Below are 57,671 nucleotides of genomic sequence, written 5' to 3'. Positions count from 1 at the left end.
TTTGCGATGCACTCTCGATGACATTGCAAAGCGTCGCACATATCGGTGAAGTGCATACAGCCGACCGGCTTGAACAAGCTTTGGAGCTTGTCAAAGGTGGATTAAAGCCGGATGCGGTTTTGCTTGACTTGAACTTGCCAGATGTTGACGGGTTAGACGGCTTAATTCGTCTAAAGGCGGTGGCGAATGCGCCTGTAATCGTCGTATCGTCAATGACCGACAACAGGGTGATCAGCCAAGTGATTCACGCCGGCGCGTCGGGTTACGTTCCGAAACACAGCCAGCGGGATGTCTTCCGCACCGCGTTCGAAACCGTGCACGCAGGTAATGTGTTTCTGCCCGAAGGATGTGTGCTGATCAATCCGGACGACGAGAATGAACAAAGCGACGCCGTTGGTCGTCTGGCTACGTTAACCAATCAGCAATCGCGTATCCTTCAACTGATCTGTGAGGGTAAGTTGAACAAGCAGATTGCCTATGACCTTTCCATAGCTGAAACGACCGTCAAGGCGCATGTTACTGCAATCATGCGGAAATTGGGTGTTCAAAGCCGAACCCAGGCGGTTCTGATTGCCAAGAAAGCGTCTTTTGCCAGCGTCTTGCAAGAGCAGGGCTAACTTAATATCTTCAAATCTCGTCGTGCTTTAGGGAGGAGGCCCGATGGATCAAGCAGTCGGGTGGGCCGAGACCCATACCCGTGAGCCAGGCATCGTGAAGACGGCATTTGCGCACTATGATGCGGATGATGCGATTACTCAGCTTGCGTCTGCGCTCGGGGGAAGCGAGCACGCGCTTGTTGTTCTGTTTGTGACTTCAAAAGCAGATGCAGCGTCCGTAATTGCCGAAGCTGCTTCGGCCTTTGCGCCTGCGCCTGTGATTGGTTGCACAACTGCAGGCGAGTTGGCCGGGCAGGGCTATACGGAAGAACAGATTGTTGCGATTGGCTTGCCTGCGTCTCATTTCGCGGTTCGAACGATCCTGGTGCCGGATCTCAACGATTTTTCCGCTCAGGACATCATTCATGAGATGATCCGAAACAGAAATGAGATGACGGAAGCAGACCCCGACTGGCATCACGAATTCACATTTTTGCTGATCGACGGATTATCGACCAAGGAAGATGCCCTGACCTCTGAGTTGGCTGTGGGTTTGGGGCCGGTGCCGTTGTTTGGCGGGTCGGCCGGGGATGGGACGCAATTTGGTAACACATTCGTTCTGCAGGACGGCCTTGCGCGTGAAAATGCGGCTGTTCTGACCCAGGTGCGGACAAGCTGTCCGATCAAGGTATTCAAGACGGATCACCTTGTGCCCACGTCACAGCGCATGGTGGTCACCGATGCGGACCCTGCCAATCGGATCGTTCGTGAAATCAACGCGGAACCGGCTGCCCGTGAATATGCAAGAATATTGGGAAAAGACCCTGAGCAGTTGAATACTTTTACGTTCGCCGCACATCCCGTTGTTGTTCAGATTGGCGGCCAGCATCATGTGCGCGCCATTCAGCGCGTTGATGAAAACGGTGATCTCGTGTTCTTTTCAGCGATCGATGAGGGGCTTGTTCTGACGATGGCCGAGCCTATGAATATGGCAACCCATCTCGAGCAGGAGCTTGCGGCATTGACGCAACAAGAACAGCCCGATGCGATACTTGGGTGTGACTGCCTTCTGCGCAGGCTTGAGGCGCAGGAAAAACAGATGACGGGCAATTTGTCCAAAATTTTGTCTGACAATCGTGTGGTCGGATTTTCCACCTATGGCGAACAATTCAATTCGATTCACGTAAACCAGACCCTGACCGGAGTGGCCATTTACCCCCCGGAAGATGCGCAGCATGATTGAAACCCTGATTAATCCTCAGGATCCGTTGGATCTTCAGAACGAAAAGCTTCTTAAGATAGCAGCCGCCTTGATGCGGCGGGTCGAGGAATCGACCGATGCTAGCGGCGCCGCCTACGCGCAGTTTCAGCGCGCTGCAACGCTTGAACAGGAAGTCCGGGCGCGTACGTTGGATTTGGAGCGCGCTCTGGAGTTGTTGAACGATTCCAATGCGCGGCTTGCGCAGGCTAACCAGGAAACTGAAGCCGCACGGGCTGATCTGGCCAATGCAATCGAAACCGTTCAGGAAGGGTTCGCGCTGTTCAACCTGGACGAGGAACTTGTTCTGTGTAACAGCCGTTTCGGTATGCATATGCCCGACATTCAGGGTCATTTGGTGCCTGGCCTTCATTTCACTCAGTATGTCGAACTGGCGAGCCAGTCCAAATTTCTGTCATTGCCCGAAGCGGTTTCGCCACAGGATTGGGTTCAGCGGCGCATGACGCGCCACGCCGATGACCACGTCGTCTTTAACGTACGCCTGAACGGCAACCGTTGGACGCAGATTTCCGAGCATCGGACGCCTGACGGTGGAACCGTTATTTTGCAGACCGACGTCACGGATATCATGCGGATCGAGCGGCAGGAGAGGGACCGGATACTGGACGACAAGGCCAGTCTGATCCGAGCAACGCTGGAGCATATTGATCAGGGCGTCTGTATATTTGACAGCAAGTTACGCCTGATCGGGTGGAACAACCGTGCCAGTGAATTGCTGGCCATACCCAACGCCCAGTTCCAGATGGGTGCGCAGTTCAAAACTCTGTTTGACCGGTTGAGTGCGACGATCAGATTCGCAGACGGAGTCAGCGCCACCGATCTTATGGCTTGGGTGAACCGCGAGACGGAACGACCACCCCTGAAATTCCAGATGCATTCGGGGCGTTTCAAAATCCTGTCCGTATTTGCGCAGGAAATGCCGGATCGTGGGTTCGTTATATCGTTCACGGATGTCACGGCGGAACACAGGTCAGCCCAAGCTTTATATGAAGCGAAGGAATTGCTTGAGCAGAGAGTTGCATCGCGAACCGAGGAACTTGCTGACGCCCTGAACGAAGCAGAGCGGGCGAATTCCTCAAAATCGCGGTTTGTCGCGGCGGCAAGCCATGACTTGTTGCAACCTTTGTCGGCAGCGAAGCTGTACGTCGCCACCCTTGGCAGCGGGTTGAGCGAAGATGACGCCCAGAACGTCGCCGCCAAAGCCGAAAGCGCGTTAAGCAGTGTGGAACATATCCTTGAGGCATTGCTTGATATCTCAAAGCTGGATTCCGGACGCGCCACGGTTCATTTGTCTACGCTTTCGGTCAACGACATTTTCTCACAGCTTGAAGACTCATTCAGACCTGTCGCTCAGGCCAAGGGGTTGGAGTTGCGCTTTGTGCATACCGATGCCCTTGTACGAAGTGACGCCAGCTATCTTCGACGCATTCTCCAGAACCTTCTGTCAAATGCTATCCGATACACCGAGAAGGGGAGGGTTTTGGTTGGTGCGCGCCGTCGCAAGACATCAATTGCGATCGAGGTTTGGGACACGGGCATTGGTATTCCTACTGAACAGCGCGACATTGTCTTTCAGGAGTTTCAGCGACTGGACTCTGACGCGAGTGCCGCCGAAGGGATGGGGTTGGGCCTGGCCATAGTTGAAAGAGCCTGCGGATTGCTTAAACACCCGATCAAGTTGTCCTCGCAGGTCGGACAAGGCACCATGTTTTCGGTAGAGGTTCCGCTTGCTACGTCAGAAAGCACTGCGCCGGATGCCTCGATCAATAAGCAGGCAACGGACACCAATACCCTGGCTAGCACCGTTACATTGCTGATCGAGAACGATGAGAATTTGCGCGGTGCCCTGACGATGACAATGGAGTCTTGGGGCGTCCAGGTCCTGGAATGTGCAAGCGAACAACAGGCTACCAACCTTCTGCGAGAGATCGGCATTTTACCGGACATAATCGTGGCGGACTATCAGTTGGATCACGACTTGAAGGGAACTGACGCCGTTCGTGCATTGATTAATGAGTTCGGAGATTTGCCTGCGTGTATTATCTCTGCAAACCGGTCAGCGGAATTGACGCAGGTGTGCAATGCAGAAGAGTATTCTTTGCTCCATAAGCCGATTGACGCGCTAAGCCTAAAGTCAGTTCTTGAAAGTGCGCGCGATACTTGAACCGCGTCTCCTTACATTGTGAGGATAGGGGCGTTGGCTGATGTTTTTTGGCATAATATGGGTTATGTTAAATAATTCCCGGCTACTCAGCTCACCGATACGTTTCCATCGGTTGACCCAAAAGGATTCATCTACCATCCTGATCTAACGTTGATTTCCGCGATGTGTCATTCTTAAAGTTGTTCTGATTAGGGTCCGCCACATGCCAAAAACCTCGCAGAAACAGTATTTGGTGGACACGCATCGCTCACGCGACCCGCAACAGACACTGGGTATTGTTAAGCCATACCTAAAGGAAATGGGGATCACTCGGATCGCTAATTTGACGGGGCTGGACAGGATCGGGCTTCCGACCGTGATGGTGTCGCGCCCGAACTCGCGCTCAGTCGCCGTTTCGCTGGGCAAGGGGCTGTCGCTGGAGGCTGCTCAAGCCTCTGGCGTAATGGAGGCTATCGAGGCCTGGCATGCCGAGCGTCTGCAATTGCCACAGCGTCTGGCGCGTTATTCCGATTTGTGCGCGGATGATCTTGTTGTGGATGTCGAACGCCTTCCGCGCGTCACCGGCGGGAAATTTGACCCAAACCGCAATATGTTATGGGTTCAGGGACAGGAGTTGAACGGCAAGCTCAACTGTTGGGTCCCCTTGGAAATGGTCGATACGGACTACACCGCACCACCCAGCGCCGGGCAAGGTGCGTTTCCGCGAACCACGAATGGGTTGGCGTCGGGCAACAACGTAACCGAAGCAACATGTCACGCGATTTGCGAATTGATCGAACGGGATGCGACAACTCTTTGGCACCACAAAACTGCGGAAAACCGACTGGATCACGAAACGATTGACGACAAACGCTGTAAAAGTGCCCTTGGAATGTTCACCGCTGCGGGCTTAAAGGTTGGAATATGGAATACGACGTCAGATATTGGGATCGCCAGTTTCCGTTGTGTGATCTGTGAATCTGGTGCGCAGAATGGCCACATTGGAATTGGCGACGGGTGCCACCCAGACAGTTCCATCGCCCTTTTGCGCGCATTGACCGAGGCCGCGCAGACAAGGCTGACGTATATCTCGGGTGCAAGGGATGATCTGGACCCGGTTGAGTTCACGGATCAGGCCCAGTCGGATCGCAGCCAATATGTGCGGGACCTTATTGAACGCGCCGATCCAAGTCAGGCGTTCGCGGATTGTCCGTCCTATACCACCAGCTCATTTGACGAAGACCTCACGTTAATTCTTGGTCAACTGGGTTCTGTTGGCCTTTCACAAGCCGTCTGTGTTGACCTTTCGCGCCCTGAACTGGACATCGCTGTCGTTCGTGCTGTCGTGCCGGGGCTTGAGGCACCGCACGACGACCCAGACTATGTTCCTGGCGCAAGAGCCGTGGCTGCTATGAAAGACCGGGCATGAGTCTCGCCGTCTTCGTAGGCCCTACCCTGCCCCGTGATGCGCTGGATGAGTTTCCCGAGGTCAGAATACTGCCCCCTGTCCGGCAAGGCGACGTTTATCGGGTCGCCAAAGACCGCCCAAGTGCCATCGGTATCATTGATGGGTATTTTGAGGGCGTCCCCTCGGTCTGGCACAAGGAGATTCTTTGGGCGCTTGAACAAGGAATTCCGGTGTTTGGCAGCGCCAGCATGGGCGCTCTTAGGGCTGCCGAACTTGCTGACTTCGGGATGATCGGCGTTGGCCAGATTTTTGAGGACTATGTCGCAGGTGTTTTGCAGGATGATGACGAGGTCGCGGTTGTCCATAGCCCGGCAGAGCTTGGATACCAGTCCCTGAGTGTACCTATGGTTTCGGTCCGTGCCTCGGTTTCCCGGGCTGAAACCGTTGGGGTCATCGAACCTGAAACCGCCGCAAGAATCATAGATGCGGCCAAGTCCATCCATTACCGGGACCGCAATTGGCCTGATATCGAAAACGCGGTTACGGAACACGCCGGGACCGAAGATTTTTTCAAATGGCTGCCAAAGGGCCAGGTTGACGCCAAAGCGGAAGACGCCAAAGCCATGCTGAGAATGATGTTCGACTATCTAAGCGATCCCCCTGCCCCGCAGACCTCAACCGTGCGTGCCGAACGGACATTGGTTTGGAAAACCCTGCGCAACCGTATTGATGCGGAAGCCACCGAAGGCGATGCGGTGATTGATGAACTACGACTGACGCCAGAACTGTATTTCGATCTGCGCGCCCGCGCAGTTCTGAGACTTCTGGCGCAGGAAGAGGCCGATCGGATTGAACACAGCCCCGACCGTGAGGTTTTGCTGACGCACATGTCGGACCATCGCAACAACGCCGGGCTGTCCCGCAAGGCTGACTTGATGCAGTGGCTGCGCACCAACGACCTGAACCCGGAACTGTACGAAGCGATGCTAACCGGAGCTGCACAGATTGATGCGGTGACCGAAGCCCGTAGCACCCGGCTGAATGCCCCCCTGCTGACCGAGCTAAAACGCAGCGGGCGCTATGCGGATTTGCGTGACCGTGCCGATAAAAAGACCCAACTGGTCGCCCCCTCTGATCGCAAGATCAGTGCAGATCGGTTGCATATGCTGATCTGGTTTTTTGAAACAAACCTTGACCGCGATGTGCCAGATGATCTTGAATCCTACGCAGTTTCGCTTGGCTTGTCCGGGCGGGATGCTCTTTATGATTTGATAGAAGCAGAGTTTTTGTATTGCCATAGTGATACCGGATCAACGGCCTAAGACCGTTAAGGGGTCGTCGACCGGACACAGGAGGGCGCTTGATGGATTTGCCAGACTACAGCGACGCCGAAGAACCCGGCACCCGGTTTTTGCTGTTTCCCCAATCTCCGTTTCTGGAACCGGATGCCCAACTGGAATTGGTCGAGATTTCGGCACCGCAAGGAAGCATCGGACCGGGCCCATCGGGCCCAAGGATGTATACGGTCAATCCGGTTGGTAAAACGACGCCATATGGCGCAATCGTCCCCGGACCAAACGGACCGGGCATGTACCTGCCGCCCTGGGATGGATATTTCCATCCCCCCGCGATGCCCGATGAGTTTGGGAATTTCATCCATATTGACCCATCAGACCCGGCCTTTGAGGCGGCGCATCTCTTTGGGTCTGCTCATTTCACCATGGACGTCTGGCAAGGGTATTTCGATCGCCCCATACCGTGGCATTTCGCGCGCGATTTTGATCGGCTGGAATTGTCGCTTCTGCCTAGTTTGGATAACGCACATATCGGCTGGGGGTTCCTTGAAACCGGTGGCACGCGGGAACATGGGGATGAATATCGCCCATACAGCCTGAACTTCGACGTTGTCGCTCATGAAATCGGTCACGCAATCATCTACAGCGTGATCGGAATGCCAACCGATGGCGATGCCGGGGGCGAGTATTACGGATTCCACGAATCTGCTGCGGACATGGTTGCGCTTCTCGCGTCCTTACATTTTGGATCGGTCGTGGACACGTTGCTGAAGAACACGCGGGGCAACCTTTACACGTTCAATCGGCTAAACCGATTTGCGGAACTTTCGGAAAACGCTCAGATACGAACGGCCGCCAATAACCGGTCTCTGTCCGAATTTGCGTCTGGCTGGTCCAGTGAGCATGACCTGTCTGAGCCATTGACCGGAGCTATGTTCGATATCTTCGTGGATATTTACCATGAACGATTGCTGCTGCACGGCCTGATAACGCCCGAAGAAGAAGACCTGTCTGATCAGTTGGAAGATTCCTCTGACTACAGCGCCGTGATGCAGGATATTTTTGATACCCGTTACGCTGAGAACCCCGATGGGTTTCGTATCGCGCTGCTTGAGGCGCGGGATTTTTTGGGCACCTATCTTGCAGATGCGTGGGAACGGCTGGACGCTGATATGCTCAGCTACTTCGGGGTTGAAAAAGCTTTGCTGGCCGTGGATCAGGAAATCACCGGCGGTGCCTTTCAGCGCATCATTCAAGGTAACTTCAGAATGCGTGATATTGGCGTGGCAACCGCAGGGCCGCAGTTGCCTGATCCTGACGAAGACAACCACGCCAATTCTGTCCGCACGCAAGTTCCCGGATAGCGGTCAAAAATCCTTTATTTTGAAGTGGTTTTATGGCATGCAAACGTGGGATGATTATTGGAAATAATTTTCTCGAACTATGCGTTCGGGTTCAATTCAGGGGGAAAGATGAGGGCCTAAGCTCTGTCCACCCCACAATTGGGAGAGAATATTATGGCTGAATCCTTGCTTAGTTTTTCCGAAGTGTTGTTGTTTGGGCGTTTATTGAACGACTTGAAGGTCGCGAAATCCAAAATTGCGGCCCCAGATAAAACAGTCCGCCTTGTTGCAGCGAAAAAGGTGAAGGTGAACAAGAATATCTCCATCGTAGACGGCACGATCGACGGTGAAGAGGTGGCGGCTGGCAACTTAGTTCTGGTTACTGGAAATCGTCCCAAAAAGAATGGTATTTACGAAGTAACAGTAGTTGACGAGAACTATAAGCTGGAAAACCAAGAGAGGATTGAAGAAGACGCGCTGGTGAAGGTCACGCATGGGGACCAATACGAAGACAGCTTCTGGCAGCAGACGCTGCCCACCCCTGCGGGTTTCGAAAAGCAAGAGTTCATTTTCCGCAAAGAACTGTCCGAAAAAATCGGCGCGAACAAGCAGCTCAAGGATCAGTATGGTAAAGACTCCCGATTGGCGCGTATCTACGGCTTCTCGTTTGAAGGCACGTATTATGAGCTGCCTGAACCCACCATTTTCCTGGTCCATGGAAAAGGCGAAAGCCCGACCGATGGAAACCGGCCCGGTGGCCTAGCATCCCGCGCTCCGAGTGATCCATCCCTGTCTGGTGTCGCTTCGGCTGACTATCAAATCTCGGACGACATCAGGGTCTGGGATTACGACAAGGCTGATTACACGATCCGTATGGACGTGATGACCGGCCAGTTCGAGCAAGTCCTGCTGGACATTTATTTCGGTTTTGACAGCCCGGCTGTCAGCGGTGCCAAGGTATCTGGCGCCAAAGTCAGCGGTGCAAAGGTGAGTGGAGCGAAAGTCAGCGGTGCAAAGGTATCAGGTGCCAAAGTCAGTGGCGCAAAGGTGCGCGGCGGCGACTAAGATCAAGCCAATATCTACAGAACAAGGGCACGTCAGGCGCGTGCCCTTTTTTCTGGATTATCAAAACCCAGCTTTTTTCAAGCCTTCTACAAAATGCTGGGTATCCTCTTCCAACCGATCCGGCTGTACCGTGGCCCATCGCGTAAGCGAGAAATTGGGATGTGCCGCGCGGTGCTTGTCAGTGATCTGACGCGCCAGGTCGGTTTGCCCCAGCTGGGCATAGCTTGCAGCCAGCATACGTTGACCTTCGGTTGGGTTGTTCATCTTGTTGACGGTCTCAATCACATCGTCATACCGTCTGAGATTGTAGTAGGCCCCACCCAAGTGCCACAGATACTGATCTGGGAAATAGGGGTTCAACCTCATGGCCTGCTGGATATGTGTGATCGCCGTTTCATTGTCTCCGTAATGTGCCAACGCATCCGCAAAATCCGAGTGCATGTCGGCGTCATTTGGGTTCAGTGCCAAGGCACGTTGATAGGACTGAATCGCGGCGTCATGTTCCTTTCGGTACAGGTGCACATACCCCAACTCGCCAAAACCGCGAGCATCCGTTGGATCCAGTTCGATAGCGCGCTGCGCAAGCGACAGCGCCTTGTCCAACGCGGAAGATGGATCTTCGGCCCAGGAATACCGCCAGTCTATGTTCAGCGTTCGTGACAAAGCTGCCGCCGCCCGGGCATAGCGCCCGTCCCGCTCTAGCGCGGATTGATAGAAATCCTGCGCCTTACGATTGTCGTTCCGCGTATACTTGAAGATGTGATGTTGACCCTGAAGAACCGAACCATACGCCTCAAGGTCGGCGGGCACTGCCTGAATCATACGCTGTTTTTCATGGGATTCGATCATCACGGCGGTGGCGGCAACAATGCATTCTGTAACTTCGTCGAGAATGTCGAAGATGTCGTCGATATTCCGATCGAACCGCTCGCCCCAGATAGTGCGTTCAGTATTGGCATCCACAAGTTCGGCGGTAATCCGAATGCGACTGGCGGACCGCCGGACACTACCACGCGCGATATATCGTACGTTCAGTCTCTGGGCTGCTTCCTTCGGTGGCATCGCCTGTGCCTTGAAGAAAAACGATGAGTTCCGGGCGATGATGAACAAGTTCCGGAACTTGGAAAGGTTCATGATAATGTCGTCGGTCAACCCCTCGGCAATCCAATTGTCGGACTCGTCCCCGTTATTGCTGGTGAATGGCAGGACAGCCACCGACGGTGTATCCGGCCGCTCCAGAATATCCATCGTCAGCTCGGGGCGCATCGTTCCTGCCATGGTCGCGCCAGCAACCTCGCTTCGGACGCAATAGGTTGAGATCGGAGAAACGATGTTCTTCAGTTGCTTTGGGCCCAGAAACTCATACCCATATCGCAGGCGGTTGCACACCTGATCGTAAACGGCCGAGCTGACGTAAACACGCTCTGGTTCCGCTATTTCCTGAAGTCGGGCCGCAATGTTCACGTTATCGCCATGAATCCCGCGTTCGTCGATAAGGATTTCTCCTAGATGAACGCCCGCGCGAAATTTGATTCGCTGATTCTCGGATCGCGTGTGGTTATGCTCGCTCGCGATCTGGTGCAGTTCCACACCAAATTCCACCGCGCTTGTGGCCGTTTCAAACAGTGCAAGAATGCCGTCACCGCGCACTTCAATCACGCGGCCATTATATTTTGCGCACGTGACTTCGAGCTTGGAGAGCAATGATTTCAAAGCGTTATACGTGTCCAGTTCATTCTCGCTCATCAAGCGAGAATATCCGACAACGTCGGCGAACAGGACAGCCCCGAGCTTTTGTGTGATGGGAACGTTCAGATTGTTGGTGTCCACTGGCGTTTCTCATTTGGTAGGTTCTGCTGAAACCACTTGTTCAACATATACCTAATTTCAAATATTTCGACTGCTTGGGTCATTCGGATGCCTTGGTCAGGAGCCCGCACCCTGAGGAGGCCATGACCAAGCGCCAGGTGCGCTTGTACCAAAGGTCACTACGATGTCGTTGCTCAACTCTTGCGCAAGTGTTTCTCGATGTTTCATCCAATCTTGGTTCAGGACTCCTACCACGATCATGTCGTGGAATTTTCCGTCTGCGAACCATGCCTGCCGCATGGTTCCTTCGATCTGGCATCCGACCCTTGCCACCAAGTCCCGACTGCTTTGATTGTCCACGCGGTAGTAGGACGTAAGGCGGTTCAAACCTAACTGCCGAAATGCAAAATCAATCAGCAAGGCTGTTGCGCGCAGCCCGATCCCAAGGCGTCGGGCGTTCTTCTCAACAAACATGGCAATGACCGCGTCACGATTGACGGTTGATATTGCTTCGATCCCCGCCATCCCAAGCGCCTTACCATCACTGGATTCCACCACGAACCAGCATTTGCAGCGGTTGTCAGGGGAAAAGGCATCTTTCCAGATTTCTTCGGTTTGCGACTGGTTGAAGGGAATGCGCGATGTTCGGTCAAACAGCGCCAAATCTTCTACGTCCTGAAACCACGGCGCGATGACCTCCAGATCGGACTTTTCAACTGGGCGCAGCCTGAATGTTCCTGTCGTTTTGTCCTGCACTGTAAAAACCTTTGAATAAAATACAAAAAATGACTCTGGCGACAGTAGCACAAAAATTCTGCAAATACGAAGGCAGAAACATGTGGCAGGTAAGAAGCCCCTAAAGTCCTTAGATATCAAGATGAAACTTTGTTTGATCGGACTCAACGGGGCTATTGCGCCCTGCATTGGACTCCGAAAATTCAAATTCCGAACCGACATGCCCAACGGTACCCATGAGGCGAACTAGCGAGTCGGGAACGCTGCAAGTTGTAGGTGAAATTCTTGCATCTGCCGCAAAACCGGACCGAAGGCCTATTGGTACTGGAATGCCCGGATGCAAAGGTGGGATGCACGGTTTCGCAACGCCGGTGATCTCGTGCGTGCCGCTTTGGGGCAAATTTGTGCACGGCGGGTTTGGGCCGCCAAGGATATTGGTTCTAGCCCTTGGCTTTCGTTGCTATTGTCATTCAGTGATGATCAGCGACCAAAAACCTTCATTTTCAACAGTCTCAAGCAGCTTCATTCTTGATTGGCTTGTGGCGTTGCAGGCCCTTTGTGAGCCGGATCAATTTGCTTCGTTGCTCGCCCGATCCGGCATCTCATATGGCGACAATGCCCCGTTGGGTCGAGTGACTCTGGAGCAGATCGTTCGCCTGTACCAACTGGCAGCTGTGGAAACCGGCGATGAGATGATGGGGCTCTGGTCGCGTCCAATAAGGCCACGTGCCTTGCAACACCTGCTGACATCGGTGCGCGAGTCAACCTCGCTGTCGTCGGCGCTTTACCGGTTTTCGACATTCTGGAACCTGTTGCTTGATGACTACCGGTTCGAGTTGGTCGATGCGGAGGATACCATAGCACTGCGCCTTGTGCCCCGGTCAGACGCCCTTGCGCAGCGCTTTGGCCATATGCTGATCCTTAAGCTTGCCCATGGGATTCTGTCTTGGCTGGCCCGGCGTGAGGTCGCCGTGGAGCGGGTCGATTTCGCATTTGAGCGCCCCTCTTTCGAAGAGGACTATGCCGTCATTTTCCCCGCGCCTGTCACGTTTGATGCAAATTCCACATCAATTCGCTTTGCCAAAGCTTCGCTGGGGCCGGTGAATGCGCGCAGTACCGATGATCTGGATCGCTTCCTGGAAAATGCGCCGCGCGACTGGGTCTTTACGCATTCGCAAGAGCACACTCAGTCTTTGCGTGTCCGCGCCTATCTGAACCAATCGAGCTGGCAGGACGCGCATTTGGCAGGGGCCGCCAAGGCGCTTGGCATGACGCCGCGCACTTTGATCCGTAAGTTGGACGCTGACGGAACGTCCTTTCAGGCCATCAAAGACGGGTTGCGCAGGGATATCGCAATTCGCCGCTTGCAAATTGGAGATGCAAGTATCGAGGTTATTGCTCAGGACGTTGGCTTTTCTTCCGCGGCAAGTTTCCACAAGGCGTTTCACAGGTGGACAGGGGCGACACCAAGCTCGTATCGGCAGCGGGCTCTACTCTAGGCAAAGATTTGTCACTTTTGGACAATCGGTTGTCACCGCGCGAGATGGAGTAGGTGTTAATTGTGCTGCTACCTAGCGGTCAAAGCACATCTTACTGCGTAAACCCGATTTGCTTCGCCCAATGGTGGTGGCGAGATTGGATATTTGCGTTCAACTGAAAGGACCAAGGCCATGTCGTCTGATCTTGAAACTCTCTTGTCCGCCGCGCGCGATCACGCCAGTGAAGTGATCCTGCCTAATGTTGATGCCTGGAACAAAAACGGGGCTTGGCCTCGCGCGGCCTCTGACAAGGCAGGTGCGGCTGGTCTGACTGGCCTCTACGCACCGAAAGAGTGGGGCGGACAGGGTTTGCCGCTGTCCGAGGGTATTCAGGTTTATGAACAATTGGGAACAGGCGATGGAGCTTACGCATTTGCGATTTCCATGCACAACATTTGTACTTTTGCAGGTTGTGGATACGGGACCGACGCGTTCAAAGAGGAATGGGCGCGCGATCTGACTTCAGGTCGCAAGCTTGCGAATTTCGCGCTGACAGAGCCGCAGTCCGGGTCTGATCCGATGAAGATGTACACCCGTGCAACAATCAACAGTGACGGCACCTGGACTATCAATGGCGCTAAGGCGTGGGTCAGCTTGGCGACTGAGGCCGATATCTACTTTACCGTTGTCAAAACCTCGGATGAGCCTGGTCATAAGGACATGGCCATGATCGCGATTCCGGCAGACGCGCCAGGTATCAGCTTTGGCCCAATTTATGATACACCATCCTATAACTTCCTGCCGATTTCCGAGATGTATTTAGACAACGTCGTGGTCAGCGAAGACAATATCATTCTTCCAATTGGCCAAGGCTTGCAGGGCTCATTGATGGCGATCGACATCGCAAGGGTTTCGATCGCTTCTGGGTGTTGTGGCCTGATGCAGGCCGCGCTGAATACTGCGCTGTCCTATTCAAAGAACCGCAAGATGTTTGGCGGCAAGAACCTCGACCTTGACGGCATTCAGTGGATGCTGGGAGAGGTGGCAACAGATCTCGAAGCGTCCAAGCTGCTTTACCGCAAGGCAGCCGAAGCCCTTGGCACCCCTGAGGGGCCACTTATGGCGGCACATGCCAAACGTTTTGTCCCCGACGCTGCAGTAAAAGCTGCGAACACTTGCACCCAGGTTCTGGGTGGGATGGGTCTTTTGCAGCCTTACGGGCTGGATCGACTATCACGCTTGGCGCAGATGCTGCGGATCGTTGACGGAACAACCGAAATCAGCCGCGTCGTGATTGGTAGAGCGCTGCAAAAACGTGCGGCTGGTCTGCCGGACCTTCCTGTGCCAAAGGGGTATGGCGAAACTGACAAAAACGATACAATCCTAGCGGCGGAATAGTACGCTATACATACAGGAGTTTGGGCTATGCGCGCTGTCCTATGTTCGAAATTTGAGGGCGCTGATGCGCTTGAACTTGGCGAAGTGCCAGAGCCTGTTCCAGCAGCCGATGAAGTTCTCATCGAGGTGCATGCCGCTGCCGTGAGTTTTATGGATAAGCTCATGGCGGAAGGTGGTTATCAACTGAGGCCAGAGTTGCCTTATGTCCCGGGAACGGACGCGGCAGGCATTGTCTTACAGGTCGGGAGCGAGGTCACCGACTTTAAACCAGGTGATCGTGTCGTCGGGCAAATGTGGCACGGCAGTTACGCGGAACGTGCTGTAACCAAACACTGGAAGTGCGCGAAAGTACCCGAAAGCGTCGACCTTACGGTCGCTTCGACCGTTTTGCACAACTACATGACAGCCTATCACGCTTTGGCCCAAAGATGCGCACTGCAACCGGGTGAGAACCTGTTGGTCACGGGTGCCACTGGCGGGGTTGGACTTGCTGCCGTTGACATGGGGCGGATGCTTGGTGCGCGCGTCCTTGCAGGAACCGGAGACGCCGCCAAAATGAGTGCGCTGCAGGAGGCAGGCGCCGATGCAGTCGTCAATATGCGCGAAGGCGACCTGCGCCAACAGATCCAAGACCTTACAGACGGAAAAGGGTTGGATGTTTGCTTTGAGATGATAGGCGGAGACACCTTTGTAAAGATTGCCCGATCCATGCGGTGGGGCGGGCGCATCACGCCAATTGGGTTTGTGAGCGGGGAAATCCCAAACCTACCGATGAACCTGCCTCTGCTCAAAGGCTTCTCGGTGGTTGGAGTGTTCGAAGGTGCATGGGCCGAGAAGTTCCCGTCGGAAGCCAAGGATGCAGCAGACAAGATAATGAACTGGATTGCTGAAGGTGAACTGCGCCCACTTATTGATCGCGTTTTGAAGTTGGAGGACGCATCTGAAGCCTTCCGATCTCTCAATGAGCGTGAAGTGATCGGGCGTATTGTTCTGCAAATCTAGGTGTTCCAGCCACTTTACAAGTTTGGCTAATATACATCGAGGATCGGATGGGTCGCGCTCGGTCGACGATCTATCGCGAATTGAAGAGAAATTCTTGAGGGACGAGGATTTGGTTCGAGCGGTTTGGTAACAGATCCGATTTGTTTCAGAGTCTCAAATTCCCTCGATGCGATGTGAGTTGGCAGAGCGCAAATAGTCTGCTCAGAATCTTTCCATCTTAGTTTTGGATAGGACATGCGCCATGACGATCAAACGCCGCCAATTCATGAAGCTGGGACTTGCTTCAACAGCCGCACTCGCACTTGGAACTCCTGCTGCATTTGCCGGGGACAAGGAACGCACCGGCAGCCTGTCTGGGCGTCCTGGCTATAACGTGAAAGGGACGGTCTCGGTCACCGGTGATACCGTTACACTCAAAAGCGACTATGTCTTTGACCCCAGCAAGAACCCACCGGACATTAAGATCGGCTTCGGCAATGGTGAGACCTATGCCAATGGTTCAAAAATTCACGACAAGCTGACCGTCAAGAAGGGCGAAGCCTCGTTTAAAATCCCGACCGGGATCGACACATCCAAGTACAACGAGTTGTATATCTATTGTGAGAAGTTCACTGTGATCCTGGCGGTCGCCCCGCTGAGTTAAGCGGTCCTTGAAGGCATTGTAAAACCGCCCGCCAAGGTGGGCGGTTTTCGTCCTTTTACCCAGCACTCAGCGAGGGCAGGTTTGTACCGTCAGGACTCCTTTTTTGATTTGTCAGGTTGGGGGCAGGTCGGACTGGCGTTGTTAAGCGCCATTCTTTTTCTGCTGATGGTGCTTCTGGCACGTCGTGCCTTGCGCCCTTTCCCGATCTGGGTGCGATTTTTCGGGGCGCTTTTCTTGTTTTGGCTGTTCGTGTGGCTGTCGCCGCAAATCTATTACATGTATTATCGGTTGGTCATTCCCGATCTGCCTTTGCAATGGGTGATCTGGCCGCCCCGCGACCCTCTCAAGCCGTTGGAAATTCTGATTTTCTCGTATGAGCAGAACCTAAGCGCCCACGGGCAGGGTATCCTTGGGTGGACGGTCATTCTGGCGGCCGTCCCGCCACGCAAGCAAGCGGGTCGATCAGAGGGTTAGCTCTGTTCCCTGGTTGGTTCGATCTGGTCGAAAATGGCTGAACATATCTGGTCCATTTCCAGCGCAAAGAAGTTTTTCGCAGCCGCCTCGTTTGGATGGTATGGGTCCTTAACCATGCCGTTCCTGTTCAGGCGGAAATAATGCTTGTTGCCTTGGTTGGCCGCAACCGTTTCGGGGGTAGCACCAGGTACGAACGTGCACCGCAGTCCCGTGACCTTGAACGCATCCATCAGATTCTTCTGCGCCCGCAGCCGCAAATCTACGATCTTCTTCTTGTAAGCGGGCGCTGTGGTCATGAAAATGCACGGCAGGTCGGGAGGCAGTTGCGCTTGCAGGCGTTCAACATCCCGTACGGCGGCTTCGGGGTTGTTAGCCCACCGCTTGGCCGAGTTGCCGAGAAAGGACATCAGGATCAGTTTTGGATCATAATACCCGTCCCGCAGCATCTCTTCGAGCGGTGAGGTTTTGGCCGCGCAGAACTGATATTCCTTTCCCTTGCCAATCTGCACATACTTGTTGCCGGTCTTGTTCACGAACCCGTACGCACCGGCGTTCACGTTCCATTTCGGGTCCACCTTGCAGATCGTGTCCTTTGCCCGCTCCGACCGGGCGGTCCACGAGTCGATTGAACTGGACCGGACACCTATCACCCCGACCCGCATTTCCCCAAGGCGTTCAAGGTGCTTTTTCTGCCGGGCATTGGGGTGGCAGTGGTCCTTGATATCGCTGAAAAACTCCAGGAAAGCCGGGCCCGAACCAAAGGATATCTGGCTGTCCCCGATAATCAGAATCTCGGGCGAGGTAAAATCCTCTGCGCTTGCCCCCAGAGTGGTGAAGGCCAAAGCGCAAACAGTTGCGACCATCTTTTTGAACACCTGCATATCCCCCCTGCAGTCTTTACCTCTACTTCACGGCCGAAAATACAGCGTTGCAGATTTCGGCCGTGTTAATGTCAAGAAAAGCCCGGACCGCAGCCCGGCTTGGATGGTGCGGGTCCTTGACCTTGCCCGCATCGTTGCGCCGGAAATAAGCGGGCTGACCTTCAATCACGGCGCGTGTCTTGCGGTTGAACCCTTCAACCACGGCACATTGCGTTCCCGCCTGCCGCAAGGCGCGGGCTATCGCGGTTTGGGCCTTCATTCGTTTGTCGTTGGTCTTTTTCAGATAGACCGGCACGCTTGAGATGAAGATACATGGAATGTCGTCCGGAATTTGTTCCAGCGTGCGGCGGGCATCCTGTTGGGCCAAATCAGGAGAATTCGCCCAGCGATCGGATGAATTGCCCAGAAAGGTCAGAACCAGCAATTCGGGGCTGTAATACCCGTCGTCAAACATCGCCTGAAACGCGGTCTGATTGGGTTTGCAGAACTGATAGGCGTTGTCTTTGCCGATCTGAATGAACACCCGGTCAGGGTTGCCTTCGATACCATAGGCCCCGGCATTGACCCCGAATTTCTTGTCGACATCGCAAATCGCACCTTTTGCGGCCCCCTTGGGCGTTGTCCATGACTGCAAGGATGTCGAGCGGACGCCAATCGCGGCAGTCTCGCGGTTGCCGAGATTACCCAGTGCCCTTTTGCGTTCAGGCGTCATCCTGCACCGATCCGCCAGCTCATCGAAGAACCTCAGGTACTCTTTGCCAGCCCCGAACGAAATCTGGCTGTCCCCTAGGATCAGAATATCCGGTTGCGCCGCCGCGGGCTGTGCGCTTAGGGCTGAAACGGCGGCCAGCCAAAGTCCGAATACTGATGTTCTGAACAAAGTCACACAATCACCTTCAACAGTCGTTCCCGCAGCCGGACCATGCCCGGTCATTCGCGCCAGAATGCGGGATTGTGCAGTGTAATACCAATCAATACCTGGTTATTTCCACTGCGCCTGCCGTGATGATCTGGCTGGGGTTCTATGAGGGGGGAGGTGGGTGTCCGATTGGTCGGATTAAGGGACATGCCCATATTCCATGCCATTCGCGAAGGCCTGCAACTCTATGGTTACCAATGCTTCTGGGCAAAGCCGCTCGATAACAAAGGCAATGAAACTAAAGGCTATTGGATATTGTGGCGTCCTTTCGTATTTTGGATACAAAGTGGAAATGCCAGAGACCATCCCAATGCCAAAAACCCGCGCGATTCATCGCCAAAGTTTGCCTGATGTCATCACAAACGACCTGCGCGAGCGTATCCTGAGCGGAGAGATGGTGGAAGGTGAAACCATTCGGCAAGAAGCGTTGGCAGAGGAATATGACGTATCCCGCATGCCGATACGTGAGGCGCTCAAGCGGCTGGATGCCGAGGGCCTGGTCCAACTGACTAACAATCGGGGGGCCTGTGTAACAACTCATTCCCTTTCGGAAATCGGAGAGATTTTCGACCTTAGAATCCTGTTGGAAGTCGACCTTTTCAAACGGGCGATCCCCCAGATGACAGAGGCGGATTTCGTCATCTGCGAAGAGTTGTTGAACAAAATGGAAAAGTCCTATGAAACATATGACGTCGGGCGGTGGGGCAGTCTGAACTACGAGTATCACAGGGCGTTATATTCCGCCGCTGAGCGCGGGATTACCAACGAATTCCTGCAACGGGTCAATCTGCAATCTGACCGTTATGTGCGGATGCACCTGAGTGTGATGGAACAGCGAGAGCCAGCCAAAGCGGAGCACCGTCAGTTGTTGGCACTGGCGCGGTCGCGCAATGCAGAGGCTGCTTGCGCGCTGCTGACGAACCACATCCAGCGCACCAAGGAACAGTTGCTGGCTATGGTCATCGCGACCCGCAAAGCCGAAAGTTAATCTGAATAGTCAGCTCACAGGACACTGACGGGCCACTTGGAGCGACCCGTCATTCCAACACGTTTCGTGAACCAGTCAAGTGTCAGCGGCCTATGATTGTAAGATCTTTGGGAAAACTGGTCAGCGACCGACAACCATCCTCGGTCACAAGAACATCATCTTCGATCCGAACACCAAAATTGCCCAGATCATACAGGCCCGGTTCGTTGGTCCAAACCATGCCCGGCAGGATTTTCTGGTGGTTCCCGCGCATGATATATGGCGCTTCGTGCACGTCGCGACCCAGACCATGACCCGTCTTGGTGCGAATCCGGTTGGCATAGGGCGAAGCCTCGAGCACATTTGTAACTGCGTCGTCGATGTCATGGGCGCTCGCGCCGGGGCAACAGGCCTTGAACCCTTCGAGGTTCGCGCGAAGGACTGTGTCGTAAACCGCCCTACCCTCGTCCGAAACCTCGCCAACAAAGAATGTACGCGTGATATCCGCCGCAAAACCGTTTTTGCGCGCGCCAAAGTCGAAGAGCAGCGCATCGCCGGGTTTGATCTGATATTCCGCGCGGGCTTTGCCGTGTGGTTGAGCCGAGTTGTCTCCGGCGGCGACAATCGGTGCAAAAGCCAACGACGCGGCGCCTTCAGCAAACAGCGCCTGGATCAACGCCTGTTCGATCTGTTTCTCGGTTTGCCCGACGCGAACCTCTGAAATCACACGTTCCAGCGCGCGTTCCGAGATATCAATTGCAGCCTGCAAAGCGGCAATATCGGCGTCGGTCTTGATGATCCGCAAACCGGAAATCTCGCGCTCGGCATCTACGATTTGCAAGTCGGGCATCGCATTGGTCAGGGCCTTGGACACGAAAACCCGCATCACTTGCCCTTCAACGGCAAGTGACCTCAGGGGCATATGAGCGGCCAATGAAGCAAAGGCGCTGTCATAGCCCTTTTGGTCCATCCAGTCGAAGACGGCCCCCTCAAAACCGACCAATTCCCACGTTCCCAGTTCCAGATTGGGCACAATCGCAGCCGGTGTGCCCTCAGCCGGGATAATGACCACAAAGGGCCGTTCGTGGCTCATGAAAGGTTTGCCCAATGCGCGGGTGAAATTAGGGCCCGGTACAAGGGCAATGGCATCTACTGACATTTCCCTTGCCAGTTTACTGTATTCCGACAAATTCGGCATGTGCGCCGACCTCCCAAGATAGTAAGGCCGAGCCGCCGTATCGGGCAGCCCTTGCCAATAATCTGCAACTGTTGGGACACTTACACCATGGAAGATGTAACTGCCCAGAGGGTGTGTTTTGGACCCGTGCCCAAAGTGCCCATGGTTAAAACTCAATACCGAGCCAGATAGCGACCGCCACGCAATTGCCCAAATATTGGGCGTAAGATTTGGGTTTGACGCGCATTTGGCCAGAATGGATTTACTTCCGATGGTCACGGATTTTTACTTCCACTCAATGAGAGAACGAATTGATCGCCCTTCCCCATGACCGCCGACCCAAAATTGCTGGTTTTCTCTGATCTCGACGGGACGCTGCTGGATCATCACAATTATAGTTGGGCGGCTGCTCAGTCGGGACTTCAACGCTTGTCGGAAATCGGCGCGGGGCTTGTATTGGCCAGCAGCAAAACAGCGGCAGAGATTGCACCGCTGCAGCAGGAACTTGGTGTTACGCGAATGCCGGCAATTGTCGAAAATGGGGCGGGTATCCTATGGCCCTATGCGCCCGATATTGAAGGTGACCATTATCAGGACTTGCGCACGGCGCTTTCCCAACTGCCCACGGGATTTGTCGGGTTTGGCGATATGTCCGATCAGGATGTGGCAGATGCGACGGGGCTCAACCCCGTTCAAGCCGCCCGTGCTCGAACGCGGAAATTCAGCGAGCCCGGGCTGTGGATGGGCACGGAGGCCGAGTTAGACCACTTCGTGGCACAAGCGCGCAACATGAGTCTTTTTGCCCGTCGCGGGGGGCGGTTCCTGACCGTATCCTTCGGAAAAACCAAGGCGGACGCCTTAAGGGAAGTTGTTCAGCAGCTAAGACCAAGCCGATCAATCGCCTTGGGTGACGCGCCAAATGACATCGAAATGCTAATGGCTGCGGATCAAGGCGTCGTGGTTGCAAATCCGGATGGGCCGGGCATTCCGCCTTTTCCACCTCATATCGAACCACGCATATTCAGGACAGACAGCAACGGTCCCCAAGGTTGGTCGGAGGCCATCCTGACCCTGACTGCAGAGTTCTGACAGAAACAAGGCGAACGACATGGCAGACTTCCATCAGAACGGAAATATAACGACGCTGCACAATTTGCGCAGCAGACCCAGTGGTCACCTGTCACATGAGATTTCGGTCTTTGCACAGACCCGCAAGATCACCCTGATCCTTCCGTGTCTTTATTCCGAGCTGGAGGGGCCGGCCCTCGCTGGTATCCTCAAGGAACTGTCGCAGGTCCCGTATCTTCACCGCGTCATCATCGGCCTGGACCAAGCGGATGAAGAACAGTACCGCAAAGCCCGTGCGTTCTTTGCCGACTTGCTGCAAAACCACGCTGTTATCTGGAATGACAGCCCTCGTCTGACGCATCTTCAGGAACATCTGAAAGCCTTGGGCCTTGCGCCGCAGGAACCCGGCAAGGGTAAGAATGTCTGGTCTTGTATCGGCTATCTTCTGGCCTGCGCGGACAGTTCCGTTATGGCGATTCACGATTGCGACATTGTCACGTATAACCGCGAGATGCTGGATCGGCTGGTTTATCCGGTGGTCAACCCGACCTTTCCGTTTCAGATGGCCAAAGGGTTTTACCCCCGTATCGGGTCCGGCAAGCTGAACGGTCGTGTGACGCGTCTTCTGGTCAGTCCGCTGCTGATCGCGTTGAAAAAGGTAATCGGGGACCGGGATTACCTCGATTATCTGCGCAGCTTCCGCTATCCACTGTCGGGTGAGTTTGCAATTCGCACCCCTACCCTGCCCGATTTGCGCATTCCTTCCGACTGGGGGCTTGAGATCGGAGTGCTGTCCGAAGCGTGGCGAAATCTGGCCCCGAAATCCGTCTGTCAGGTCGAAATTGCCGACAATTATGACCACAAACATCAGGAGCTGTCCCCCGAGGACGCAAATCGTGGCCTGTCGCGCATGTCCACCGATATCTGCAAGGCGATCTTCCGCAAACTGGCCGCCGACGGCACGGTGTTCACGCCCAATACCTTCCGTACACTCAAGGCGACCTATTACCGCTCGGCGCTGGACTTGCTCGAAGGGTATTACACCGACGCCAAGATGAATGGGTTGGAATTGGACCGCCACAAGGAAGAGAAATCCATCGAACTGTTCGCCGAAAATATCATTCGCGCCGGGCAGGTGTTTCTGGACAACCCGCACGAGACGCCGTTCATTCCCACATGGAACAGGGTCCATTCGGCTGATCCTGAATTCCTGCTGCGCCTCAAGGCGGCGGTGTCCGACGACCTGGACGAATTCAGCCCGCGTTCGTGATCCAGCGGCACTGATACGGGGCCAGCACAATATCGGGGCCGTTGGTGGCCAGGATTTCTCCAGTCAGGGCGTCCGTCCAGGTTTCCTCGGCAATCATGTTGATCTCGGCAGGGCTGACGTGGACCAGCTCGGCCGAGACATTATGCAGCGCAAAGATCGACTGGCTGCGATCCAGACTTTGCCGCCAGATGCCAAAGACGCGATCATCCAACCGCAGGGTGAATTGCGTGGCGTTCGGGTGAAAGGCCGCCTGTTGCGCCCGCAGGCGCAGACGTTTGGACAATTCGGACAGCACCAGCGCCTGATTTGACCCCGGATCGGCCAGCCTTGCCAGCAGGTCAGGGTAATGCCAGCGATGCCGGTTGATTGCCCGGTTCATGCCCCGCCGCGCAACAGCCTCGTGATCATTGGGTGTGGCCAGCAGGGAATGGATGTAAAAGGCCGGTATCCCTTCCAAAGACATCACGATGGTCTGTGAACAGATGAACCGCGCCAGATGGTATTGATCGGGGCCTTGAAATGTCTCGGCCATGGCTTCGAAATAGCCGCAGTTCAACTCATAGGGTTCTTCGCGCCCATCAGGCAGCGCGCGCATCGAAACCAGCCCGCCAATGCGGCGCACCGTGTCGATCATGCGCTCTTTTTCGTCGGGCGGCAGCAATCCCTCGGCCGGACGCATCCCGATCCCATCGTGGCTGGCGGTGAAATTCAGATACGCGCAGCCCAACTGGGCCGGAGGCATCGCGGCTTGCCATTCGCTCAGATATTGCGCTGTGCCTGACTGCATTGCGTGCAGGATCAAAGGGGGCAGCGGGAAATTGTAAACGGCGTGCGCCTCGTTCCGGTTGCCGAAGTAACTCAGATTCTCGGTCCGCGGGACGTTTGTTTCGGTCAGCAGTACAAGTGTTTCAGTTGCATAGTCGCACAGCAACCTGAGAAGCTGCACGATCGCATGGGCTTGTGGCAAGTGAATGCAGTTGGTGCCGATTTCCTTCCAGATGAAAGCCACCGCATCCAGTCGCAATATCCGCACGCCTTTGTCGATATGCAGACGGATAATCCGCAACATCTCGACCAAAACCTCGGGGTTCGAGAAATCCAGATCGACCTGATCGTGGCTGAACGTGCACCAGACGTATTTCTCACCCTCGCTGGTATCCACTTGCCGCAGCAACGGCGTGGTGCGGGGGCGCACAACCTCGGACAGATCATCTTCGGGTGACGCTTCAAAAAAGAACCGGTCGTGCGGGGATTTGCCCTGAAGGTAGTTGGTGAACCACGCGCCCTGGCTTGAGACATGATTCAACACGAGATCGGACATCAGATGAAAATCGTCCGCGATACGCGTGATATCCGTCCAGTCACCAAGCTGAGTGCTGACGCTATAGTAATCGGAAACAGCGAACCCGTCGTCCGAAGTGAAGGGAAAAAACGGCAAGATGTGAACGCCGTTGACCACCCCGGTCAGGTGTCGAACGAGAAAATCGTGTAACAGGTCCAGGGGTTTGTGCGCCTGATCTTCAATCGAGTTACCATAGGTTATCAGGACGCTGTCGTTCTCTGACCACAACTTATTGCCGGGCTTGCGGCCTTGTTTGCGCCTGTGCGTATTGGACGGCCAAAAGGCATCGGATACCTGTCGCGCCAATTCCGATTGATCATGGTCAGGGTAGATCTGAACAAGCTGGTCAATCAGGCGTCGGGAGAAGCTGGTATTATCACTGGTCAAGAGTCACAGGCCCTTCGCTGCATCCGCCTGATGGTTTTCCAGAACGGTCAGCCTGTCAAACCGAACGGCGGTTCTTTGACTCAACCTGCACCACCTTGCACATATTTTGGACATGTAACCGGTAACAGAAGGCTCACACAGCGTAGCGGGTCATGAACATATCAACTGCCTGCCGCGCCACTTCGTCGATTTCAGACTGGGAAAAGCTATTCTGAATGCCAAATGCGGCACGGGCCCAGATGCGCACTTTACAAAGCTCTGAGAATTGTTCTGCGGCGATCTGCAAATCGTCGATGGCAAGCTCGCCTTGATTAACGGCCTTCCTAAAGTATTCCACCAAGTGCCGGACGCCGTTTTGCGGACCGGCCTCATAAAATGCTTGACCCAATTCCGGGAACCTGTCGCGTTCGGCCACGCAAATGCGGAAAACCTGCTGCGCAAACTCGGACACCAGAAAAGTAGTTAGTTGGGTTGCAGCTACAGTCAGCACCTCGCGCACTGGTTTGGAATCGTCGATCATCGACAAGACGTTTTCAGCCATCCGGCTGCATTCGGTGTGAGCAACTTCCATGAACAAAAGGCGTTTGTCAGGAAAGTAGCTGTACAAGGTCGCCTTTGAGACACCAGCCGCGCGTGCGATATCGTCCACACTTGCGCCTTCGAAACCATCCGCCATGAATACTTCACGGGCACCGCGTACCACTTGATCGAATTTGCGACCTGTACGCAGGATGGTGGCTGACTCGGGCATTGTTTCTCCTTGGCTGCAGGTTCCAAGTTTATAAACCGTTCAGTTCAGATTCAACGATTCTCGCAGAAACTCCCTTGGGTGAACTACCGGACCCGCTTTGGGCAAGCGGGCTTGCCGCCAGTTCAAACCGTGCTAACACTCTGGCCATGGTCGATATCTTTCTGCGCACACTTCCTTTCTTTGCGATCATCGGCCTTGGATATTGGGCCGGGCGCAGCCGTTTTTTCTCGGAAGATGCAACAGCGTATCTAACAAAATTTGTCTTCTATTTTGCGTTGTCGGCGATGCTGTTTCGATTTGCCGCCACGCTTCCGTTTGCTGAAATCTTCAATGCGAAGTTGGTGCTGGGATACCTTCTGGGCACCTTCGCCGTCTATGCGCTGGCAACATTCGTTGCCTGGATCAGAGGTCTGGACATCCCCACTTCGGCCGTCGAAGCGCAGTGCGCAGCCATTGGCAATGTTGGCTTTTTGGGCCTGCCGATGCTGGCGCTTCTGTTCACCGAGGCCGCAATCGGGCCGGTTATGTTGGTCCTCACAGTGGATCTTGTCGTCTTTTCGTCGTTGATCGTCATCTTGATCAACGGAGGGCGGGATGGGCGGCTGACCCCGTCTACGTTTCGGTTGATTGCTGTTGGGCTGATAAAGAACCCCATGATCGTTTCGATCTCGGCCGGGATGCTGTGGTCTGCGTTTCAAGTCCCGGTCCCAGTACCACTGAACGACTTTCTGACAATTTTGGGTGGTGCCGCGACGCCCGGAGCCCTGTTTGCAATTGGCGCGTCATTGGCCAGCAAGTCGGCGGAACGCGTGCAAATCGCGGGTTGGCTCAGCTTTTGCAAACTGGTGGTACATCCTGCCTGTGTCGCAATCGTCCTGATTTGGGTGATCCCCGTCGCGACATTTCCTGCGTCAATAGCCATCGCTGCGGCCGCTCTGCCGGTTGCGGGAAACGTTTATATGCTTGCCGCACATTACGGCGTTGCGCCGCATAGAGCATCGGCGGCAATCCTTCTTTCTACTGCCGCAAGTATTCTGACTGTACCCGTCGTGATTGCGTGGGTGGGAACGCTTTAGGTTTCTGCGCTTCGAATTATCCCCTTAACCCGTCGCGCACAGGCTTTACGCAGCGGCTTGGTAAGGGTAGCCATGGCCCGAACCTAACGTAAGGACACGAGCCAGATGGAAACCCTTTCGGAAAACGCCTGTTTCGGGGGCGTGCAAGGCGTCTATCGCCATACCTCCTCCGCGTGTAACTGCGACATGACCTTTGGCTTGTTCTTGCCCGCCGAAGCAAAAGACGGACCCGTCCCTGTACTGTGGTATCTGTCCGGGCTTACATGCACCCATGAAAACGCAATGACGAAGGCCGGGGCGCAGTCGTGGGCGGCTGAACAGGGAATTGCGGTCGTGTTTCCCGATACTTCGCCGCGCGGTGAAGGCGTGGCTGATCACGAGGATTACGATCTGGGTCAGGGCGCCGGGTTTTATGTCAACGCGACGCAAACCCCATGGGCCCCCCACTTTAAGATGTGGGATTATGTGGCCGAGGAACTGCCCGCGCTGCTGGCAGAGCATTTCGCGATTGATATGGATCGTCAGGCCATCACTGGGCATTCCATGGGTGGCCATGGTGCGCTGACGCTGGCGATGAACTTGCCGGGGCGGTACCGTTCAGTTTCGGCCTTTGCGCCGATCTCGAATCCGACGGGGGCGGATTGGGGCCGCAAACAACTGGCCGCCTATCTAGGGGATGATGAGGGCGCCTGGGCCAAGCATGATGCCTCGCTGATGATGAAGGAAAAGGGTTTTGACGGACCTGTCCTGATCGACACCGGGGCCAGTGACCAGTTCATCGACCTGCTGCGCCCCGAGGCGCTGGCAGAAGCCATTGCAGAGCGTCGCCAGCAGGCCACCTATCGCCTTCAGCCGGGCTATGATCATTCGTATTTCTTTGTATCGACCTTCATGGAAGATCACATCACCTTTCACGCAGAGGCGCTGTACGGAGACTGAGGCATGAGCGACTTTGATTACGACCTGATCATCATCGGGTCTGGCCCCTCGGGGCGGTCGGCAGCGATTCAGGCGGGTAAGCTGAAACGCCGGGTGCTGGTGATCGACCGAAAGGATCGGTTCGGCGGCGTGTCAGTACATACCGGTACGATCCCGTCAAAAACCCTGCGTGAAACGGTTCTGAACCTGTCGGGCTGGCGCGAGCGCAGCTTTTATGGCCGCTCGTACCGGGTGAAGGATCAGATCCGCGCCGACGACCTCAAGGCGCGTCTGCACATGACGCTGGATCATGAAGTTGACGTTCTGGAACATCAGTTCAACCGAAACCATGTGGAAACCCTGAATGGGCTGGCGCGATTTGTCGGCCCGCATGAGGTTGAGGTTGCGACCGACGCTGGTGACACGACCCGCCTGACCGCCGCAAAGTTTCTGATCGCGACCGGGACCAAAACTTACCGCCCCGACTATGTGCCATTTAATGGCAAGACCGTGGTCGATGGGGATGACTTTCTTGAAATGGCCGAAATCCCAAGGTCGCTTTGCGTGATTGGCGCGGGTGTGATTGGGGTGGAATATGCCACCATGTTTTCGGCGCTGGACGTGCGGGTTACGCTGATCGAACCGCGCGACACGTTTCTGGATTTCATCGACAGCCGCCTGATCCACGATTTCACTCACCAGATCCGCGAGAACGGCGTGGACCTGCGTCTGGGTTCTGCGGTCGAAAAGATCGAAGACGCAGGCGGCCATGTCGAGGTGACATTGGCCAATGGGCGTCACGTGCGGTCCGAGATGCTGCTATTTGCGGCTGGCCGAATGGGTGCGACTTCGGCCCTGAACTTGTCTGCTGTGGGGCTTGAGACAGACCACCGCAACCGGATCAATGTGGACCGCAAAACCTATCAGACTGCCGTGCCGCATATCTATGCGACGGGCGACGTGATCGGGCATCCTTCGCTGGCATCGACATCGCTGCAGCAGGGCCGCGTCGCCGCGTGTCACGCCTTGGAGACCCCTACCCTTCCGGAAAGCCCGTGGTATCCCTATGGCATCTATTCGGTGCCCGAGATTTCCACCTGCGGCATGTCCGAGGAAGAACTGCAGGAGCGCGGCATCCCATACGAGGTCGGCGTGGCACGATTCCGCGAAACCTCTCGCGGGCATATCATGGGCTTGGAACATGGTATGCTGAAGATGCTGTTCTCGCTAAAAACCCGGCGGGTTCTTGGCGTGCAGATTGTCGGCGAAGGCGCGACCGAACTGATCCACATCGCGCAGGCGGTGCTGAACCTGAAGGGAACGGTAGACTATTTCGTACAGAATACGTTCAACTATCCGACGCTGGCCGAGGCGTACAAAATCGCAGGTCTGGATGCTTTCAACCGAATGCCCATTCCGGATGAGTTCAAGGTGCGCAAGACATCAGCCGAAAAAAAGGCGAAGAACGCGTGACGACGCTGTTCATCGACGCCGACGCCTGTCCGGTTAAAGCCGAGGCTGAACGCGTCGCTACGCGGCACAAGGTACAGATGGCTCTTGTCTCCAATGGTGGCTTGCGGCCTTCGGCCAATCCACTGGTGCAAATTGTTATCGTATCTGAGGGTGCGGATGAGGCCGATAAGTGGATCGCTGAACGTTGTGGCGCAGGCGATGTGGTTGTCACGTCCGATATCCCGCTTGCCGCGAAATGTGTTGAGGCTGGCGCGCGCGTATTACGCCCCAACGGCGAAGCGTTCACCGCAGCCAATATTGGACAACAACTGGCTATGCGTGACCTGATGGCAGACCTTCGCGCCGCCAATCCGCTTGGTGCTGGCGGTGGCGGCAAACCCTTTGGCAAAGCCGACAGATCGCGGTTTCTGGACGCGCTGGAACGGGAATTGCGGGCAGCGCAAAAAGCATAGTCCTCGCGCCGGGGGGCGTTTTGCGCTGCGGTTGGGTCTTGTCAATCGGCGCCTGGCTTGATTCAGTCGGCGCCGACGTAAACCTTCAGAACAGGTGTGCCCATGGCGGTTGAAGCCGTAGTTTTTGACATCGGAAATGTCCTTATCGAATGGCAGCCCGAACGTTACTACGACAAGGTGATCGGCGAAGACCGTCGCCGGGCCATGTTTGAAGAAGTCGATCTACATGGAATGAACGACCTTGTGGATCAAGGACATCACTTCACGGACACGATCTATGACTGGGCCGAGAAATACCCCAAGTGGCGCGAAGAAATTCGGATGTGGCACGATAAGTGGATCGAACTGGCCGCGCCCGAAATTCCGCATTCGGTCCGTTTACAGCGTGCTTTGCGGGGAAAAGGCGTGCCAGTTTTTGCTCTGACCAATTTTGGAGTACAGAATTTTGACTATGCGACAACGGTCTACCCATTTCTGAACGAGTTCGACAGGCACTATGTTTCGGGAAGGCTGCAAGCGGTCAAACCGCACGTCCCTATCTACCAAATGGTCGAAGAAGACTGCGGCCTTTCACCCGATACTTTGTTGTTCACCGACGATCGCCTTGAAAACATTGAAACGGCGCATTCACGTGGATGGCAGACGCACCACTTTGAGGGCGCGCAGGGGTGGGCTGACCGCCTTGTCAAAGAAGGGCTGTTGAAGCCCGAAGAAGCCGTCTAGCTCAGGCGGGGACTGCATCCCTGTTTTCACGTATAGGCAGGTGAACGATTGCGCTGAATGCTCCGATTGCGACCCCAATCCACCAAACCAGCGTGTAATCGCCATATTGATCATAAAGGCGTCCCCCAAGCCAAATACCCAGAAAACTGCCAAGCTGGTGGCTGAAAAAGATAATCCCGTAAAGGGTGCCCATGTAGCGCAGACCATAAAGATGCGCGACCAGACCCGAGGTCAGCGGCACGGTTGCGAGCCAAAGCGAACCCATGACCAACGAAAAGACAACCACGGAAAGTGGTGTGATCGGAAAGATAATGAAGGCTGCGGCCGCAAAAGTTCGCGCGGTGTAGACGGACGCCAGAAGGTATTTCTTGGGATAGCGACTTCCGGCCCATCCCGCCAGCAAGGTCCCTCCGATATTCGCCAGACCAATCAAAGAGATGGACACGGCCCCCAGCGCCGATGTCGTTTTGATGCCAATGGAATGTAAAATACCCCCCGACATGATCGGGCCGCACATCTCGGTCACGAAGGCAGGGAAATGGGCTGTCACAAACCCAAGCTGATACCCGCAGCTAAAGAACCCAAGAAAAATGAGGGTGTAGGAAGGATCGCGAAGGGCCCGCCCCAATATTTCCCCCATGCTTTCCTGTAATTCTGCCTTCGACACCGTTTGCGGTGCCCGCATGAAAGGCAGCGTCAAAATCAACGCAAGAATCGCGATGGCGAAGACGATAAATACTTGCTGCCAAGGAAGAAATGTCAGCATCCATTCGGCTGCCGGAGCACCAATTATCTGCCCACAACTGCCGGCGGCGGTTACCAAGGCAAGAGACATCGACCGGTTTTCATCCGAAGAGGCGCGACCAACGACGGCAAGCACAAGGCCAAATCCCGTCCCGGCAATGCCGAACCCAACAAGCCAAGCATACATCTGATGTTCGAGCGGCGTCACCGACCACGCCGACAGCACCATACCAGCGGCATAAGTCAGTGCCCCCAACACGATGGCACGCCGGTCGCCGGTTTTTTCCGCAATAGCGCCAAATATGGGCTGTCCGATTCCCCATGCCAGATTCTGAATCGCGATAGCCATCGAAAAATCTGTGCGCAGCCATCCGAACTCTTGTTCAATCGGGATCTGGAACACACCAAATGACGCGCGCACGGCGAAACTGACCGTCACGATAATACAACCGACGATCAGGATAGGATTCAGAAGGCGCGGTGGCTGGGGCATTGAAACCTCATGACATTGGAAGGCAGACGCTAAATCAAAAATTAGTCCGGTCAATTCAGAAGTTTTGGGGCCGTAGATAAGCAAAATTGATGCAGGGCAGGTCTGGCTGCTTTTCAATGCGCGATGCAGAGGGTATGCCTCGGGCTATGACGGATTTGATTTCGCTTTATGAGGCTCGCGTCGCAGATGGAACCCTCACACGGGATGACGCGCAAGAGGCAGTTCTACCGCATTTTGAACGCATCCGCTCAACGTTGGCGAAACCGGTAAAGCGCGGTTTGTTTCGCAAGCCACCCCCGCCGCCTAAAGGATTGTATCTGTGGGGCGGCGTTGGGCGCGGCAAGTCCATGTTGATGGACATGTTCGTCGACGCTCTTGACGGCATTCCGGCTAGGCGCGTGCATTTTCATGCCTTCATGCAGGAAATTCATGCCGGTATGCACAAGGCCAGAAACGATGGTGTTGAAGATGCCTTGGCCCCAGTTGCGGACGCCGTCGTCAAGTCGGTTCGGTTGCTGGCATTTGATGAAATGCAGATCACGGATATCACGGATGCCATGATCGTTGGGCGTCTGTTCGATCTGCTGCACGCAGGTGGGGTTGTCGTGATCACGACGTCGAACCGTCACCCTGACGACTTGTACAAGGATGGTTTGAACCGGCAACTCTTCCTGCCATTCATTGCCCATATCAAGGAACAGCTGCAGGTGTGGGAGCTGATCTCGCCAACGGATTATCGCCAAAACCGTTTGGAAGGTGCGCCTGTCTATTTCTCACCCATTGGACCTGAAGCACGGCAGAACATCCGCTCGGTCTGGAACGACCTGTCCGGCGGCGTTGCAGATCCGCTGATACTGCAGGTCAATGGCCGTGCGGTCGAGTTACCTGAGTTTCGGAATGGCGTTGCGCGGGCCAGCTTCTATGATCTTTGCGGCCGGATGCTGGGACCTGCGGATTATCTTGCCATCGCAGAGGCGGTCAAGGTTCTGGTGCTAGAGGATATCCCCCGTCTGTCGCGGAACAACTTTAACGAAGCCAAGCGCTTTGTGACGTTGATTGATGCGTTGTACGAGGCCAAAGTGCGGCTGATCTGCTCGGCAGCGGCTGAGCCGGAGATGCTGTATGTCGAAGGTGAAGGCACCTTTGAATTTGAGCGTACCGCGTCACGTCTGCGGGAAATGCATGATCAGGATTGGGGGAATTAGGGGGCTCTGCCCCCGCCGCGGCAAGCCGCGCCTCCCCCGGGATATTTTTAGGCCAGGTGAAGTATCAGGCGTTTTCGCGCAGGACGTTCCCAGCCAGATAGAGGGAACCGCAGATCAGGACGCGAGCCTGAGGATCATTGCCGACAATGGACTGAAGGGCATCTGTGACGCTGTCTGCAGTGGTCGTTGCCAGTCCTACCTGGGCGGCGGCGGCGGCGGTTTCATCCGCGCTAAGGGTTGCGGCCTCGCCCGGAATTGAAACGGCTGTCAGGCTTTGGCACTGATTGGCCAAGGGCTTTAGGTACCCGGTTACATCTTTTGTGTTCAGCATGCCGCAGATCATATGCGTTGGGCGTGACGGAAGTTTCGCAAGCACATCCGCAAGCGCAACACCCGCGGCGGCGTTGTGACCGCCATCCAGCCATAGTTCAGCATCTTGGGCTTGCTCGACCAAGGGACCCGACTTTAATCGTTGCATCCGTGCGGGCCATTCGGCCTTTGTTACTGCGGCCTCATACGCGTCGTCCCCCAGATCCAAATGACGCATGACTGCAAGGGCCGCGCCTGCGTTCTGAATCTGGTGCGCGCCCAGGAGGTTCGGCAGTGGCAGGTCACGGAGACCTGTTTCGTCCTGATACACGAGACGCCCGTTTTCTTCGACGACATGCCAGTGCTGGCCATGAATCAACAGGGGTGCGCCAAGGCGAGCGGCGGTGTATTCAATCACCTCCAGCGCTTCATCTTGTTGCGGCCCAACGATACAAGGGACCCCGGGTTTGATGATGCCCGCCTTCTCGGCCGCTATTTTTCCAAGGGTATTCCCCAGAAACTGTTCATGGTCGATGGATACAGGGGTGATTACTGTGACCGCAGGATTATGCACGACGTTTGTCGCGTCCAGACGTCCACCCAATCCGACTTCGAGCAGGGTGTAATCCGCAGGCGTGCGTGCAAATGCTAGCAGCGCGGCGCAGGTTGTTATTTCAAAATACGTGATGGTATCGCCGTTATTCGCGGCGTAACACTCGTCCAGTACTTCGGTAAGTGCAGGTTCAGAAATCAATTCTCCGGCGAGGCGGATGCGTTCGTGAAACCGTGCCAGGTGAGGTGAGGTATAGGCATGGGCCTTAAGACCTGCCCCTTCCAACCCGGCGCGGATCATGGCCAGGGTCGACCCCTTGCCATTTGTTCCGGCAATATGGATGACGGGCGGTAGTTTTTCCTGCGGATAGTCCAATGCGACCAGCAAACGCCATACGCGGTCCAAGGTCAGGTCAATGATCTTGGGGTGAAGCGCCATCATCCGTTCGAGGATGAGGTCCGACGACTGAGGGGTCATTTCTCTTGTGCAGTGTCAGCCGGATTGCCGGGCTGTGCTTCTTCAGGTTTGGGGGCTGGAAGGTCACCTTTGACCGCAGGAGGTTGATTCATCAACATCCGCGTGATGGTGATCAGTTCCTCACGCATTTCTGTACGCTTGGTTACCCGGTCCAACATCCCATGATCCAAAAGGTATTCCGCGCGCTGGAACCCTTCGGGCAGCTTTTCGCGAATTGTTTGTTCAATAACGCGCGGCCCGGCAAAACAGATCAGAGCGTTGGGTTCTGAGATATGCACGTCGCCCAGCATCGCATATGATGCCGTAACCCCGCCGGTCGTCGGATGGGTCAGCACGACAATGTAAGGCAGGTTGGCTTCCTTGAGCATTTCGACTGCCACCGTTGTACGCGGCATTTGCATCAGGCTTAGTATGCCTTCCTGCATCCGTGCGCCACCCGCAGCCGAGAACAGGATCAGCGGGCGCTTGAGTTTTACGGCCTCTTGCGCGGCGGCAATGATGGCGTTGCCGACATACATGCCCATCGACCCACCCATGAAGGAAAAGTCTTGTGCGGCGGCAATAATCGGCGTGCGTCCGATTTCACCCTTGGCAACAAGCATCGCTTCTTTTTCGCCCGTCTTTTTCTGGGCCGCCTTCATGCGATCGGGATATTTTTTCTGATCCCGAAACTGCAGCGGGTCGTCTTTGGGGGCGGGAACGTCTACCTCGATGAAGATTCCGCCATCAAAAAGATGCTTGAACCGGTCCCGCGGCGTGATCGCCATGTGATGGTCGCACTGGGTACAGACATTTTGGTTTTCCGCCAGCTCGCGGTGAAACAGCATCGTCCCGCATTCGTTGCATTTGTGCCAAAGGTTTTCGGGCACTTCCCGACGCGAGAAGATCGAGTTGATCCGGGGGCGGACGTAATTTGTGATCCAGTTCATATCGGAACCTTGCTAGTGCGGCTTTGAGGTCAAATAAGACGCTGCGGAAAGAAATGCAATCAACGCCTGAGCGCAAGGCGTGCTGTCAGCCAGCCGACGATCATGACGGCGAAGTCTACATATAACCATCCGCGCACCATATCCGTGTCGGACATGTCATAGGGCAGAATGAAAAGGGCCAGGCCGCTCAAGTTGTCTGGCAACGAGATCAGCAGCAGCGCAATAAGGTTATTGAAGAAATGCAAGGCGATAGCCGGACCCAGTGTGCCGGACCGCGCCGTGAGGTCAGCCGCAAGCAGGCCGAACATGCAAGACCACAACGCGATCAGCCCCGCATTGTCCCCTGCAGCAGCCGGCGCGTAGTGGCCGAGGGCAAATAACAGGGACGGTAGTCCCATCCAAATGATGGGGGACTGGAACCGAGCTGCAAGGCTTTGTTGTATGTACCCGCGAAACAGCACTTCCTCGGCGCTGGTTTGAATCAGTACCGCTAGCAGCGACAGCGGCAACAGCATTAACCACGTGGAGAGACCCAGATTAGGGGTCAACGGAGCCCCCATGTCATAGGGTGGCAGGACTGCGATCACCAAACCAAGGATCAGCAGCGCGCGAAACACAACCCAGAATTGGCGCGCACTTCTTCGAAATGAGCCAAGAACAGAACCCATCGACCTATTTTGAAGCCGCCGAACCGCCATCCTGACGCCTAGCGTGACGAAGCCAAAACTAGACAATAAAATAATCATCGCCAGCGGTGTAGACCCTGTCAAAAACCCTTCGGCCACCGCATTTGACCCAAAGCCCACAACCACGCTGAATAGAACGAGGTTCAGTACGGTGACCACAACAGCGACCAAGCCCAAGCCGACAAGCAGGCGCCAAAGCTCGGGCTTTGGGCGCGCTTCGGCAACCAGACCTTCATGTGCGGCGTAGTACGCTGGGCGGGGTTCAGACACGGTCACTTTCACCTTCTGCTAGGTCAAACTCTTCCCAGAATTCGGTTGAATCTTTGGTGGCGTTTATTTGATCTGCCAGAGAATTCAGATAACCCGCAACGGTTTCAAGCAATTGAACGGCCACACCTGCATCGCTTTCGACGACAGCGCGAAGTTCCTCCGCACCGATTCGAAGGAACGAACAGTCGCTGACCGCGACCAGATTCAACTGCCTTGGATCATTGGTTATGATTGAAAGATCGCCGATCAACCGGCCCGGCCCGACCGTTGAAATCGGACGGGAACCGCCGCCGTCTTCGGGCCATTCAAGACTGGCCTCACCGGAAATGCAAAGATACGCCGCATCCGGCGCTTGCCCGTGAGAGAATATCACCTGCCCGGCTGCCACATCATACCATTGCGCCGAAAACGCCAACAGGCGCTGGTTTTTTGCATCTATTCCGGCGAACAGTTCGGTCGATGAAATGATCTTCAGCTTGCGGCCCAGATCGCCGACAACGCTGGCGTCTTCCTCGGCGGTCGCTTTCGAGACACCGTCGATGCGCCCATCTTTGATCTCGACGAACAGGTCATAGGCTTCGGGATGGGCAAAGCTGTCCTCCATGAAGATCATGATCGAATCCGGCAACAACTCGCGCAGCTTCAGTCGCGTGCGCAGGCGGCTTTCGGAATCGTGGCTGGCCAGCGCCTTGTCGAGGATCAGCACATCGGGGCGCTTGATCCCCGCACGCGAGAAGGCGGCCCTTTCCTGGAAGACCGTCGGCAAGTTGTTTCCACCCAAGCCGGATGGCAGGTCATAGATGATGGCCGCTGCTCGGCGACGTAAACCGGCCTCGTTCATGGTTTCCGCAACAACATCCTCGATCTCATCCGCATGGGCCCCTGCCGTCAGTGAAATCCGACCAAACAGAGCATTCTCCATAGCCGTCATGCGCCCGATATAGGCATCAGGGTCTACGGGGATGAACATGCCATCCATTGATGTTCGCAGCCGTTCAGCCTGATTGCTTCGGATCGAAAGGATCTTTTCTTTGTATTCATCCGGGAAATCCGGGCCGATCTGCTCGGCCGTCAACAGGAAAGGGACCGTTAGCAGCAATGCGCGCTCGCGTTCGCTGATCGCGTCGTCGCCCTTAGCAATGCGCCGTTCCTCGATATCCAGCAGCCGATAGTACATCTCCTTGGTCATACCAAGGCGCAGGAACAGCGGGTGGTCTGTCCCGTCGCGCCCAAACGTGCGGTTCAGTGTCTTGAGAACCGCGCTTGAGATACCCATCGCGTCATCGTCCAACTCATGCGCGCGCAGCATGGACATGAACCGTCCGTCACCGGCCAGAATATCCGGAGAAATGTCCCGCGACGGAGCCGCATAAAGCAGGTTGCCGCCCAAGGGAACGGCTGGATTGAACCGATCCGGGTCGAACCGGTAAACATAGCGATCCAACCCTCTGTCCCTAAGCCGCTCGGCAACAACGTCGCGCAAACCCACGATGTCACGCGCAAGTGTCGGGTGCTGAACCGGGTCGAACTGGCTGCGCAACGTGCGGCGGAACATGAACTCGTCAATGCCCATCGCTTCAACAAGTTGGAACCACCAATCGCGGATTTCTTCGGCATCTTCCAGACCGGCCAGTCCGGGATCAATCCAGTCATCAGACAAGGAATCCACTGGGTTTCCGGCGCGTTCCGCTTCGATCTGCCATCGGCTAGGGGCCTTTTTTGCGTCTTCCTCATGCTGAGGATGGGTTCGCAGCGGCATAAGCAGGTTGTCCCCCAGCGTGCCATCAAACAGGTAAGGGCGAGAATATGCATATCCGATCCGCGCCGCGATCACAGCCTGATGCAAGCCCTGAAGATCGTGCCCTGCTATGACGACGTCCCCCTGAACCGGCAAAATTTCCCGGGTCAGCAATTGTGCCAAAGCGCTGCGTTCGGCCGCGTTTGATGACTTGATGGCCACACGGGCACCCTTGGGTATGGTCAAGTCGATGTCTTCCAGGACCGTCTTTCCGTCACCATCGCGAACGGTGATGTTCTGAAGCTGAATCGCGCCCGTGAGATGAGGAATGGTCTCGGGTTCGCCCAAAAACAACTCTTCGGGGATCATGTTGTCAGGCGCAAAACGCTCGGTCACAACTTCCCACCGCAGCGACATGTCCTGCACCTGATTGTAATAGGTCAGCAGGTCTTTCCACGGGCCGCTGAGATCCTTGTAAGCACCCAATGCGGCGACAAGCGCGCCCACAGTCACCTCGCCCTTGATCGCAAGATACCCGCCTACTGAATAGAACAGGAACGGCGTGATCTGCGTGATCAGGTTGTTGAGGAACTTCATGAAGAACTTCTTGTTGTAGATCTTGAAACGGATTTCGAACAAGGTTCCCAAACGGTGACTGAACTGTGCCAGGCGATACCGCCAACCGCCATTGGTGCGAAGATCACTGATCCCTGCCGCGCTTTCGCCGATCTCGGAACTCAGTCTGCGCACTTCCTGAATGCGATCTTTGTTCAGAAGGTTGATCTGCCGCTGTAGCTTAGGGATCAGCCAGGCCTGCAGCGGGATCAGTGCGATACTGGCCAAACCAAACCAGACGCTTTGCATGAACAGAAAAGTGACAATAGTCATCATCTGACCAAACTGAAACACCGGCTGTGCGATGGCGTCGCCCATCAGCCCGCCCATCGGCTCGGCCTCGGATGTGATCATGGATACCAACTCACCCTGACTGGTGGTGGCAAAATAGGACTTGGGAAACCGCATGGTACGATGGATCAGCGTAAAGCGCAGGCGGCGCAGCATCCGTTCGGCCAGCACGCCCTTCATTGTGTTGATCCGCATCTTCATCAATCCGCTGGCAATCACGGTCGCCAGAAACGCAACGCAGAGGATCAGAAGATACTGCACCTGCGTGAACGTCACGCCCATTACCGTCACGCTATCACTGGGCGCACCGATGGCATCGTTGATGATCTGCTTTGGCAGTTCGAGCGAGGCATAAAGAAACGGAAACGAGAATACAGTCAGAACCAGCAACACAAGCTGTTGTTTCTTTGAATATTTCCAGATGAATGAAAAAAGAGTGGGTTCCATGCCCCGGCCTTGTATTAAAAATTGGTATGCAGTTTTTCGGATGATCCACAGCAATCAGGTGCCGGACGGTACGCATAGACCCGGTTGATTGCAAGAACGCCGCCTGACGTATCAGAACGCCACCGGACTGCCCAGCCCAAAGCGTAATGGCGTTTCGCGAAAATTAATCCTGTTTGTTCGAATTCCGCTTTATCCTGATCGCTGTCTTTGACTAAAGAGAAGTACCTTCAGGCGATAGGATTATGGGCAGACTTCTGGATCGCTATATACACCGCAAAGTTCTTGCGCGTTGGCGTCAGGCTGCACAGTCTGCATCAGACGCCGCGCCCGCGACTTTGCGCGCACAACGAGACGAGGCGCGCAGGCTGCGCGGTCACCTCGACCACTTGATTCACGAAGCAGACGGTCAACTGATGCGCCCGCTGATTGGCTCGTCTCAGTTTCCTAAGCCGCTGGGAACAGATTGGTACTGGCGGCCGGATCTTTGGCGGGGACCGCTGCCGCGTTCCGGTGTGGCATCGGCCCCTCGTAAAGTCACGGTGGATCAGCATGTGTCTTTGTTTCATGACTGCCGTTTGTCCGAGATTGGAATCCGACAAACGCGAAACACGCGGGACGCCGACCTTGCCGCATTTGGACTGAGCCTTGAAGTATTCGGGTTCACCGGATCATTTCTGTCCCTGACCGTTGATTTGCCTGTTGAGGCCACGCAAGGATTCAGCAAACAACATCTGGTGCGGGTTGACGTGCATGCCGAGGCAGAGCGCCCATCAAGCATCATGGCGCGGCTGAATATCCAGCACGGCCCAAATACCGATCAGGTCCTGCGTCCGCTTGACATATCCCACACCTGCAGCGTGGCAGATTTCGATCTTGCGCATTTACCTTTGAATGAACGGCGCATTGATAAGGTTTGGCTGGACTTGATCATGGACAATCCCGCAATGAACCGCATCATTCTGCGCGACCTGACCTTCTGCCGCCACTTCCGTGCCGATTTGTGAGTTACTTGGATATGACACCCCCTATTCTGACGCCCATCCGACTGGAAAACGGCATCTGGCACGGGCACCTTTCAGCAGAAACGGAACCTCGGATCGAAGTTCGGTATCTGGGGCAAGAACTGGATGGTGTTGCCTTGTCTCCGACCAAAGGCGGATGGGCTCTGAGCGTAGAAGTCCCCACCGCAGCCTTGTCCGACGGGGTCCACAGTTTTCTAATCGTGGACCGGGAAACGTCACAGAAACTTGCTGATTTCACTGTGATCGCTGGAACGGCGGCGGCTGACGACATAAGAGCCGAGGTCAACTTGCTGCGCGCCGAACTGGATATGTTGAAGCGCGCTTTCCGCCGGGTACAGACGTCGGGCGACTAGGCAATCGACCCCCCGGAGACCGCATAACCCTATCTTTCGGCTTGTTTCCATGCATCATAGATGCATTTTTCGGGAACAGGGTGCGTTCATGGACCGAGCCAGCATAATCAAGGTTATCGCGCTGATGGTGACAGGGTTCGGCATCGGCATCGACTTTACGGGTGCCTTGATATTGGTACCCGCGATCGAAAACAGCTTTGACGCTGATATCACCAGCACTCAGTGGGTGCTGAATATCTATGCCCTGTTTTTTGCCATGACCATGGTCGCGGGTGGCCGCATGGGGGATATGTTTGGCCATCGCAGGATGATGCTGATTGGCCTTTCAATCTTTCTGTTTTCCTCGGTCATGTGTTTTGTTTCGCCAAGCCTGGATTTTCTGATCGCGTCACGTGCCTTGCAGGGGATCGGCGCAGGATGCGTGTGGCCCTGCACTTTGGCCTTCGGTGCCACCAAGGTTTCCAAACCAGAACACAGAGCCATGATCATGGGTCTGATCCTTGCCGGCGTAACCACCGGCAATGTCTTCGGTCCGATGATCAGCGGCATGGCCGTCAGCTTTGGTGACTGGAGGATGTTCTTTCTGGCAAATGTCGTCTTCTCGACCATTTCGATGGTGACAGCTCTTGTTTTGATGGAGCGTGAAACTCAGCACAAAAAGGGCGAGCACCTGGATTTCGCTGGTATGGGCCTTCTTTCCTTTGCGGTTTTGTTACTGCTCTACGGGCTGGACGTGGGTGCCGATTGGGGATGGACGTCAGTCCCGTTACTAATGCTGTTCTTCGTCAGCGCCGTCTTGTTTTTCTTTTTCCCGATGGTCGAAAAGCGTGTGAAAGAGCCGTTGCTGATGCCGCAAATGATGCAGAACCGCGAGTTCCGAATTACGCTAGGCCTTAACATGTTCAATGTATCGGCGGCCTTTGTCGGATTGCTGTATTTCCCGCAATATATGCAAAAGGTTCTGGGCTGGTCGGTGTTTCATTCGGCGCTTGGCCTTGCCCCGCTGACCGTTTTGTTGGCCGTCGGGTCGATCGTTTCGGGTACGCTTTATAATGACTTTGGCCCCAAACGCCTGCTGCTCTGGGGTTATCTCATCGCAACCGTGGGTGCAGTCAGTATCGTCGTGATGCCCAGTGGCCTTGGCTATTTCCAGATTTTGCCCGGCATGGCGATGATTGGCTTGGGTGCCACGCTTACTGTCGGGCCCTCCGGCACGGCCGCTGTCTGCGCCGTCAAGCCTGAACGCGCGGGGCTGGTAGGCGGATTAAGCTTTATGACCCACCTGGTCTATGGGGCGATCTCGGTCGCCTGTGCAACGGCGATCATGTATGTCACCAGCCTGTCCAGTCTTGGCAAAAGGCTTTCCGAGGACGGCATCAACATGTCAGAGGCGGATCAAAGGGCCATTAACGGGGGAACCCTGACAACGGACTCAGCAAAGGCGGTCATGTCCAAGCTCAGTTCGGCAGAAGCGGAAAGCGTTAAGTCCGCAATCGCTGCAGCGTTCGACACAGGTATGAACATGGCGTTTGTCTTTGCCGCCATATCTGTTTCGGTGGGTGTCGTTCTGGCGATGATGCTAGACGAAGACAAGCTGCGCAGCGTCGAAAGCTGAGGGAAAGAAAAAGGGCCGCCAGTTGGCGGCCCTGGTATTTTATTGGGATGGCCCGTTTGGACTAAACGCTGAAAGACCCTTGAGAATGTCAATGGCATAGGCCAGTTGATAATCCTCTTCCCGTAGTTCAGCCGTTTCCTCGGCCTTGGCGCGATCTTCCTCTATCTGGCGAATCTCATCTTCGCTCAGACTGTCATTGTTCAGGCTGCCACGCAGATCAGCCTCGGACCGGGTGCGCGCATCGCTTTCGTCTTCTTCTGTTTCTGGCGCCGAACGCGGTTGCTCGACGATGATGTCCGGGCTGACACCAAGCGCCTGAATCGAGCGGCCCGACGGGGTATAGTAGCGCGACGTGGTCAGGCGCATTGCGCCGTCGCCCCGCAGAGGCATGACGGTCTGTACCGACCCTTTACCAAAGCTCTTAGTCCCAACAACAATCGCACGGCGGTGATCCTGAAGCGCACCTGCGACGATCTCGGACGCTGATGCAGATCCACCATTGATCAGCACGACAATTGGCTTGCCTTCGGCCAGATCGCCCGGCGTTGCATTAAACCGCTCGCCATCATTTGCGTCACGGCCGCGGGTCGAGACAATCTCGCCTTCGTTCAGGAAGGCATCAGACACTTTGATCGCCTGCGTCAACAGCCCGCCCGGGTTGTTCCTGAGGTCGAGGACAACGCCGTTGACCTTGTCGATACCGCCGATTTCGGCGATCTGCTCATTCAATCCTTCTTCCAGATTGGGGAAGGTCTGGTCGTTGAAAGTGGTTACACGCAGCACGACGCTTGTGCCTTCGGTCCGGGCGCGCACAGCAGTCAGCTTGATCGTGTCGCGGATGATGGTGACGTCAAAAGGATCAGTTTCACCTTCCCGGACGACCGTGATGATAATCTCGGACCCGACAGGGCCGCGCATCAGGTCAACGGCCTTATCCAGCGTCAGCCCCAAGATGCTTTCGCCATCAACATGCGTGATGAAGTCTCCTGCCTCGATCCCCGCCTCATCCGCCGGAGTACCGTCGATGGGTGAGACGACTTTTACAAAGCCTTCTTCCTGTGTGACCTCGATGCCCAACCCACCGAACTCACCCCGGGTTTGGACGCGCATCTGCTCGGCGTCATCAGGCGACAGATAGCTTGAATGCGGGTCCAGCGATGTCAGCATCCCGTCAATCGCGGCTTCAATCAGTTCTTCGGGCTCAACCTCTTCGACATATTGCGCGCGAATGCGTTCAAAAATATCGCCAAACAGGTCCAGTTGCTCATACACGCTGGCCTTGTTTTCGGCCTCTTGAGCAAGCAGGGGACCGGCAATCTGTGTCGTTGCGACGATACCTGCCAGGGTTCCGGCCAAACCGGCCATCACAAATTTCTTCATACTCGTTTATCCATCCTTGTCGGTCCGAAACCAAGATTCCGGGTCCACGGGGCTGTTATCTTGTCTTACCTCTATATAGAGCGTTTCTGACCGCTCAGTTCCAGTGCCATCACCGCTTGTTGACAAAATAGCGCCTATTTCTGGTGTTTCCCCGGGCATCAACCCGACCGGAGTGCCCTCGGGGATCACTTGTCCGGTCTCGCCATAAACCTCCTGCAAGCCTGCAAAAACGAACAGCAGTCCCGGCTGAGGTTCAAGAATTATCAGGTTGCCAAGTTCCAACAAAGGCCCGCGATATCGAATGGTTGCGGCAGTTGGCGACGTGACAATCGCGCGTGGCCGGGTTGCCAGGACGATACCTGGTCGGGTGACACCTGCAGCATCAGATTCGTTGGCGTGGTGCAAAATGACACCCCGCGCTGGCAGAGCGATCTGGCCTTGTCGGTTTGAAACATTCGCATCGGTCTGCGCGATTTCACCTTCCGATATTTCCGACAATCCGCTGGCAAACCCTTCCAGAGTTTCGGTCGAGGAAATCAGAATGGCGGTGCGGATCGGGTCTTCTACAAATCTGCGGGGCAAGTCCGTTCTATCAGAGATCGCTTCGCTCAACTTGGTGCGCGCGGTCTGCACCCCAACCAACCCTTCGGTCAGGGTTTCAGACGCGTTCTGCTGCAAAAGGCGCAGCGTCTGAACCTCATGCAGGTTTTCGGCCAATGCCTGTGCGCGGGCATTCAAGGCCGGAGTGACTTCGGACAGCATCATCCCGGCGCGCGCCGACCCCAACGGGCCAGACGGGTGCAGCATGAGAACCGGCGGCGCGGTTGTCTCAATGGTTTGAAGGACACCCAATAGCTGGGCCACATCCTCTTCGCGTGCGTGCAGTTCGGCGGTCAATTGGGCCTCACGCGTGGCGGCCCGGCGCAAACCGTCCCGCATTGCTGAAAGCCCGGCTTCATAGGCCTGTATTGTCGCAGTCAGTGCGCGTACGCGATCTCGGGCACTGTCAGCTTCGGTCAGTGCAATTGACGCCTGTTCAAGTTTGCGCGCGGCGTTCAGCGCAGCCGTCGACGGATCAGTCTGTGCGCTGGCAGGCGACGTGAGAGCCATCGCCAGAATAAGCGCGCGAAGCGTCATGACAACAAACTCTGCCCGGTCATCTCTGGCGGCTGGTCAATATTCATCAGGGCTAGAAGCGTGGGTGCCAGATCAGACAAACGCCCATCCCGCAGCGACGCACCGGATGGGCCGCCAATCAAAGCAACCGGCACCGGGTTCAGCGTGTGAGCAGTGTGGGGTCCACCGGTTTCTGGGTCGACCATCACCTCGCAGTTTCCGTGATCAGCCGTCACGATCATCGCCCCGCCCGCCCTTTCAAGCGCCGCAACTACCTGTGCGAGCCCCTGATCCACCGCTTCGCATGCCTTGATCGCGGCCTGTAGATCGCCTGTGTGTCCAACCATATCCGGGTTGGCATAGTTTGTGACAATCAGGTCATAACCTTCTTCAATTGCTTCAACGAATTTGGCTGTGACGTCTGCAGAAGACATTTCGGGCTGTAGGTCATAGGTCGCGACTTTGGGCGATTTGGGCATAAAGCGATCCTCGCCCGATTCCGGGGTTTCCTTGCCACCATTCAGGAAAAAGGTGACGTGCGGGTATTTTTCGGTCTCTGCCAGACGGAACTGGCGCAGTCCCTGTTTGGCCACCCATTCGCCCAGCGTGTTTACGATATCGCGCTTAGGGAAGACGGTGGTCATATAGGCGTTGTGGCCGTCGGAATATTCGACCATGCCCAAAAGCGCGGATAGCTGCGGGCGCGGCCCCGTTTCAAAGTCACCAAAGCCGGGTTCCCCGATGGCGCGCAATATTTCGCGCGCGCGGTCAGCGCGGAAGTTCAAGCAGAAGAACCCGTCTCCGTCTTTTACGCCATCGAATTCAGCCAACACCGTCGGCACAATGAACTCGTCGGTTTCTGACTGGTTGTATGCGTGGTCAATCGCGCCATGCGCTGTGGCTGCCGCTCGCCCCTGCCCTTTGATCATCGCGCCGTATGCTTCGCTGACGCGTTCCCAGCGGTTGTCGCGGTCCATCGCAAAATAGCGCCCGCTGACTGTCACAATACGTGCACCTTCCGGCAACCGGCCTTCCAGTTCTGCAACGTAGGTAAACGCAGATTTTGGGGCCACATCGCGGCCGTCGGTTACAGCGTGCAAAGCCACCGGAACTCCGGCATCCGTGATCGCCTTTGCCGCGGCGACTATATGGTTCAGGTGCCCGTGTACGCCCCCGTCCGAAACCAGACCCATCAGGTGTGCCGTGCCACCTGACGCTTTCACCTTGGTGATGAAGGCTTGCAGCGCCTCGTTTTCGAAGAACGAGCCATCTTCAATCGCCAGATCAATCTGCCCCAGATCCATCGCCACAACGCGCCCGGCACCGATATTGGTATGGCCAACTTCGGAATTGCCCATCTGACCACTGGGCAGCCCAACATCCGGGCCATGCGTGATCAAGGTCGCGTGCGGCCCGTTCGCCATGATCTTGTCAAAGGTTGGCGTGTTCGCCAGCAAGGGTGCATTGGCGGTCGTGTCCTCTGACAGACCCCAACCATCAAGAATACACAGGACAACTGGTTTGGGGGCGGTCATTTCGGCTCTCCGGATTATCTGCTCTTGGTTGGTCTTGTATCGTCTGGCCTGCGGCGGGTGAACCGCCTTTATTCCGTTAAGCCTAAGAATTCATACAGCGGGCTAGTCTTTGCTGGTGAGCTCCCGGTAAGGCCGTGCTGTCCGGCTCCGGTACTTCACCGTCAGTTCCAGCGGAGCGTCGTTTTCATCGTAGACCCCGACCACGACTCCGCGCCCTCGGCTTTTGGTGCGCATTTCGATCAACTGTTGCTCGGACCGGGTGGTGCGCTGCGACTGGCGACGTGTCCATCTGAAAAGATGCGAATACATGTCCGCGATAACGTCTTCATGATCCGCAGAGCCACCCAAATCGTTCAGTTCATTCGGGTCATTCTCCAGATCAAACAGTAATGGGCGATGCCCGCCTTCGCAGTGGATCAGTTTCCACTTTTTGTTGGCGACCATGAACATCACGGCATCCCGAACTGACGCGTTCAGCTTGTCCGCAATCGGAGACGCAGAATAGTCGTATTCGCAGATCACTACATCCCGAGGTGTTTCCGTGCGCAGACCGTGTAGGATCGGCAACAGGGAATGCCCTTCCAGAATGTGATACGCAATTTCTTGGCCAGTTACGTCAACGAAAGTTGGGGCAAGGTCGATCGATTCGACCAGAGCATCACAAACCGTTCCGCGCGTGCTGTCGGCTTCGGGCGAAGGGTCGTAAATGATCAGGGGAACCTTGGTCGAGGCATCATGGAAGAACGTCTTTTCCCCCATCCAGTGATCGCCCAGAAAATCTCCGTGGTCCGAGGTCAGAACGATCATGGTATCGTCCATCCGACCGGTCTCTTCCATCCACTCAAACAAGCGGCCCATCTGATCGTCCGCCTGTTTGATCAATCCCATATAGGCCGGGATCACGGCGTCCCGAACGTCTTCGCGGGAAAAAGCCTGCCCCACCTTGGTGTCCATAAAGGCCCTGAGGATCGGATGGGCGTTCTGCCGCTCGGTTTCAGCGCGGACAACGGGCAGCATATGTTCAGGCCCATACATCGAGGCGTAAGGTTCCGGCACAATGTATGGCCAGTGGGGTTTGATGAAGCTCAGGTGACAACACCACGGACCGGCATGAGATCTCATGAACTCGATCCCCCGTCCGGTCAGGTACGGCGTTTCGCTGTCTTCCTCGGCGATGTTGGCGGGCTCGGTCGAGTTTTTCAGAAACCAGCCCGACAAGACATTGCCGTCCGCATCCAAACCGGAATTGGCAAAGTCATGCCAGGGATTGTCACTCTCATAACCCTTGGCGGTCAGAAACTTGTTGTATTCCTTCGCGCCGTCAGGGTCGTAATACCCATCCGGCCCTTCTGGAAGCATCCCGTCGTCGCGTTCAAACACATCGAAGCCGCATTCTGCTACGCGCGCGCCGATCAGGCTGTCAGGCTCCAGACCCAGCCGCGCCATGCCATCGGCATCTGCCCGCATATGAGTCTTCCCGACCAGGCAACACTCCATCCCGGCTTTGCGCAGATGATCCCCCATTGTCATTTCACCTACCTTGAGCGGAATGCCGTTCCAGGACGCACCGTGCGAATGCACATAGCGCCCGGTATAGGTGGACATGCGCGACGACCCGCAGATCGGCGACTGGATATAGGCGCGATCAAAACGCACCCCACGCGCTGCCAATCGGTCAATATTTGGGGTGTGTAAGTGTAGGTGGCCGTAGCAACTCAGGTAATCCCAGCGGAGCTGGTCAAACATTATGAACAGAATGTTTTTAGCTTTGGCCAACGCGATGCCTCCCCGATCGTCAGGGTCGCAGATTAGCTAACCCCTGCCCGTCGGTTAAGCGCAAATCACACCTGCGCTTCGCGTTCCATCTGTTCCAGCATTTTCTTGGCGCGCTTGCATTGCAATTGATCGCGCAGCGGGCTGTTTGGGTCGACGTCTTTCTGGCAAACCACGCATTTATCAGCACCCGAGATTGCGTTCAGGCCGCCGCAGCTACCTTTGATGGTCTTCCCCATCAACATGACACCCAGTGACATGCCCACCATCACAAGGGCCAACAGGATAAATGCCAGAATAAAGGTGCTCATATCTGTTCCTGCTTTCAGTTGGTGCCCAAAGCGTCTTTGAACGCGGTGCTATGTACTGTGATATAGGCATCTTCGCCGCCTGTCACATCCCGCGAGATGAAATACACGGCAAGTTTATGCTTCTCGGCCAGTTCCATACCTTTTTCCTGACCCAGCGCCAGCATCGCCGTCGCCCACGCATCCGCCATCATCGCGTTTTCGGCCAGTACGGTCACCGATGTGGTACGATGCGTGATCGGCCGCCCTGTGGTCGGGTCGATGATATGCGAATAGCGCACACCGTCCTGTTCGAAGAAATTCTTGTAGTCGCCGGACGTCGCCATGCCCAGATCGTCCAATTGCACGATCAACTGCAGGTTCTGCGCCCCTGCTTCGGGTTTCTCGATCCCGATCCGCCAAGCCTCGCCCCTATCGTTTTCACCCATGGTGACCAGATCGCCGCCGATCTCGACCATGTAATCCTCAATCCCCGCATCCCGCAGGGTGCCTGCAACGGCATCAATCCCGTAACCTTTTGCTATGGCCGACAAGTTGATCCCGACCCCGGCATCCGACTTGACCAAAGTCCCGGCCTCACGATCCAATGTCAAAAGACGCGCCTGCCCGACACTGTTCAATGCGGCCTGAATGTCTTCGTCCGAGGGAACAGGGTCTTCGGGTTTACGCGGTCCGAATCCCCAGAGTTCAATCAGAGGTCCAAGCGTTAGATCGAATGTACCGCCAGATTTTTCGTGGACGTCATTGGCCGCCGCGATGACCAGGGCAAATTCATCTGAAACCTGCGTCGGCTCGGTGCTCTGCGACTTGGAAAACTTGGAAACTTCAGAATTTTCGTCCCAATTGGACATCTTGGCATTTACGTCTGCCAAGGTTTCCTCAACCGCTACGGCAAGGGCTTCTTCGTCGACATCGTCGCCAATTGCTGTGATGTTGAAGGTCGTTCCCATCGTCTCGCCAGACAAACGCACGACGTCCGGCTCTTTGTCGAACAAACAGCCGGATACGAGTGTCGCAACAGCCAGAATAGGCAAAAGACGCATGCGGGAATCTCCTGTGGAAAAGCGTGATCGGCGTATGCCAGTGGCCTTTGCCAGAGTCAAACCAGCCTTACATTTTCAAGGGCATGAACCCCAGCACAAGCAGGCCAATTCCTGCCGGAACTCCAAACAGCCAAGCCTTCTTTTGCCAACCCGGGGCCTGCTTTTTCCATGTCATGCGGAAATTGTGGCCGCATACGACCACGACGAAGAAGATCAATGCGGCAACAGGGGGGGTCAGGTAAAGGTCAGACAAAAGGTCGAATATCCTGTGTGTTAGGCGGTTTTTCACGCTTGGGGCAATTGAACCTTATACAGGTCGCAAAGCTGCGCTAAGGTAAACTACAAAAGAAGAGGAGATTTCCCATGGCACCAAGCTCTTATCAGCCCCCAACGCGCGGCGACAAGGCCGAAACCGCGACGCGTAGCCAGTCCGTGGAATCCAACCTTTCCCATTCCCAGACTACAGTTGCGAAATTGATGGAAGGCAAAGGCGACGCGGTTTTTGCAGTGCGGCCGAACGATACGATCCACTCGGTTGTAAACATCCTCAAGGAAAAGCGGATCGGGGCTGTCGTTGTGACCGATCAGAACGGGAAACTGCACGGTATTCTGTCCGAGCGCGACATCGTGCGCCGGATGGCAGACACCCCCGGTCAGACACTTCCGCAATCGGTCGAAGACCTGATGACCCGCGAGGTCAAAACCTGCGCGCCAGAAGATTTGTTGAACGATGTACTGAAAACCATGACCGAAGGCAGATTCCGCCACATGCCAGTTCTGAGTGATGGAAATCTGCGCGGTGTCATTACCATTGGCGACGTTGTCCATTTTCGCTTGAAAGAGCTGGAATACGAAGCGTTGCGCATGAAGCAAATGATCGTGGGCTGAGAAACCCCTTGACCTTGGGCCAGTGACAGTATCCCTGATGCGAAAAAGTCTGCGATAGGTTCGAGGGTTGCATGAAACGGGTTCTGGTCACCGGTACGGCGGGTTTCATCGGTTTCCATCTGGCAAAGCTGCTGTTGTCCGAAGGGTTTCGGGTGCACGGCTATGACGGGATGACCGATTACTACGACGTGACACTCAAACAGCGACGCCACCAAATGCTGTTGCAGACGCCGGGTTTCTCGGCCACCGAGGATTTGCTGGAAAACCACGACCGTCTTGTGCAGGTCGCGGACGAGTTTCAGCCGGAAATCATCGTGCACCTCGCCGCTCAAGCCGGGGTGCGCTACAGTCTCGAGGATCCGCGAAGCTATATCAACTCGAATGTTGTGGGCACGTTCAACGTCATGGAGGTGGCGCGCGAACACAAAGTCGAACACCTGTTGATGGCGTCGACGTCGTCTGTCTATGGCGCGAACGAAGAGATGCCCTTTACCGAGGTTGAAAAGGCCGACACGCCGTTGACGATCTATGCCGCCACCAAGAAGGCAAACGAGGCGATGGGTCATTCCTACGCGCATCTATGGAACCTACCGACGACCATGTTCCGGTTTTTCACGGTATATGGTTCTTGGGGGCGTCCGGATCTGGCTTTGTACAAATTCGTGGACGCGATTTTGGACGACCGCCCCATCGACATTTACAACCACGGTGACATGTATCGTGACTTTACCTATGTAGACGATCTGGTGCGGGGTATTCGGCTGTTGATCGACGTGCCGCCTGTGCGGCCGGATAGTGCCGACGATATCGCCGAGGGCGACAGCCTGTCCCCCGCCGCGCCGTGGCGTGTGGTCAATATCGGCAATGGCGACAAGGTGCGGCTGATGGATTTTATCGTAGCCATCGAAGAAGCCGTCGGAAAGAAAGCCATCCGCAACTACATGCCCATGCAAATGGGGGATGTGCCAGCAACGTGGGCGAACAACGATCTGTTGCAGGAATTGACGGGCTATCGGCCACAAACAGATTTCAAAGACGGGATTGCACGCTTTGTCGAATGGTTCCGCGACTATCATGGAAAATGACGCATATGTTTGAAACCGATCCAAACTCGCGCAGAATTGCCGTGATCGGACTGGGCTATGTTGGCCTGCCTCTGGCCGTGGCGTTCGGGAAGATAGCTCCGGTGGTTGGGTTTGATATTAACCCCGACCGAATAGACGCGTTGCGTGCCGGGCACGATTCCACGCAAGAGGTTGAACCCGATGACCTAAAAGCCGCAACTGGCCTGACGTTCACCTCTGATCCGTCAGAGATTGCGGCCTGCGATACCTATATCGTCACCGTCCCCACACCGATCACCGCTGGTAAGCAGCCTGATCTGACGCCTTTGCTGCGCGCGTCGGAAACCGTTGGCCACGTGTTGAAACCCGGTGATCTGGTGATCTATGAATCCACGGTATACCCCGGAGCCACCGAGGAAGACTGCGTACCGGTTCTTGAGCGCGTGTCCGGTCTGACCTTCAATCGTGATTTTTTTGCCGGTTACAGCCCCGAGCGGATCAACCCCGGCGACAAGGCGCACCGGATCGCGGACATCTGCAAGGTTACATCCGGCTCGACCTCCAAGGTGGCCGATCTGGTGGACGCGCTTTACGCTTGCATCATTTCGGCAGGCACCCATAAGGCTGAAAGCATTCGCGTGGCCGAGGCTGCCAAGGTGATCGAGAACACGCAGCGCGACCTGAACATCGCGCTGGTCAACGAACTGGCGATGATCTTTGGCCGGATGGATATCGACACGGAAGCGGTTCTGCGCGCAGCGGGAACCAAGTGGAACTTTCTACCTTTCCGCCCCGGTTTGGTTGGCGGGCATTGTATCGGCGTTGACCCCTATTATCTGACTCACAAGGCCGAGGCCGTGGGCCATCACCCGCAGATCATTCTGGCTGGGCGACGGTTGAATGACAGCATGGGCGGCTATGTGGTCTCGCAACTGGTCAAACGGATGATGCGCGACGGGATCAATGTTGCCGCTGCCCGTGTGCTGGTGATGGGGCTGACTTTCAAGGAAAACTGCCCCGATCTGCGCAATACCCGCGTTGTCGATATCATTCACGAACTGCAGGACTATGGCGTCACGGTCGATGTCTATGATCCCCACGCCGATCCTGCCGCCGCGCAGGCTGAATACGGAATTTCATTGATCAAGCAGCCGGAAACTGGGGGTTACGACGGCATCGTTCTGGCCGTTGCACATCGGGAATTTCTGACGCTCGAACCCGCTAAGATACGCGCCCTTGGCAAGGATCAAAGCGTGTTGTTCGACGTCAAATCCTGCCTGCCGCCCGAGGCCAGCGACCTGCGGCTGTAAAAAAAACCGGCGCTCGGAAGCGCCGGTTTTTCTGTCTTATCCGCCGAAATCGTCCAGCATGATGTCTTCGCGATCCACACCCAGATCCAGCAGCATGTTGATGACCGACTGGTTCATGATCGGCGGGCCACACATGTAGAACTCGCAATCCTCGGGCGCGGGGTGGTTTTTGAGATATTCATCGAACAGCACGTTGTGGATGAAGCCGGTATAGCCTTTCCAATCGTCCTCGGGCTGCGCGTCCGACAGGGCGACGTGCCAATCGAAATTGTCGAACTCTGCGGCCAGTTGGTCGAAATCCTCGACAAAGAACATCTCTTTTTTCGACCGCGCGCCATACCAGAAGCTGATCTTGCGGTCGCGGTTTTCCAGACGCTTGAGTTGATCGAAGATGTGGCTGCGCATGGGGGCCATGCCTGCACCACCGCCGATAAAGACCATCTCTTTCTGTGTGTCGCGGGCGAAAAACTCGCCAAACGGACCCGAGATCGTGACCTTGTCGCCCGGTTTCAGGTTGAAGATGTACGATGACATCTGACCCGGCGGGATACCATCCGAACCCGGAGGCGGCGAAGCCACGCGGACGTTCAGCATGATCATGCCCTTTTCGTCCGGGTAGTTGGCCATCGAATAGGCGCGCTCGATCGGTTCGGCCACGACGGATTCGTATTGCCAAAGATTGAACTTGTCCCAATCCTCGCGGTATTCCTCTTCCACGTCGAAATCGGTGTATTTCAACGCATGCGCGGGGGCTTCGATCTGGATGTAACCACCTGCGCGGAAGTTCACATCTTCACCCTCGGGCAGGTCCAGTGTCAGTGCCTTGATGAAGGTCGCCACGTTTTCATTCGAGCGAACGGTGCATTCCCATTTCTTGACGCCAAAGACCTCTTCTGGGACTTCGATATCCATGTCCTGCTTGACCGCAACCTGACAGGACAGGCGGTCGCCACAGGCGGCCTCGCGCTTGGTGATATGGCTTTCTTCGGTCGGCAGGATCGAACCGCCGCCCGAATGCACCCGCACCCGGCACTGCGCACAGGTACCGCCGCCGCCGCAGGCGGAGGGTACGAACAATTTCTCGGCCGCAAGGGTTTGCAGAAGTTTGCCACCGGCGGGGACCGAGATGGTTTTCTCACCGTTGATGGTGATGTTCACGTCCCCGGTCGACACCAGTTTAGAGCGCGCGGCCAGAATGATTGTCACCAGCGCGATGACGATTACGGTGAAAAGGGCTACGCCTAAGCTAAAAGTTTCCATTGCGCCCTCCTTACAGTTTCACGCCCGAGAAGGACATGAAGGCCATCGCCATCAGACCTGCGGTGATGAAGGTGATCCCCAGACCCTGAAGGCCGTCGGGAATGTCCGAGTATTTCAGCTTTTCGCGCACGCCCGCCATCGCGGTGATCGCCAGCGCCCAGCCAAAGCCGGAGGACAGACCATAGGTCGCCGCCTCGGCAAAGTTATAGTCGCGCTCCACCATGAAAAGCGAACCACCCAGGATCGCGCAGTTCACCGTGATCAAGGGCAGGAAGATCCCCAGCGCGTTGTAAAGCGGCGGGAAATACTTGTCCAAAACCATCTCAAGGATCTGAACCATCGCCGCAATCACGCCAATATATGAGATCAGGCCAAGGAAGGTCAGGTCCACATCCGGGAAGCCTGCCCAGGCCAGCGCGCCCGGTTTCAGCAGATAGTTCAGCAGCAGGTTGTTGGCGGGCACGGTGATGGCCTGCACCACCATAACCGAGATGCCCAGACCCAGCGCGGTCGAGATCTTCTTGGACACGGCGATGAAGGTACACATCCCCAGAAAGAAGCTGAGCGCGAGGTTTTCGACAAAAATGGCCTTTACAGCCAGTGAGATCAGACCTTCCATCAGTGGGCCTCTACCTGCTGAATTTTGTATTCACGCTCTTCCACCTGGTTCGGCTTCCATGTGCGGAAGGCCCAGATGATCAGACCGATGATGAAGAACGCTGACGGCGGCAGCAGCAGCATGCCGTTGGGCACGTACCAGCCACCGTTGTTCACGGTCTCCAGAATGGTGATGCCAAACAGAGACCCGGCGCCAAACAGTTCACGAATGAAACCGACCAGCAGCAGGATCAGGCCATAGCCCATACCGTTGCCCATACCGTCAATGAACGACGCGACGGGCGGGTTCTTCATCGCAAATGCCTCGGCCCGGCCCATCACGATACAGTTGGTGATGATCAGACCCACGAAAACCGACAGTGTTTTCGAAATTTCGAACGCATAGGCTTTCAGCACCTGATCCACCAGGATCACCAGCGAGGCGATGATCACCATCTGCACGATGATACGGATCGAGCCGGGGATCTGGTTGCGCAGGCACGAGATGAAGAAGGACGAGAACGAGGTCACGAACGTCACTGCCAGCGCCATCACGAAGGATACCTGCAGCGACGAGGTCACCGCCAGCGCCGAACAGATGCCCAGCACCTGCAGCGTAATCGGGTTGTTGTCGACAAGCGGGTCGACCAGCATCTCTTTTTTGGTCTGAGACATCAGATTTCTCCTGCTTGCAGTTTGGCCAGGAACGGAGCGTAGCCCGCATCCCCCATCCAGAACCTTACAAGGTTATCAACACCCACCGAGGTCAGTGTTGCCCCTGCCAGTGCATCCACATAAAAATCAGGGCCAGCGGCAGGCTGCGACTTCGCGACGGTAATCTGAAGCTCACCCGCATCATCGCGCAGCTTCTTGCCGTTCCACAGCGCCCTCCAGCGCGGGTTATCTACCTCGGCCCCAAGGCCCGGCGTTTCACCATGCTGATAGAACTGTAGGCCGAAGATATCGTTGCCGTTATTCTCCAACGCGATAAAGCCAAAAAGTGTGGACCAAAGGCCATATCCATGCAGCGGCAGGATCACCTTGTCCAGTTCACCGGAATCGTCCCGCAACAGGTAAATCACGCGGTATTTGGATTGGCGTCCGATGCCTGCGGGGTCATTGTCCAGCGCGATGCTGAGGTCAGGATCACTGGCCGCAGCGATGTCATCGAACGTGGTGGCATCGAACTGATCGTCCACGAACTGACCGGTCGACAGTTCAAGCACATGTGGTTCAAACGCGGCAAATGCCTCGGAAACGTCGACGCCCGGCTCATAGACGCCTGCGACCTGCAGCACGTTGACCTGCTTGTCTTTCAGCGCGTTCGCTTCCTGCACAGGACGCAGGCTGACTGCCGCCGCAGACACAACCATTGAGGCCACCAGACATACGGCAACCGCGACAAAGATCGTTTTGCCAACTGAATCAGGCGAGGCCGCAAGGAACTTGGCAATCGCGCCTTTCGGTTCTGGGGATTGCGTATCAGACATGGCGACGCGCCCTCCGTTTGATGTTTGCCTGAACGACGAAATAGTCGATCAGCGGTGCAAAGACGTTGCCGAACAAGATGGCCAGCATCATGCCCTCGGGGAAAGCCGGATTGATCACGCGGATCATCACAACCATGACACCGATCAAGGCGCCATAGATGTAACGGCCCATATTGGTGTGGCTGGCGGAAACGGGTTCTGTAACCATGAAGGCCAGACCAAAGGCGTACCCGCCCAGAACGATGTGCCAGTACCAGGGCATCGCGAACATGGGGTTGGTGTCCGACCCGATCAGGTTCAGCAGCAGGGTAAAGCCGATCGTGCCCGCCAGGCAGCCGAGGATCAGGCGATAATTGGCAATCCTTGTCATCAACAGGAAGGCCAAACCAATCATACACGCCAGCGTCGATGTCTCACCAAAGCTGCCTTGAATTGTTCCGAAGAACGCATTGGCCCAGGTAATCCCATCAGCCGCCAGCGCCTGAACGCCTTCGGCTGCGGTGATACCCAGCGCGGTCGCTCCGGAAAAACCGTCGACCGGGGTCCAGACTGAATCCCCCGACATTTGCGCAGGATAGGCGAAATACAGGAACGCCCGCCCCACCAGTGCGGGGTTGAGGAAGTTCTTACCGGTGCCGCCAAACACTTCCTTGCCGATGACAACGCCGAAGATGATGCCCAAAGCCACCTGCCACAGCGGTGTCGATGCGGGCAGGATCAGCGTGTAGAGCATCGATGTGACAAGGAAGCCCTCGTTAACCTCATGCCCGCGCACGGTGGCAAAGATGACCTCGAAAATACCGCCCGCGACCAGTGTCGTGATGTAGATCGGCAAGAAATAAAGCAACCCGTGCAACACATTGGCAAACAGGCTGGACGGATCCAACGAAATGCCGAACATCTGCAGCAAAGCAATACGCCAGCCGGTCGCGGCATCCGGCCCCAGCGTGGCAATGGCCGAGTTTGCCTGATAGCCCGTGTTCCACATCCCCCACAGGATACAGGGGATAGTGGCGATCACGACATAGGTCATGATCCGCTTCATATCCACGTAGGACCGTGCGTGTGGGGCAACGGTGGTGACGGTTTTCGGAGTGTAGATGAAGCTTTCGACCATCTCGTAGATGGGGAAATACTTCTCGTACTTGCCGCCCTTGGTAAAGTTCGGCTCGATCCGATCGAAGAAGCTGCGCAAACCCATGTGGATCAGCCCTCCTTTTCAATCTTGGTCAGGCAGTCGCGCAGCGCCAGCCCATATTCATATTTTGCTGGGCAGGCAAAACCGACCAGGCCCAGATCTTCTTCGTCAAGTTCCAGCGCCCCAAGCGCTTGGGCCGTATCCGTATCCATGACCAACAGCGCCCGCAGCAACTGTGTCGGCAGATAATCCTGCGGCATCAGTTCTTCGAACGTGCCCGTTGGAACCATTGCACGGCGGCCGCCATTCAGATTGGACGTAAATGCAAACAGCTTTTTGGCAAAGGCAGAACCCAGAACCGGTTGAACGGCGTATTTTGACGGCATTGGGCGTATCCAACCCATCGGAATCTGGTCAGGGTCTTCGCGGATGATCGAAATCTGGCGCGCAAAACGGCCAAGATACGCGGTGGGGCCGTCTGCTAGTTTTCCCGAGAGGATCGAGCCCGAAATAATCCGCGCGGTGCCGTCAATTTCGATCTCGTCCCGGGTCAGGTCATCTGTCGACGCGCCCATGACCGTTCGGATCAAGCGTGGGTGGCGTGCACCGGGGCCCGACAGTGCAATCACAACATTCGGGTCCAGATGTCCTGTCTGCATCAGCCGGCCAATCGCGATTACATCCTGATATCCGATCGTCCAAACCTGCTTTTCGCCGGCCAGAGGTTCCAGAAAGTGGATATGAGTCCCAGCCAGACCAGCCGGATGCGGGCCGGAAAATGCTGCCGCTTCGACATCCGCAAGATCAGACCCCGGCAGCGAATCCCCTTCCTGTTGACACAGATACGTTTTGCCATCCGTCAGAAGCGATACCGCCTTCAGCCCCTCGACAAATGCCTCGCCCGCGTCGTTTATGATGACGGCCGCGTCACCGGAAAGGGGCTCACTGTC

52 protein-coding genes (2 of these 52 cut by a window edge) are annotated in these 57,671 nt (G+C 55.7%); 27 read left to right on the top strand and 25 right to left on the bottom strand.

All coding sequences use genetic code 11. From position 1 onward, the window contains the following. The 7 genes from GOV88_RS18490 to GOV88_RS18460 form a co-directional block, all read left to right on the top strand. Positions 1–617, top strand: partial view of a response regulator transcription factor gene (locus GOV88_RS18490; RefSeq protein ID WP_171241337.1) — the 3' portion only. It extends 67 nt beyond the left edge of the window; only the last 617 of its 684 coding nucleotides appear in the window; its start codon lies beyond the left edge, outside the window; its stop codon occupies positions 615–617. A 43-nt stretch (positions 618–660) separates the two neighbouring features. Further along, positions 661–1,839: an FIST N-terminal domain-containing protein gene (locus GOV88_RS18485; protein WP_171241336.1), complete on the top strand. Its 1,179-nt coding sequence runs from the start codon at positions 661–663 to the stop codon at positions 1,837–1,839. After that, entirely contained in the window at positions 1,832–4,039 is a 2,208-nt protein-coding gene (locus tag GOV88_RS18480; protein ID WP_171125718.1) for a PAS-domain containing protein, read from the top strand. The genes GOV88_RS18485 and GOV88_RS18480 overlap by 8 nt, the downstream gene beginning before the upstream one ends. A 202-nt stretch (positions 4,040–4,241) precedes the next feature. Continuing rightward, the gene (locus GOV88_RS18475) at positions 4,242–5,447 is read left to right on the top strand and encodes a YcaO-like family protein (RefSeq protein WP_171241335.1); all 1,206 of its coding nucleotides are present in this window, start codon (positions 4,242–4,244) and stop codon (positions 5,445–5,447) included. Further along, on the top strand, positions 5,444–6,748 hold the full coding sequence (locus GOV88_RS18470) for a TfuA-like protein (RefSeq protein WP_171125714.1): 1,305 nt from the start codon (positions 5,444–5,446) through the stop codon (positions 6,746–6,748). Before GOV88_RS18475 ends, GOV88_RS18470 begins: the two co-directional genes overlap by 4 nt. A gap of 41 nt (positions 6,749–6,789) precedes the next feature. Then, positions 6,790–8,085 (top strand): hypothetical protein, encoded by a 1,296-nt coding sequence (locus GOV88_RS18465; RefSeq protein ID WP_171241334.1) that lies wholly within the window; start codon positions 6,790–6,792, stop codon positions 8,083–8,085. Positions 8,086–8,238: 153 nt separating this feature from the next. Then, on the top strand, positions 8,239–9,129 hold the full coding sequence (locus tag GOV88_RS18460) for a hypothetical protein (protein ID WP_171125711.1): 891 nt from the start codon (positions 8,239–8,241) through the stop codon (positions 9,127–9,129). Positions 9,130–9,189: 60 nt separating this feature from the next. Here the strand turns inward: GOV88_RS18460 and GOV88_RS18455 are convergent, their stop codons facing one another. Together GOV88_RS18455 and GOV88_RS18450 are read right to left on the bottom strand one after the other, a co-directional pair. Then, positions 9,190–10,959 carry an adenylate/guanylate cyclase domain-containing protein gene (locus GOV88_RS18455; RefSeq protein ID WP_371808196.1) on the bottom strand — a complete coding sequence of 590 codons (1,770 nt, stop codon included), beginning with the start codon at positions 10,957–10,959 and terminating at the stop codon, positions 9,190–9,192. A gap of 96 nt (positions 10,960–11,055) precedes the next feature. Further along, entirely contained in the window at positions 11,056–11,694 is a 639-nt protein-coding gene (locus GOV88_RS18450; protein WP_371808195.1) for a GNAT family N-acetyltransferase, read from the bottom strand. Between the two features lie 455 nt (positions 11,695–12,149). Here GOV88_RS18450 and GOV88_RS18445 point away from each other — a divergent pair, with 455 nt between their 5' ends. From GOV88_RS18445 to GOV88_RS18420, 5 genes are all read left to right on the top strand, one after another. After that, positions 12,150–13,172, top strand: coding sequence for an AraC family transcriptional regulator (locus tag GOV88_RS18445; RefSeq protein WP_171241333.1), 1,023 nt, complete (start codon positions 12,150–12,152; stop codon positions 13,170–13,172). A gap of 171 nt (positions 13,173–13,343) precedes the next feature. After that, a complete protein-coding gene (locus tag GOV88_RS18440) occupies positions 13,344–14,549 on the top strand; it encodes an acyl-CoA dehydrogenase family protein (RefSeq protein WP_171241332.1) in 1,206 nt (401 codons plus the stop codon). 27 nt (positions 14,550–14,576) lie between these two features. After that, entirely contained in the window at positions 14,577–15,551 is a 975-nt protein-coding gene (locus GOV88_RS18435) for an NADPH:quinone oxidoreductase family protein (RefSeq protein ID WP_171241331.1), read from the top strand. Between the two features lie 241 nt (positions 15,552–15,792). Next, on the top strand, positions 15,793–16,194 hold the full coding sequence (locus GOV88_RS18425; RefSeq protein WP_171241346.1) for a DM13 domain-containing protein: 402 nt from the start codon (positions 15,793–15,795) through the stop codon (positions 16,192–16,194). An 81-nt stretch (positions 16,195–16,275) separates the two neighbouring features. Continuing rightward, a complete protein-coding gene (locus tag GOV88_RS18420; RefSeq protein ID WP_171241330.1) occupies positions 16,276–16,668 on the top strand; it encodes a hypothetical protein in 393 nt (130 codons plus the stop codon). Here the strand turns inward: GOV88_RS18420 and GOV88_RS18415 are convergent. Both GOV88_RS18415 and GOV88_RS18410 read right to left on the bottom strand, forming a co-directional pair. Further along, a complete protein-coding gene (locus GOV88_RS18415) occupies positions 16,665–17,549 on the bottom strand; it encodes an SGNH/GDSL hydrolase family protein (protein ID WP_171241329.1) in 885 nt (294 codons plus the stop codon). The genes GOV88_RS18420 and GOV88_RS18415 overlap by 4 nt on opposite strands. Before the next feature lie 22 nt (positions 17,550–17,571). Beyond that, the gene (locus GOV88_RS18410; RefSeq protein ID WP_171125699.1) at positions 17,572–18,435 is read right to left on the bottom strand and encodes an SGNH/GDSL hydrolase family protein; all 864 of its coding nucleotides are present in this window, start codon (positions 18,433–18,435) and stop codon (positions 17,572–17,574) included. 343 nt (positions 18,436–18,778) lie between these two features. Between GOV88_RS18410 and GOV88_RS18405 the strand changes: the two genes are divergently transcribed. Beyond that, positions 18,779–19,456, top strand: coding sequence for a GntR family transcriptional regulator (locus GOV88_RS18405; RefSeq protein ID WP_171125757.1), 678 nt, complete (start codon positions 18,779–18,781; stop codon positions 19,454–19,456). A gap of 82 nt (positions 19,457–19,538) precedes the next feature. Here the strand turns inward: GOV88_RS18405 and GOV88_RS18400 are convergent, their stop codons facing one another. After that, positions 19,539–20,594 carry a Xaa-Pro peptidase family protein gene (locus tag GOV88_RS18400; RefSeq protein WP_254449272.1) on the bottom strand — a complete coding sequence of 352 codons (1,056 nt, stop codon included), beginning with the start codon at positions 20,592–20,594 and terminating at the stop codon, positions 19,539–19,541. Between the two features lie 345 nt (positions 20,595–20,939). Between GOV88_RS18400 and GOV88_RS18395 the strand changes: the two genes are divergently transcribed. After that, positions 20,940–21,701, top strand: coding sequence for a mannosyl-3-phosphoglycerate phosphatase (locus GOV88_RS18395; protein WP_171241327.1), 762 nt, complete (start codon positions 20,940–20,942; stop codon positions 21,699–21,701). A 19-nt stretch (positions 21,702–21,720) separates the two neighbouring features. Next, on the top strand, positions 21,721–22,950 hold the full coding sequence (locus GOV88_RS18390) for a glycosyl transferase (protein ID WP_171125694.1): 1,230 nt from the start codon (positions 21,721–21,723) through the stop codon (positions 22,948–22,950). Here the strand turns inward: GOV88_RS18390 and GOV88_RS18385 are convergent. Further along, positions 22,934–24,679 (bottom strand): sugar phosphorylase, encoded by a 1,746-nt coding sequence (locus tag GOV88_RS18385; RefSeq protein ID WP_171241326.1) that lies wholly within the window; start codon positions 24,677–24,679, stop codon positions 22,934–22,936. The two genes, GOV88_RS18390 and GOV88_RS18385, sit on opposite strands and share 17 nt — an antisense overlap. Before the next feature lie 133 nt (positions 24,680–24,812). Then, positions 24,813–25,430 carry a TetR/AcrR family transcriptional regulator gene (locus tag GOV88_RS18380; RefSeq protein ID WP_171125690.1) on the bottom strand — a complete coding sequence of 206 codons (618 nt, stop codon included), beginning with the start codon at positions 25,428–25,430 and terminating at the stop codon, positions 24,813–24,815. Positions 25,431–25,576: 146 nt separating this feature from the next. On the opposite strand from GOV88_RS18380, the gene GOV88_RS18375 reads away from it, so the two are divergent. From GOV88_RS18375 to GOV88_RS18355, 5 genes are all read left to right on the top strand, one after another. Continuing rightward, the gene (locus GOV88_RS18375; protein WP_171241345.1) at positions 25,577–26,506 is read left to right on the top strand and encodes an AEC family transporter; all 930 of its coding nucleotides are present in this window, start codon (positions 25,577–25,579) and stop codon (positions 26,504–26,506) included. Positions 26,507–26,611: 105 nt separating this feature from the next. Then, positions 26,612–27,445, top strand: a complete 834-nt coding sequence (gene fghA / locus GOV88_RS18370) for an S-formylglutathione hydrolase (RefSeq protein WP_171241325.1) — start codon at positions 26,612–26,614, stop codon at positions 27,443–27,445. 3 nt (positions 27,446–27,448) lie between these two features. Next, entirely contained in the window at positions 27,449–28,897 is a 1,449-nt protein-coding gene (gene sthA / locus GOV88_RS18365) for a Si-specific NAD(P)(+) transhydrogenase (protein WP_171241324.1), read from the top strand. Then, positions 28,894–29,349 (top strand): YaiI/YqxD family protein, encoded by a 456-nt coding sequence (locus GOV88_RS18360; RefSeq protein ID WP_171125684.1) that lies wholly within the window; start codon positions 28,894–28,896, stop codon positions 29,347–29,349. The genes sthA and GOV88_RS18360 overlap by 4 nt, the downstream gene beginning before the upstream one ends. A 102-nt stretch (positions 29,350–29,451) precedes the next feature. After that, positions 29,452–30,072, top strand: a complete 621-nt coding sequence (locus tag GOV88_RS18355) for an HAD family phosphatase (protein ID WP_171241323.1) — start codon at positions 29,452–29,454, stop codon at positions 30,070–30,072. A gap of 1 nt (position 30,073) precedes the next feature. Here the strand turns inward: GOV88_RS18355 and GOV88_RS18350 are convergent, their stop codons facing one another. Continuing rightward, positions 30,074–31,309, bottom strand: a complete 1,236-nt coding sequence (locus tag GOV88_RS18350) for an MFS transporter (protein ID WP_171241322.1) — start codon at positions 31,307–31,309, stop codon at positions 30,074–30,076. Between the two features lie 146 nt (positions 31,310–31,455). Between GOV88_RS18350 and zapE the strand changes: the two genes are divergently transcribed. Continuing rightward, entirely contained in the window at positions 31,456–32,514 is a 1,059-nt protein-coding gene (zapE, locus tag GOV88_RS18345; RefSeq protein ID WP_171241321.1) for a cell division protein ZapE, read from the top strand. A gap of 64 nt (positions 32,515–32,578) precedes the next feature. On the opposite strand, the gene GOV88_RS18340 is transcribed toward zapE, so the two are convergent. From GOV88_RS18340 to GOV88_RS18325, 4 genes are read right to left on the bottom strand one after another with little or no spacing between them, the layout of a single operon-like run. Further along, positions 32,579–33,853 carry a folylpolyglutamate synthase/dihydrofolate synthase family protein gene (locus tag GOV88_RS18340; RefSeq protein ID WP_171241320.1) on the bottom strand — a complete coding sequence of 425 codons (1,275 nt, stop codon included), beginning with the start codon at positions 33,851–33,853 and terminating at the stop codon, positions 32,579–32,581. Beyond that, positions 33,850–34,782: an acetyl-CoA carboxylase, carboxyltransferase subunit beta gene (accD, locus tag GOV88_RS18335; RefSeq protein ID WP_171241319.1), complete on the bottom strand. Its 933-nt coding sequence runs from the start codon at positions 34,780–34,782 to the stop codon at positions 33,850–33,852. The genes GOV88_RS18340 and accD overlap by 4 nt, the downstream gene beginning before the upstream one ends. Before the next feature lie 59 nt (positions 34,783–34,841). Beyond that, on the bottom strand, positions 34,842–35,738 hold the full coding sequence (locus GOV88_RS18330; protein ID WP_171241318.1) for a type II CAAX endopeptidase family protein: 897 nt from the start codon (positions 35,736–35,738) through the stop codon (positions 34,842–34,844). Continuing rightward, positions 35,731–38,829 (bottom strand): ABC transporter transmembrane domain-containing protein, encoded by a 3,099-nt coding sequence (locus GOV88_RS18325; protein WP_171241317.1) that lies wholly within the window; start codon positions 38,827–38,829, stop codon positions 35,731–35,733. Before GOV88_RS18325 ends, GOV88_RS18330 begins: the two co-directional genes overlap by 8 nt. A 242-nt stretch (positions 38,830–39,071) precedes the next feature. Between GOV88_RS18325 and GOV88_RS18320 the strand changes: the two genes are divergently transcribed. From GOV88_RS18320 to GOV88_RS18310, 3 genes are all read left to right on the top strand, one after another. Continuing rightward, entirely contained in the window at positions 39,072–39,833 is a 762-nt protein-coding gene (locus GOV88_RS18320; protein WP_171241316.1) for a DUF6478 family protein, read from the top strand. An 11-nt stretch (positions 39,834–39,844) separates the two neighbouring features. Then, positions 39,845–40,204, top strand: coding sequence for a hypothetical protein (locus tag GOV88_RS18315; RefSeq protein ID WP_171241315.1), 360 nt, complete (start codon positions 39,845–39,847; stop codon positions 40,202–40,204). A gap of 88 nt (positions 40,205–40,292) precedes the next feature. Continuing rightward, complete coding sequence (locus GOV88_RS18310) at positions 40,293–41,819, top strand: MFS transporter (protein WP_171125665.1); 1,527 nt, start codon at positions 40,293–40,295, stop codon at positions 41,817–41,819. Positions 41,820–41,858: 39 nt separating this feature from the next. On the opposite strand, the gene GOV88_RS18305 is transcribed toward GOV88_RS18310, so the two are convergent. The 7 genes from GOV88_RS18305 to GOV88_RS18275 all read right to left on the bottom strand — a co-directional run bounded on the left by GOV88_RS18305 (position 41,859) and on the right by GOV88_RS18275 (position 49,227). Next, a complete protein-coding gene (locus tag GOV88_RS18305) occupies positions 41,859–43,199 on the bottom strand; it encodes a S41 family peptidase (protein ID WP_171125663.1) in 1,341 nt (446 codons plus the stop codon). 6 nt (positions 43,200–43,205) lie between these two features. Beyond that, the gene (locus GOV88_RS18300) at positions 43,206–44,336 is read right to left on the bottom strand and encodes a murein hydrolase activator EnvC (protein WP_171126778.1); all 1,131 of its coding nucleotides are present in this window, start codon (positions 44,334–44,336) and stop codon (positions 43,206–43,208) included. Further along, positions 44,333–45,850 carry a 2,3-bisphosphoglycerate-independent phosphoglycerate mutase gene (gene gpmI, locus GOV88_RS18295; protein ID WP_171241314.1) on the bottom strand — a complete coding sequence of 506 codons (1,518 nt, stop codon included), beginning with the start codon at positions 45,848–45,850 and terminating at the stop codon, positions 44,333–44,335. The genes GOV88_RS18300 and gpmI overlap by 4 nt, the downstream gene beginning before the upstream one ends. A gap of 102 nt (positions 45,851–45,952) precedes the next feature. Beyond that, the gene (locus GOV88_RS18290) at positions 45,953–47,626 is read right to left on the bottom strand and encodes a sulfatase-like hydrolase/transferase (RefSeq protein ID WP_171125657.1); all 1,674 of its coding nucleotides are present in this window, start codon (positions 47,624–47,626) and stop codon (positions 45,953–45,955) included. 65 nt (positions 47,627–47,691) lie between these two features. Then, positions 47,692–47,934 carry a (Na+)-NQR maturation NqrM gene (gene nqrM, locus GOV88_RS18285; RefSeq protein ID WP_170356551.1) on the bottom strand — a complete coding sequence of 81 codons (243 nt, stop codon included), beginning with the start codon at positions 47,932–47,934 and terminating at the stop codon, positions 47,692–47,694. Between the two features lie 14 nt (positions 47,935–47,948). Next, the gene (locus GOV88_RS18280) at positions 47,949–48,974 is read right to left on the bottom strand and encodes an FAD:protein FMN transferase (RefSeq protein WP_171241313.1); all 1,026 of its coding nucleotides are present in this window, start codon (positions 48,972–48,974) and stop codon (positions 47,949–47,951) included. 67 nt (positions 48,975–49,041) lie between these two features. Beyond that, a complete protein-coding gene (locus tag GOV88_RS18275; protein ID WP_171125653.1) occupies positions 49,042–49,227 on the bottom strand; it encodes a hypothetical protein in 186 nt (61 codons plus the stop codon). 110 nt (positions 49,228–49,337) lie between these two features. Here GOV88_RS18275 and GOV88_RS18270 point away from each other — a divergent pair, with 110 nt between their 5' ends. The 3 genes from GOV88_RS18270 to tviB all read left to right on the top strand — a co-directional run bounded on the left by GOV88_RS18270 (position 49,338) and on the right by tviB (position 52,236). Next, a complete protein-coding gene (locus tag GOV88_RS18270) occupies positions 49,338–49,862 on the top strand; it encodes a CBS domain-containing protein (protein WP_171125651.1) in 525 nt (174 codons plus the stop codon). A gap of 71 nt (positions 49,863–49,933) precedes the next feature. Beyond that, positions 49,934–50,947, top strand: a complete 1,014-nt coding sequence (locus tag GOV88_RS18265) for an NAD-dependent epimerase/dehydratase family protein (RefSeq protein WP_171125649.1) — start codon at positions 49,934–49,936, stop codon at positions 50,945–50,947. Positions 50,948–50,952: 5 nt separating this feature from the next. After that, positions 50,953–52,236: a Vi polysaccharide biosynthesis UDP-N-acetylglucosamine C-6 dehydrogenase TviB gene (tviB, locus tag GOV88_RS18260; protein ID WP_171241344.1), complete on the top strand. Its 1,284-nt coding sequence runs from the start codon at positions 50,953–50,955 to the stop codon at positions 52,234–52,236. Positions 52,237–52,272: 36 nt separating this feature from the next. Here the strand turns inward: tviB and nqrF are convergent, their stop codons facing one another. The 6 genes in view from nqrF to GOV88_RS18230 are tightly spaced (at most 10 nt apart) and all read right to left on the bottom strand, a layout consistent with a single transcriptional unit that may run on beyond the window. Continuing rightward, positions 52,273–53,496 (bottom strand): NADH:ubiquinone reductase (Na(+)-transporting) subunit F, encoded by a 1,224-nt coding sequence (gene nqrF / locus GOV88_RS18255; protein ID WP_171125645.1) that lies wholly within the window; start codon positions 53,494–53,496, stop codon positions 52,273–52,275. A 10-nt stretch (positions 53,497–53,506) separates the two neighbouring features. Further along, a complete protein-coding gene (gene nqrE / locus GOV88_RS18250; RefSeq protein ID WP_050603817.1) occupies positions 53,507–54,115 on the bottom strand; it encodes an NADH:ubiquinone reductase (Na(+)-transporting) subunit E in 609 nt (202 codons plus the stop codon). Then, complete coding sequence (locus GOV88_RS18245) at positions 54,115–54,768, bottom strand: NADH:ubiquinone reductase (Na(+)-transporting) subunit D (protein WP_171125643.1); 654 nt, start codon at positions 54,766–54,768, stop codon at positions 54,115–54,117. Before GOV88_RS18245 ends, nqrE begins: the two co-directional genes overlap by 1 nt. Further along, complete coding sequence (locus tag GOV88_RS18240) at positions 54,768–55,583, bottom strand: Na(+)-translocating NADH-quinone reductase subunit C (protein ID WP_171125641.1); 816 nt, start codon at positions 55,581–55,583, stop codon at positions 54,768–54,770. Before GOV88_RS18240 ends, GOV88_RS18245 begins: the two co-directional genes overlap by 1 nt. After that, positions 55,576–56,784: an NADH:ubiquinone reductase (Na(+)-transporting) subunit B gene (locus GOV88_RS18235; RefSeq protein WP_171125640.1), complete on the bottom strand. Its 1,209-nt coding sequence runs from the start codon at positions 56,782–56,784 to the stop codon at positions 55,576–55,578. Before GOV88_RS18235 ends, GOV88_RS18240 begins: the two co-directional genes overlap by 8 nt. 5 nt (positions 56,785–56,789) lie before the next feature. Then, on the bottom strand, positions 56,790–57,671 hold the 3' portion of the coding sequence (locus GOV88_RS18230) for a Na(+)-translocating NADH-quinone reductase subunit A (protein ID WP_171241312.1). It continues 462 nt past the right edge of the window; the window shows 882 of its 1,344 coding nt (coding positions 463–1,344); its start codon lies beyond the right edge, outside the window — the gene reads right to left on this strand; the stop codon is at positions 56,790–56,792.

This window comes from Ruegeria sp. HKCCA5491 (assembly GCF_013034565.1).
Lineage (GTDB): Bacteria > Pseudomonadota > Alphaproteobacteria > Rhodobacterales > Rhodobacteraceae > Ruegeria.
Note: the sequence above shows the minus strand (reverse complement) of the source record. Positions and strands in the feature narration are given on the sequence as shown.

What these genes read in the sequence shown, in the direction of transcription:
- GOV88_RS18485 (WP_171241336.1), top strand. Translation starts at nt 661, where the DNA reads ATGGATCAAGCAGTCGGGTGGGCCGAGACCCATACCCGTGAGCCAGGC.
- GOV88_RS18480 (WP_171125718.1), top strand. Translation starts at nt 1,832, where the DNA reads ATGATTGAAACCCTGATTAATCCTCAGGATCCGTTGGATCTTCAGAAC.
- GOV88_RS18475 (WP_171241335.1), top strand. Translation starts at nt 4,242, where the DNA reads ATGCCAAAAACCTCGCAGAAACAGTATTTGGTGGACACGCATCGCTCA.
- GOV88_RS18470 (WP_171125714.1), top strand. Translation starts at nt 5,444, where the DNA reads ATGAGTCTCGCCGTCTTCGTAGGCCCTACCCTGCCCCGTGATGCGCTG.
- GOV88_RS18465 (WP_171241334.1), top strand. Translation starts at nt 6,790, where the DNA reads ATGGATTTGCCAGACTACAGCGACGCCGAAGAACCCGGCACCCGGTTT.
- GOV88_RS18460 (WP_171125711.1), top strand. Translation starts at nt 8,239, where the DNA reads ATGGCTGAATCCTTGCTTAGTTTTTCCGAAGTGTTGTTGTTTGGGCGT.
- GOV88_RS18445 (WP_171241333.1), top strand. Translation starts at nt 12,150, where the DNA reads ATGATCAGCGACCAAAAACCTTCATTTTCAACAGTCTCAAGCAGCTTC.
- GOV88_RS18440 (WP_171241332.1), top strand. Translation starts at nt 13,344, where the DNA reads ATGTCGTCTGATCTTGAAACTCTCTTGTCCGCCGCGCGCGATCACGCC.
- GOV88_RS18435 (WP_171241331.1), top strand. Translation starts at nt 14,577, where the DNA reads ATGCGCGCTGTCCTATGTTCGAAATTTGAGGGCGCTGATGCGCTTGAA.
- GOV88_RS18425 (WP_171241346.1), top strand. Translation starts at nt 15,793, where the DNA reads ATGACGATCAAACGCCGCCAATTCATGAAGCTGGGACTTGCTTCAACA.
- GOV88_RS18415 (WP_171241329.1), bottom strand. Translation starts at nt 17,549, where the DNA reads ATGCAGGTGTTCAAAAAGATGGTCGCAACTGTTTGCGCTTTGGCCTTC.
- GOV88_RS18405 (WP_171125757.1), top strand. Translation starts at nt 18,779, where the DNA reads ATGCCAAAAACCCGCGCGATTCATCGCCAAAGTTTGCCTGATGTCATC.
- GOV88_RS18400 (WP_254449272.1), bottom strand. Translation starts at nt 20,594, where the DNA reads ATGTCAGTAGATGCCATTGCCCTTGTACCGGGCCCTAATTTCACCCGC.
- GOV88_RS18395 (WP_171241327.1), top strand. Translation starts at nt 20,940, where the DNA reads ATGACCGCCGACCCAAAATTGCTGGTTTTCTCTGATCTCGACGGGACG.
- GOV88_RS18390 (WP_171125694.1), top strand. Translation starts at nt 21,721, where the DNA reads ATGGCAGACTTCCATCAGAACGGAAATATAACGACGCTGCACAATTTG.
- GOV88_RS18380 (WP_171125690.1), bottom strand. Translation starts at nt 25,430, where the DNA reads ATGCCCGAGTCAGCCACCATCCTGCGTACAGGTCGCAAATTCGATCAA.
- GOV88_RS18375 (WP_171241345.1), top strand. Translation starts at nt 25,577, where the DNA reads ATGGTCGATATCTTTCTGCGCACACTTCCTTTCTTTGCGATCATCGGC.
- fghA (WP_171241325.1), top strand. Translation starts at nt 26,612, where the DNA reads ATGGAAACCCTTTCGGAAAACGCCTGTTTCGGGGGCGTGCAAGGCGTC.
- sthA (WP_171241324.1), top strand. Translation starts at nt 27,449, where the DNA reads ATGAGCGACTTTGATTACGACCTGATCATCATCGGGTCTGGCCCCTCG.
- GOV88_RS18355 (WP_171241323.1), top strand. Translation starts at nt 29,452, where the DNA reads ATGGCGGTTGAAGCCGTAGTTTTTGACATCGGAAATGTCCTTATCGAA.
- GOV88_RS18350 (WP_171241322.1), bottom strand. Translation starts at nt 31,309, where the DNA reads ATGCCCCAGCCACCGCGCCTTCTGAATCCTATCCTGATCGTCGGTTGT.
- zapE (WP_171241321.1), top strand. Translation starts at nt 31,456, where the DNA reads ATGACGGATTTGATTTCGCTTTATGAGGCTCGCGTCGCAGATGGAACC.
- GOV88_RS18340 (WP_171241320.1), bottom strand. Translation starts at nt 33,853, where the DNA reads ATGACCCCTCAGTCGTCGGACCTCATCCTCGAACGGATGATGGCGCTT.
- accD (WP_171241319.1), bottom strand. Translation starts at nt 34,782, where the DNA reads ATGAACTGGATCACAAATTACGTCCGCCCCCGGATCAACTCGATCTTC.
- GOV88_RS18325 (WP_171241317.1), bottom strand. Translation starts at nt 38,829, where the DNA reads ATGGAACCCACTCTTTTTTCATTCATCTGGAAATATTCAAAGAAACAA.
- GOV88_RS18320 (WP_171241316.1), top strand. Translation starts at nt 39,072, where the DNA reads ATGGGCAGACTTCTGGATCGCTATATACACCGCAAAGTTCTTGCGCGT.
- GOV88_RS18315 (WP_171241315.1), top strand. Translation starts at nt 39,845, where the DNA reads ATGACACCCCCTATTCTGACGCCCATCCGACTGGAAAACGGCATCTGG.
- GOV88_RS18310 (WP_171125665.1), top strand. Translation starts at nt 40,293, where the DNA reads ATGGACCGAGCCAGCATAATCAAGGTTATCGCGCTGATGGTGACAGGG.
- GOV88_RS18305 (WP_171125663.1), bottom strand. Translation starts at nt 43,199, where the DNA reads ATGAAGAAATTTGTGATGGCCGGTTTGGCCGGAACCCTGGCAGGTATC.
- GOV88_RS18300 (WP_171126778.1), bottom strand. Translation starts at nt 44,336, where the DNA reads ATGACGCTTCGCGCGCTTATTCTGGCGATGGCTCTCACGTCGCCTGCC.
- gpmI (WP_171241314.1), bottom strand. Translation starts at nt 45,850, where the DNA reads ATGACCGCCCCCAAACCAGTTGTCCTGTGTATTCTTGATGGTTGGGGT.
- nqrM (WP_170356551.1), bottom strand. Translation starts at nt 47,934, where the DNA reads ATGAGCACCTTTATTCTGGCATTTATCCTGTTGGCCCTTGTGATGGTG.
- GOV88_RS18280 (WP_171241313.1), bottom strand. Translation starts at nt 48,974, where the DNA reads ATGCGTCTTTTGCCTATTCTGGCTGTTGCGACACTCGTATCCGGCTGT.
- GOV88_RS18270 (WP_171125651.1), top strand. Translation starts at nt 49,338, where the DNA reads ATGGCACCAAGCTCTTATCAGCCCCCAACGCGCGGCGACAAGGCCGAA.
- GOV88_RS18265 (WP_171125649.1), top strand. Translation starts at nt 49,934, where the DNA reads ATGAAACGGGTTCTGGTCACCGGTACGGCGGGTTTCATCGGTTTCCAT.
- tviB (WP_171241344.1), top strand. Translation starts at nt 50,953, where the DNA reads ATGTTTGAAACCGATCCAAACTCGCGCAGAATTGCCGTGATCGGACTG.
- nqrF (WP_171125645.1), bottom strand. Translation starts at nt 53,496, where the DNA reads ATGGAAACTTTTAGCTTAGGCGTAGCCCTTTTCACCGTAATCGTCATC.
- nqrE (WP_050603817.1), bottom strand. Translation starts at nt 54,115, where the DNA reads ATGGAAGGTCTGATCTCACTGGCTGTAAAGGCCATTTTTGTCGAAAAC.
- GOV88_RS18245 (WP_171125643.1), bottom strand. Translation starts at nt 54,768, where the DNA reads ATGTCTCAGACCAAAAAAGAGATGCTGGTCGACCCGCTTGTCGACAAC.
- GOV88_RS18240 (WP_171125641.1), bottom strand. Translation starts at nt 55,583, where the DNA reads ATGTCTGATACGCAATCCCCAGAACCGAAAGGCGCGATTGCCAAGTTC.
- GOV88_RS18235 (WP_171125640.1), bottom strand. Translation starts at nt 56,784, where the DNA reads ATGGGTTTGCGCAGCTTCTTCGATCGGATCGAGCCGAACTTTACCAAG.